The 57,671-nt window shown below is 61.9% G+C and carries 48 protein-coding genes and 5 pseudogenes (2 of these 53 running past the window's edge); 36 read left to right on the top strand and 17 right to left on the bottom strand.

What is annotated here, in order from left to right:
* From CYAGR_RS00795 to CYAGR_RS16240, 6 genes are all read left to right on the top strand, one after another.
* Nucleotides 1–75 carry the 3' end of a sigma-70 family RNA polymerase sigma factor gene (locus CYAGR_RS00795; protein ID WP_015107837.1) on the top strand. 390 nt of this gene lie to the left of the window's left edge, so the window shows 75 of its 465 coding nt (coding positions 391–465); its start codon lies off the left edge, out of view; it ends in the stop codon at nucleotides 73–75.
* Between the two features lie 1,325 nt (nucleotides 76–1,400).
* Nucleotides 1,401–1,724, top strand: a complete 324-nt coding sequence (locus CYAGR_RS16245) for a DUF6926 domain-containing protein (RefSeq protein WP_245552563.1) — start codon at nucleotides 1,401–1,403, stop codon at nucleotides 1,722–1,724.
* A complete protein-coding gene (locus CYAGR_RS00785; RefSeq protein ID WP_015107834.1) occupies nucleotides 1,721–1,972 on the top strand; it encodes a hypothetical protein in 252 nt (83 codons plus the stop codon). The genes CYAGR_RS16245 and CYAGR_RS00785 overlap by 4 nt, the downstream gene beginning before the upstream one ends.
* A gap of 78 nt (nucleotides 1,973–2,050) precedes the next feature.
* Nucleotides 2,051–2,401 carry a hypothetical protein gene (locus CYAGR_RS00780; protein WP_015107833.1) on the top strand — a complete coding sequence of 117 codons (351 nt, stop codon included), beginning with the start codon at nucleotides 2,051–2,053 and terminating at the stop codon, nucleotides 2,399–2,401.
* Nucleotides 2,398–2,700: a single stranded DNA-binding domain-containing protein gene (locus CYAGR_RS00775; protein WP_015107832.1), complete on the top strand. Its 303-nt coding sequence runs from the start codon at nucleotides 2,398–2,400 to the stop codon at nucleotides 2,698–2,700. Before CYAGR_RS00780 ends, CYAGR_RS00775 begins: the two co-directional genes overlap by 4 nt.
* 115 nt (nucleotides 2,701–2,815) lie before the next feature.
* Entirely contained in the window at nucleotides 2,816–3,832 is a 1,017-nt protein-coding gene (locus CYAGR_RS16240; RefSeq protein ID WP_015107831.1) for a DUF932 domain-containing protein, read from the top strand.
* A 773-nt stretch (nucleotides 3,833–4,605) separates the two neighbouring features.
* Here the strand turns inward: CYAGR_RS16240 and CYAGR_RS00765 are convergent.
* A complete protein-coding gene (locus CYAGR_RS00765; protein ID WP_015107830.1) occupies nucleotides 4,606–4,800 on the bottom strand; it encodes a hypothetical protein in 195 nt (64 codons plus the stop codon).
* 75 nt (nucleotides 4,801–4,875) lie between these two features.
* On the opposite strand from CYAGR_RS00765, the gene CYAGR_RS17970 reads away from it, so the two are divergent.
* Nucleotides 4,876–5,364 (top strand): hypothetical protein, encoded by a 489-nt coding sequence (locus CYAGR_RS17970; protein WP_156818329.1) that lies wholly within the window; start codon nucleotides 4,876–4,878, stop codon nucleotides 5,362–5,364.
* A gap of 15 nt (nucleotides 5,365–5,379) precedes the next feature.
* Here the strand turns inward: CYAGR_RS17970 and CYAGR_RS00760 are convergent, their stop codons facing one another.
* Nucleotides 5,380–5,964: a sigma-70 family RNA polymerase sigma factor gene (locus tag CYAGR_RS00760; RefSeq protein WP_051016987.1), complete on the bottom strand. Its 585-nt coding sequence runs from the start codon at nucleotides 5,962–5,964 to the stop codon at nucleotides 5,380–5,382.
* A 955-nt stretch (nucleotides 5,965–6,919) separates the two neighbouring features.
* On the opposite strand from CYAGR_RS00760, the gene CYAGR_RS17965 reads away from it, so the two are divergent.
* Nucleotides 6,920–7,882: a hypothetical protein gene (locus CYAGR_RS17965; protein ID WP_015107828.1), complete on the top strand. Its 963-nt coding sequence runs from the start codon at nucleotides 6,920–6,922 to the stop codon at nucleotides 7,880–7,882.
* Between the two features lie 510 nt (nucleotides 7,883–8,392).
* Here CYAGR_RS17965 and CYAGR_RS00755 read toward each other — a convergent pair.
* The 5 genes and pseudogenes from CYAGR_RS00755 to CYAGR_RS00735 all read right to left on the bottom strand — a co-directional run bounded on the left by CYAGR_RS00755 (nucleotide 8,393) and on the right by CYAGR_RS00735 (nucleotide 12,468).
* Entirely contained in the window at nucleotides 8,393–8,539 is a 147-nt protein-coding gene (locus tag CYAGR_RS00755) for a tyrosine-type recombinase/integrase (protein WP_043325254.1), read from the bottom strand.
* Between the two features lie 53 nt (nucleotides 8,540–8,592).
* Nucleotides 8,593–9,456, bottom strand: a complete 864-nt coding sequence (locus CYAGR_RS00750; RefSeq protein WP_043325253.1) for an IS3 family transposase — start codon at nucleotides 9,454–9,456, stop codon at nucleotides 8,593–8,595.
* Between the two features lie 19 nt (nucleotides 9,457–9,475).
* Nucleotides 9,476–9,763, bottom strand: a complete 288-nt coding sequence (locus tag CYAGR_RS18930; protein ID WP_043325251.1) for an IS3 family transposase — start codon at nucleotides 9,761–9,763, stop codon at nucleotides 9,476–9,478.
* A gap of 174 nt (nucleotides 9,764–9,937) precedes the next feature.
* Nucleotides 9,938–10,156: a tyrosine-type recombinase/integrase gene (locus tag CYAGR_RS19540; RefSeq protein ID WP_216593357.1), complete on the bottom strand. Its 219-nt coding sequence runs from the start codon at nucleotides 10,154–10,156 to the stop codon at nucleotides 9,938–9,940.
* A gap of 695 nt (nucleotides 10,157–10,851) precedes the next feature.
* Nucleotides 10,852–12,468 (bottom strand): annotated as a pseudogene (locus CYAGR_RS00735) (IS3 family transposase).
* A gap of 31 nt (nucleotides 12,469–12,499) precedes the next feature.
* Here CYAGR_RS00735 and CYAGR_RS16745 point away from each other — a divergent pair.
* Nucleotides 12,500–13,717, top strand: a complete 1,218-nt coding sequence (locus tag CYAGR_RS16745; protein WP_015107824.1) for a hypothetical protein — start codon at nucleotides 12,500–12,502, stop codon at nucleotides 13,715–13,717.
* Nucleotides 13,718–13,743: 26 nt separating this feature from the next.
* Nucleotides 13,744–14,745 (top strand): hypothetical protein, encoded by a 1,002-nt coding sequence (locus CYAGR_RS16740; RefSeq protein WP_015107823.1) that lies wholly within the window; start codon nucleotides 13,744–13,746, stop codon nucleotides 14,743–14,745.
* A gap of 97 nt (nucleotides 14,746–14,842) precedes the next feature.
* Here the strand turns inward: CYAGR_RS16740 and CYAGR_RS00725 are convergent.
* Nucleotides 14,843–15,778 (bottom strand): annotated as a pseudogene (locus tag CYAGR_RS00725) (IS481 family transposase).
* A gap of 1,388 nt (nucleotides 15,779–17,166) precedes the next feature.
* On the opposite strand from CYAGR_RS00725, the gene CYAGR_RS17960 reads away from it, so the two are divergent.
* A complete protein-coding gene (locus CYAGR_RS17960; RefSeq protein ID WP_172637139.1) occupies nucleotides 17,167–17,424 on the top strand; it encodes a hypothetical protein in 258 nt (85 codons plus the stop codon).
* A 692-nt stretch (nucleotides 17,425–18,116) separates the two neighbouring features.
* Here the strand turns inward: CYAGR_RS17960 and CYAGR_RS00720 are convergent.
* The 3 genes from CYAGR_RS00720 to msrA form a co-directional block, all read right to left on the bottom strand.
* Nucleotides 18,117–18,302, bottom strand: a complete 186-nt coding sequence (locus tag CYAGR_RS00720; RefSeq protein ID WP_015107822.1) for a hypothetical protein — start codon at nucleotides 18,300–18,302, stop codon at nucleotides 18,117–18,119.
* A 482-nt stretch (nucleotides 18,303–18,784) separates the two neighbouring features.
* Nucleotides 18,785–20,374 (bottom strand): IS3 family transposase, encoded by a 1,590-nt coding sequence (locus CYAGR_RS00715; RefSeq protein ID WP_015107821.1) that lies wholly within the window; start codon nucleotides 20,372–20,374, stop codon nucleotides 18,785–18,787.
* A 96-nt stretch (nucleotides 20,375–20,470) separates the two neighbouring features.
* On the bottom strand, nucleotides 20,471–21,178 hold the full coding sequence (gene msrA / locus CYAGR_RS00710) for a peptide-methionine (S)-S-oxide reductase MsrA (RefSeq protein WP_051017169.1): 708 nt from the start codon (nucleotides 21,176–21,178) through the stop codon (nucleotides 20,471–20,473).
* Between the two features lie 245 nt (nucleotides 21,179–21,423).
* Between msrA and CYAGR_RS00705 the strand changes: the two genes are divergently transcribed.
* The 13 genes from CYAGR_RS00705 (at nucleotide 21,424) to CYAGR_RS00665 (ending at nucleotide 31,560) form a co-directional block, all read left to right on the top strand.
* Complete coding sequence (locus tag CYAGR_RS00705) at nucleotides 21,424–22,101, top strand: thermonuclease family protein (protein ID WP_015107819.1); 678 nt, start codon at nucleotides 21,424–21,426, stop codon at nucleotides 22,099–22,101.
* Nucleotides 22,102–22,486: 385 nt separating this feature from the next.
* Nucleotides 22,487–23,374 (top strand): S1C family serine protease, encoded by an 888-nt coding sequence (locus CYAGR_RS16730; RefSeq protein ID WP_172637138.1) that lies wholly within the window; start codon nucleotides 22,487–22,489, stop codon nucleotides 23,372–23,374.
* A 178-nt stretch (nucleotides 23,375–23,552) separates the two neighbouring features.
* Nucleotides 23,553–23,744, top strand: coding sequence for a hypothetical protein (locus CYAGR_RS17955; RefSeq protein WP_071881531.1), 192 nt, complete (start codon nucleotides 23,553–23,555; stop codon nucleotides 23,742–23,744).
* Nucleotides 23,745–24,043: 299 nt separating this feature from the next.
* Entirely contained in the window at nucleotides 24,044–24,415 is a 372-nt protein-coding gene (locus CYAGR_RS00695; RefSeq protein WP_015107817.1) for an AbrB family transcriptional regulator, read from the top strand.
* Between the two features lie 220 nt (nucleotides 24,416–24,635).
* Nucleotides 24,636–25,247, top strand: coding sequence for a hypothetical protein (locus CYAGR_RS17950; RefSeq protein WP_216593356.1), 612 nt, complete (start codon nucleotides 24,636–24,638; stop codon nucleotides 25,245–25,247).
* A gap of 722 nt (nucleotides 25,248–25,969) precedes the next feature.
* Nucleotides 25,970–26,164, top strand: coding sequence for a hypothetical protein (locus CYAGR_RS00690; RefSeq protein ID WP_015107815.1), 195 nt, complete (start codon nucleotides 25,970–25,972; stop codon nucleotides 26,162–26,164).
* 312 nt (nucleotides 26,165–26,476) lie between these two features.
* Nucleotides 26,477–26,821: a 4a-hydroxytetrahydrobiopterin dehydratase gene (locus tag CYAGR_RS16720; protein WP_015107814.1), complete on the top strand. Its 345-nt coding sequence runs from the start codon at nucleotides 26,477–26,479 to the stop codon at nucleotides 26,819–26,821.
* Nucleotides 26,822–28,773: 1,952 nt separating this feature from the next.
* The gene (locus CYAGR_RS19535) at nucleotides 28,774–29,169 is read left to right on the top strand and encodes a PilZ domain-containing protein (RefSeq protein ID WP_083891317.1); all 396 of its coding nucleotides are present in this window, start codon (nucleotides 28,774–28,776) and stop codon (nucleotides 29,167–29,169) included.
* Between the two features lie 309 nt (nucleotides 29,170–29,478).
* Nucleotides 29,479–29,850 carry an AbrB family transcriptional regulator gene (locus CYAGR_RS00685; RefSeq protein WP_015107813.1) on the top strand — a complete coding sequence of 124 codons (372 nt, stop codon included), beginning with the start codon at nucleotides 29,479–29,481 and terminating at the stop codon, nucleotides 29,848–29,850.
* 129 nt (nucleotides 29,851–29,979) lie between these two features.
* A complete protein-coding gene (locus CYAGR_RS00680; RefSeq protein WP_015107812.1) occupies nucleotides 29,980–30,486 on the top strand; it encodes a hypothetical protein in 507 nt (168 codons plus the stop codon).
* Between the two features lie 26 nt (nucleotides 30,487–30,512).
* Nucleotides 30,513–30,800 carry a hypothetical protein gene (locus tag CYAGR_RS00675; RefSeq protein WP_015107811.1) on the top strand — a complete coding sequence of 96 codons (288 nt, stop codon included), beginning with the start codon at nucleotides 30,513–30,515 and terminating at the stop codon, nucleotides 30,798–30,800.
* Nucleotides 30,797–31,309: an SLOG cluster 4 domain-containing protein gene (locus tag CYAGR_RS00670; RefSeq protein ID WP_043325244.1), complete on the top strand. Its 513-nt coding sequence runs from the start codon at nucleotides 30,797–30,799 to the stop codon at nucleotides 31,307–31,309. The genes CYAGR_RS00675 and CYAGR_RS00670 overlap by 4 nt, the downstream gene beginning before the upstream one ends.
* Complete coding sequence (locus CYAGR_RS00665; protein WP_015107809.1) at nucleotides 31,306–31,560, top strand: DUF1651 domain-containing protein; 255 nt, start codon at nucleotides 31,306–31,308, stop codon at nucleotides 31,558–31,560. Before CYAGR_RS00670 ends, CYAGR_RS00665 begins: the two co-directional genes overlap by 4 nt.
* A gap of 290 nt (nucleotides 31,561–31,850) precedes the next feature.
* Here CYAGR_RS00665 and CYAGR_RS00660 read toward each other — a convergent pair whose 3' ends face one another.
* The 5 genes from CYAGR_RS00660 to CYAGR_RS19350 form a co-directional block, all read right to left on the bottom strand.
* A complete protein-coding gene (locus tag CYAGR_RS00660; protein WP_015107808.1) occupies nucleotides 31,851–33,197 on the bottom strand; it encodes an APC family permease in 1,347 nt (448 codons plus the stop codon).
* Nucleotides 33,198–33,265: 68 nt separating this feature from the next.
* Nucleotides 33,266–33,628: a dihydroneopterin aldolase gene (locus tag CYAGR_RS00655; protein WP_015107807.1), complete on the bottom strand. Its 363-nt coding sequence runs from the start codon at nucleotides 33,626–33,628 to the stop codon at nucleotides 33,266–33,268.
* The gene (locus CYAGR_RS00650) at nucleotides 33,625–34,956 is read right to left on the bottom strand and encodes a glutamate-5-semialdehyde dehydrogenase (RefSeq protein WP_043325242.1); all 1,332 of its coding nucleotides are present in this window, start codon (nucleotides 34,954–34,956) and stop codon (nucleotides 33,625–33,627) included. Before CYAGR_RS00650 ends, CYAGR_RS00655 begins: the two co-directional genes overlap by 4 nt.
* 8 nt (nucleotides 34,957–34,964) lie before the next feature.
* Nucleotides 34,965–35,879 (bottom strand): ROK family protein, encoded by a 915-nt coding sequence (locus tag CYAGR_RS00645; protein ID WP_015107805.1) that lies wholly within the window; start codon nucleotides 35,877–35,879, stop codon nucleotides 34,965–34,967.
* Nucleotides 35,880–35,929: 50 nt separating this feature from the next.
* Nucleotides 35,930–40,219 (bottom strand): translocation/assembly module TamB domain-containing protein, encoded by a 4,290-nt coding sequence (locus CYAGR_RS19350; RefSeq protein ID WP_051016982.1) that lies wholly within the window; start codon nucleotides 40,217–40,219, stop codon nucleotides 35,930–35,932.
* A 113-nt stretch (nucleotides 40,220–40,332) separates the two neighbouring features.
* Between CYAGR_RS19350 and CYAGR_RS00635 the strand changes: the two genes are divergently transcribed.
* Both CYAGR_RS00635 and CYAGR_RS00630 read left to right on the top strand, forming a co-directional pair.
* Nucleotides 40,333–40,797: a Ycf51 family protein gene (locus CYAGR_RS00635; protein ID WP_015107803.1), complete on the top strand. Its 465-nt coding sequence runs from the start codon at nucleotides 40,333–40,335 to the stop codon at nucleotides 40,795–40,797.
* Nucleotides 40,798–40,802: 5 nt separating this feature from the next.
* Nucleotides 40,803–41,204: a DUF4332 domain-containing protein gene (locus tag CYAGR_RS00630; RefSeq protein ID WP_015107802.1), complete on the top strand. Its 402-nt coding sequence runs from the start codon at nucleotides 40,803–40,805 to the stop codon at nucleotides 41,202–41,204.
* Between the two features lie 1,152 nt (nucleotides 41,205–42,356).
* On the opposite strand, the gene CYAGR_RS00625 is transcribed toward CYAGR_RS00630, so the two are convergent.
* On the bottom strand, nucleotides 42,357–43,337 hold the full coding sequence (locus CYAGR_RS00625; RefSeq protein ID WP_015107800.1) for an IS5 family transposase: 981 nt from the start codon (nucleotides 43,335–43,337) through the stop codon (nucleotides 42,357–42,359).
* Between the two features lie 1,008 nt (nucleotides 43,338–44,345).
* Here CYAGR_RS00625 and CYAGR_RS16710 point away from each other — a divergent pair.
* The 10 genes and pseudogenes from CYAGR_RS16710 to CYAGR_RS00565 all read left to right on the top strand — a co-directional run.
* Nucleotides 44,346–46,979 carry a M16 family metallopeptidase gene (locus tag CYAGR_RS16710; RefSeq protein ID WP_172637136.1) on the top strand — a complete coding sequence of 878 codons (2,634 nt, stop codon included), beginning with the start codon at nucleotides 44,346–44,348 and terminating at the stop codon, nucleotides 46,977–46,979.
* Between the two features lie 370 nt (nucleotides 46,980–47,349).
* Nucleotides 47,350–47,921: pseudogene (locus CYAGR_RS19530) on the top strand (helix-turn-helix domain-containing protein); the annotation flags it as partial.
* 81 nt (nucleotides 47,922–48,002) lie between these two features.
* Nucleotides 48,003–49,082 (top strand): annotated as a pseudogene (gene istA / locus CYAGR_RS18905) (IS21 family transposase); the annotation flags it as partial.
* Between the two features lie 490 nt (nucleotides 49,083–49,572).
* On the top strand, nucleotides 49,573–50,295 hold the full coding sequence (gene istB, locus CYAGR_RS00595) for an IS21-like element helper ATPase IstB (protein WP_245552561.1): 723 nt from the start codon (nucleotides 49,573–49,575) through the stop codon (nucleotides 50,293–50,295).
* Between the two features lie 252 nt (nucleotides 50,296–50,547).
* Complete coding sequence (locus tag CYAGR_RS00590) at nucleotides 50,548–52,101, top strand: integrase catalytic domain-containing protein (RefSeq protein WP_015107797.1); 1,554 nt, start codon at nucleotides 50,548–50,550, stop codon at nucleotides 52,099–52,101.
* 88 nt (nucleotides 52,102–52,189) lie between these two features.
* A complete protein-coding gene (locus CYAGR_RS00585) occupies nucleotides 52,190–52,543 on the top strand; it encodes an IS481 family transposase (RefSeq protein WP_051016977.1) in 354 nt (117 codons plus the stop codon).
* Nucleotides 52,544–52,946: 403 nt separating this feature from the next.
* Nucleotides 52,947–53,237 carry a hypothetical protein gene (locus CYAGR_RS00580; RefSeq protein ID WP_015107796.1) on the top strand — a complete coding sequence of 97 codons (291 nt, stop codon included), beginning with the start codon at nucleotides 52,947–52,949 and terminating at the stop codon, nucleotides 53,235–53,237.
* 251 nt (nucleotides 53,238–53,488) lie between these two features.
* Nucleotides 53,489–54,573: pseudogene (locus tag CYAGR_RS00575) on the top strand (IS5 family transposase).
* Nucleotides 54,574–55,950: 1,377 nt separating this feature from the next.
* The gene (locus CYAGR_RS00570) at nucleotides 55,951–56,271 is read left to right on the top strand and encodes a hypothetical protein (RefSeq protein WP_156818324.1); all 321 of its coding nucleotides are present in this window, start codon (nucleotides 55,951–55,953) and stop codon (nucleotides 56,269–56,271) included.
* A gap of 54 nt (nucleotides 56,272–56,325) precedes the next feature.
* On the top strand, nucleotides 56,326–57,671 hold the 5' portion of the coding sequence (locus CYAGR_RS00565) for a CocE/NonD family hydrolase (RefSeq protein WP_245552560.1). It continues 280 nt past the right edge of the window; only the first 1,346 of its 1,626 coding nucleotides appear in the window; its start codon is at nucleotides 56,326–56,328; its stop codon lies off the right edge, out of view.

Raw genomic sequence — 57,671 nt, 5'->3', positions numbered from 1 at the left:
TTCATGCCCTCGGCACATGACGTGGACCCAACACAAGGATCGATAGAAGCGAGCTGCACTCCCAAGCGGGCCTAGAACACGGCTCCCCAGTGCTTCATGCCGGGTCATCCGCAATCTTTTCAAGTTAAGACTCTATTGGAGCGCACATCGGCATCGCAAGGCTGGCGACATGCTTCTGCCCCGAGCCCTGTGTCCTTTCATCGATCGCTGTTCATACGAAGAGTAGCCGGAGCATGTGACTTCGTGGCGTGCATCATAACGCACACTCGATAACGAATGCGCTGATCGTGTCTTTCATGATGATGACCACTCGATATACATTAACAAATAGCTGTATATCTAGCCTCCTGCTCTAAGCCTCATTCAACAGCTTCAATATCCCCAAAGTCACAGTCACCCAGTCCTCCCCAATCGCTTGACTTATTCGCCACTTACCCCCTATGTTGCTTTCAACCGATGAGACAGGACTGCGCCGCAGTCGCTCACCCTCACCGGTCAGGCTTACAGCCCTGATGCTGAGAGCCGAATAGCCTAATCCCTCTTCACTACATCAGCGCAACTAGCGCTCCACGCTTATGCAGCATTGCTAGCGGCCGATCCGGCTGCGCCATGACATAGAAACGCTCCCCCAATGTTGTGCGGATCCGCAGCCTTCACCGGCTGCTGTGACGTCAACCGGTAGGTGCAGACGAGTCGCCTGACGGTATCCAGTCCGCTCAGCGCAGGGCATGCGGCCCAGTAGAGATACTCGTTCGGCCAAACGACGGAGGGGTTTAGCGGGAGGACGAGGGCAGCAGATGCCCGAGGACGGATCGAGCCGGTGCGCACTTTTGTGCGGGTCAACAGGCTTCCCGTGACTAAGTCTCCCCAGCGTTGCGCCAACACTCAACAGGCGCCAATATATGCGCAGGACAGTATCAATAGACGCTAAGTCTTCCTCCTGCGGGGCCTTGCGGCCCTGACGCGCTACGCCCTTCCTATGCCCATTGGGGCCCGGTGTAGTCGTCGCAGCGAGATCGAGCACGATCTCCATCCCTCTACCCATCTTCCCAAGGATGGTTAACCAGGGATGCGGTGCAAAACCGGCTTCCAGTACCGGATGGAGCTGAAAAGAAGGGCAAAAACACCCGACGAAATCCATCCACCTCCCCAATCCACCTGCACGCATTCAAGAACCACTGGGTCATGCCCCCAGGGGGTCTCTGCGTAGCAGGCAAGGCGCAGCGAGCGCCCACCAGTGTCCCTACCAGGGGGCGCTTCGCTGTATGGCGGTTCAAATCCGCCTGGATTGGTTCGCCCCGCCGCTGAGCGGGGCTTTTTTGTGTCCCTCTGACGCTGTGACTTTCATGCCTTCCCCCAGCTGCTACCTGCCAGATCCCCCCCTGTGCCCCCCCGAGCCCGTGTTCCTGAGCAAAAGCGAGCGGGATGCCCGCCACCCCTCCCTGGTCAGCTACCTGCTGCCCACCCACTGGGCCTGCTACTTCATCAACGACGATCCCTCCGGTCTGGAAGACGACGAGATCGCTGCCGCAGATGCCTGGTGGCAGGAGACCTTCTCCTCCCGTTCCGCCAGCTGCGTCGATGCCGATGAGGAGTACGGCTTCACGGCTCACCATGACGCGGCCGGCTACTGCCTGGCCACCGACTGCACCATCTACCGCTTCCTGCTGACGCCTCCGCCTGCTGTGCCGGCTGGGGCTCCCCCTTTGGGGGCACAGCCATGAGCGGCTACTGCAAGGTCCGCTTCCGCTGTGCCCGCAGCGGCGTCGCCACCGCCGGTCTGGTCCTGCCGGCTGACCGCCTCCGAGGCGCCTCCTACTCCAGCCTCTCCCGCTACTTCCCGGCCGGTGCCTTTGCCCGCATCCGCTCCCCCTGGCTGGACATCTCCCCGCCGTTCGATGAGGCCGCCGAGGCCCTGCGCTTCTGCTTCCCCGAGAACGGCCCGCAGGGCACTGATGTGCCTGCCCTCTGACCGGCCGCCTCCCCCTGGCTGGTTAACCAGCTGCTTCCGCCACGCCCCCCTCACCGCCTGCCACCGCAGGTTTTTTTCATGTACTTCCGCAGTGAGATCACCATCCGCATGCCCGATGGTGTGTTCCTCCCCCCGTTCGTTCTGCTGCACCAGGACACCGAGATCTTCTCCGCCGTCATGTTCCTGCGCGCCATGGGCCATCAGATCGCCTGGCACCAAAACGGGAACCTCTACGGGCTGCAGCTCCTGGTCGACCCGATCCCCGAGCACGCCAGCGGCGGCCACGCCGCCCCCGTGGCCGGCATGAACCTCCCGGCAGGCCCCCTCGATCCGGTCAGCGTGCCAGCGCCCAGCGCCGAGGACCTGGAAGAGGTCTTCTCCTTCCTCGATTCCCCTGCCTGCTGCCCCAACGGCGCCCATAAGCCATGAATGTCACCGTCCTGACCGGCAAGGCCCCCCACCCGGTGAAGCTCACCTTCTTCGACTGCGGCGCCATCCGCGCTGAGGTGCTCCTGATGGTCTCCGGAGTCTCCCCCCGCTGGGAGGAGGAATCCGCCGGCGGGTTCTCCCTTTTGATCGAGGTCTGGGGCAAGCAGGCCCAGGAGCTCAGCGATAACGCCACACCAGGCATGCGGCTGGCGGCCTCGGGGCGCCTCTGCGGCAACCACTGCGGCATCCGCCTGGTGGCCGATCGGATCCACCTACCGCCCAAACCCCCTGAAAGCTGATCCGTTCAAACGGGCGGGCGGGTGTGAGCCCCGCCCCAGCAATTGCCGGTCTCCCTGTGAGGCCGGCTTTTTTCTGTCCTCTCTGGCGGCGGCCTACCGGCCGCAGCGATTCCCCATGTCCCATCAATTCAGCTCTGGCGTGTTCCTGCACAGCCAGCCCGCCTGGCACCGCCTTGGCCTGGTCCTGGACGGCACCTTGCCGGCCCGTGAAGCCTTCCGGCTCGGGGGCGCCGATTTCCATCTCGCTAGCCGCCCCATCTACGACGCCGACATGCGTCCGATCGACGGGTACCAGGCGATCAGCCGTACCGACACCGGCGCTGTCCTCTCGGTGATGAACTCCACCTATGAGATCGTCCAGAACGAGCAGCTGATCCGAGTAGCGGAAGCCCTCCACAGCGACGCGGTCATGGACGCGGTCTGCGTGCTGGCCGGCGGCAAGAAGGTGACCTTCACGGCCCGTGTGCGTCAATCAGAAGGGGAGGTCCTCCCCGGCGATCCGGTTAACCAGTACCTGGTGGGCTGCACCAGCCATGACGGCACGATCGCCTTCTCGGTGTTCTTCTCCCCCATACGGGTGGTGTGTCAGAACACCCTCTCGGCTGCCCTGGGGCTGGCATCCGCCCGGAGCCGTAGGCAGCAGGGCTGCCGCATCCGCCATACCAGAAACGCGAATGCTTTGATCAGCCACTTACCAGAGCTGATCGACCTCCAGCGACAGCAGTTCACCGGTGGCCTGGCCGAACTCCGCGCCATGGCCGCCGCGCCGTGCACTGCCACGCAGTTCCGCCGCTACGTCGAAACCCTGTTTGCTGACCAGCTGCGAGGCAGCATCAATGACCGTCGGGGCGATGCGTCGACAAGTCGGCCCCGTCGACTGGAGGACCTCCCCGCCTGGGAGGGTCTCTCCGCAAAGTTCGAAGGCCAGGCCATCGGCAGTGACATCCCCGGCGTGCAGGGCTCGATGTGGGGTGCCTACCAAGCGGTGACGGAGCATCTGAGCCATGACGCTGGGCGATCGAGGGATCCGATCGAGGCGGCCCGCCAGCGGCTGGAGGGGCTCTGGTTTGGCAAAGCTGCCGCAACCCTCACCCAGGCCCATGAGCTTGCGCTGGCGGCAACCTGCAGCTGAGGGCGGCCTGCGGCCAGGAGGGGGGCCTATCGCCGGGGGTGGTGTGAAGACGGAAGAGGAAATGGGCAAGGGCTCTGAACTCCTTGCCCGGGTTGTCCACACCAGCGGCGGTGTGACGACCGTTGGCGCCCCATGATGCTGGCATGTCTGCCGCTATTCGCCCGAGCCCGTAGCTCCTGGCGCTCTGGAGCTGGTTAACCACCTGGGGCTTGGCGGCGGTGCCCATTGCCCCCGAGCACGTCAGCCGCGTCAGGCTTCTGTCGTCCAGCGCTTCAAGTCACTGCTGAGGCTGCATCAGTTGGCGAGCCCACCCCAGGGACCAATCCCCAACCAACTCTTTCCAAAACCATTCAGCGCCCAAGCGGTGCCCTTCCTATCCATGACTTCCTACGAACCCAACTTCTGGGCCACGATTGCCACTTTCTGCCGAGAGCTGGCTCCGATCAGCGGGCAACTGCTCGATTGCATCGGTCAGACGGCTGCGGCGATCGATCGAGCAGAACAAGGGACACGATCCGTCCGAGCAGAACTGGATCTGGACCAACGGCAACTGTTTCCCCCCGAGGGCGATAAAGATGGGCCATGAAGCCCCCCTGCCGGAACGCTCCAATTGGGGAGCACCTCAGCTGACACCAGCCGTTCAGCGACGTGATCGGCTTCACCGAGAGTAGGCGCGACGCCCTTGGCCAGCTCCGCCCAGATTCCGCCCAAGCCCCATCCGCCGGGGAACACCCCTCAGGGGCCAGAGCAGGGCAGGGAAGCAACCCGGCGCTTTAGATCACCCCATCCGGGCTGGTGGCATCCAGCACCGCCAGCAGCCGCTCCAGCACCGCCCGCACCGCAGGGCCCCGCTCAGGCTGGTGCACCGCTGCAAAGACCCGCGCCGTGATGCGGGCCTCGATCTCTTGCAGGCTCACTGTGCTGTCCATCAGCAGCTGGATGCCGATATCGGCGGTCGTCAGAGGCATGGCCAAGGCGCAACTGCCCTCAGGGTTCCTTGGGCAGGTCAACGGAGTAAGAGCGCCGCGCAATGAAGAAGCCTCTTGCTGCCGTCCACACAAGACCTGATTGAGGCCCTATTCCAGGCCACAACGAAACTCATCCCGCATGCGACGGAATTGCCTGCAAGAGCCAAAGCCTCTAAAGTGCAAGTCAGCCGTTGTTCATTTATGAATGCCCATACTGAGAGGGGCTCTTGGAGAAAAGAGTATTTGAGGATTCTTGACAATGGGCCAAGGGAAGACTTGCCTCTGGACAGTGAGGAGTTTCAGCAAGAAAGAAACCTCCTTCGAGAGCTAGAGAAGGCAAACTATGTGGAGGTCTCGCTCACATATGACTACTGGGCATGGATAGGGCCCACCCTTCAGGGTCGTGTTGCAGCTGATGAATTTCGCAACACGCTCTTTGAGGAGTCTCTGCTTGGAATGATGAGAAGATCTTTCATATCGATTATCACTTATATTTTCGGAATATTTTCTGGAATTGCTCTTCCTATTTTAACAGACCATCTGCGTCAGTTGTATCACCTCTAATTTGTGGCGATGCAGTCAGCAGAGTGGATCCTTGACATCCCTGCCGGGGAAAGATTGGGGCCGGTTGCCCGGCCCCGGCTGGCCCTCAGGCCAGCTGCTCCCGCAGCGTCGCCAGACGGCATTCTCACGATGGCTGACGGTCATGCCGCAGAGACCCAGCTCCCGGCCTACCGCCCGCAGCGACTGGCCCGGCAGCATCCGCAGGCGCAGGATCACGGCCTCGTCCGCCGGAAGGCTTTCCAGCAGGGCGTCAGCGGAAACGCCGATGCCTTCGGCGGCTGGCTCTTCGCGCTCCGGGGAGGCGAGAGCGTCGAGATAGGGGCTTTCGCTTGGGCCGATTGCATCGAGGCTCTGGCGCCCCAGGGGATGAATGCCTTTCTCGTGCTCGCGGCGAGGCACTCGCACCAGGCCGCCGTGATCGCGCTGATAGTGCTGCAGGGCTCCCTGGATACGCGGCTTGAGAAAAGGGGCGGGGTGGAACCCAGCCTTGAGGCAGGCAGCGGCGCGGATCAGCTCAAAGCGGGCCACCTGACGGGCGTCAACGAGCTCGATCAGATCGGGGAAACGCCGCTGAAAGCGGCGGGCCAGGGCATCGGCCAAAGGCAGGAACTCCCTGACAACCGCATCGCGGAGGGAGTGTGAGGCGGGGCGCTCCAGAGCGGAGCGGCGGACTGCAGTCGCCATGACGGGCGCAGCAAAGGGCCCATAACCCCTTCGGGGGGGTCAAGGGTGCGCCCCGTCGAGGGAAGGGAGGCGCAGCCGACCCACAAAGAAGAGGCGGACTTGCGCAGCCCTTGAGGCCACCCGCACCATGAAGAGGCCTATGTGCAGCACACCACCACAGGGGGGGTGGATGACGGCGGTCAATGACCACGAACATCCGTTCGTGACAGAGGGATTAAGCTGACAGCATTCCTGAGAGGGAGGATGAACGCTAGCATTCGAATAGACCGTGAAGGACTGTCCCACTATCAACTACATTAATGCCACACCCGTTGAGAAACATGCTGGGAGCAATTCATCGTCAGATGTTCACCTCGTGTGCCAGCAAGAGAACATGCTTTCTACTTTCTGTTTTTTGTGCATTGACAGCGCCAAATGCTCTTGGACAATCGAATGATCGTCCTCTCTACATGGGAACTGCCTCAACTGGCGAAAGATTATTGTTTTATGGGGGCAGAGCCCAGTGCGGTGATCTTCCAAAAAGCGATCGATGCTGGCGGAATCCATTGATTGGCTACAGATTAGGCGCGGAGGAATTCAATACTCTTCTGGACTGCGATAAAGGGACTTTTAAAGAAGTACGAAGCATCACAACTGGCAAGGAGTATAAGAACATAAAACCTTCGTCTGCAGCGACCAAAGAGATGGTTAAGATGGCTTGCACCAATGCACTCCAATGGTATTGGGAAATGAACTCTGGAGCTTTGGGTAAATGAGTTTCCTGCGGTGACCCCATTGAACAGGGGGGCGCTAGAACTATGCTTGTAGTAGTCTTCTAGGCAAGATCAGATCAGTGGGTCATCCCTCGACTGTCCCTTCGCATTTCACAATGATGCCAGGCCAACTGAGACACTTATTAGCAGCCGGACTTGCCGGTTATTGTGTTCTACTGCCACAGGCTGGGAAAAGTCAGGAAGTTGCGAGGAAAGCACAAGAAGAAGTTGCCATCGGACCGTCAGACACCATAGCCTTGTACCGTAACTATCGTGGCACTTTTATGAATACAACATATAATATAGGTGGTGATGTAACCTTACGCTTTGAGAGTGACGCCAATGGCCAGGTGACTGGCTATATCAACTTTTCGAACAAGCCAGGTGCACAGCCGATTTGTGGCGCAGGAAGCTTTCAAGGCATAAGGAATGGGAGATCACTTAGCCTTCGGTTTTTGTCTAGCGATCCAGACCCTGGCTGCAGTGGATATGACCAGGCCTGGGCCTTTTTTATAAGTGCTGTTCTTTCTGCTGATGGCACTCGCCTAGAGAATGGAAGCTATCAAGTCAACAATAGTCAGGCAGGAGTGTTTCAAGCAGCCCACTTAAGCAATACAACCGTCTCGCAGGCGCAGAATACAAAGGCAAATACGCAACGGACACCAGAGGAATTGATCAAAGCGGTGTATAAGCTGAATTCACAGAAACGCTTCTGGCTACCAGATCAGAAAAAGTCATTCCTCATAGAGTATTTCGATGAAGACCTAGCCAACCTGTTCATTAGAGCTAATGAATGCCGAAAGAGGGCTGCTGCTTGTACTTTAGACTTTGATCCTATTGTCGGTAGCAACGCTGGCAACCCAGAAAGGGGTTTCTCTGACTTTGAGTTCCAGCGTCTCCGGCCCTCACCTGAAGTCGTTGTCATACAGGTTTCTTACACCTGGTACGCTTTGTCTAGAAAGAGAAGGGGTAAAATGATTTACCATTTGAGGAAAACACCACAGGGATGGCGAATTAGTGATATCGTTAACCCAGATGGCTATTCTATCAAGTCTCATCTTTCTCAGCCATTTTCAAGATAGGAGGATTGGACTCCCCAACTTCTCGGACAGTGCAGGGGGCTCTTGCTTTAGATAAGTCTTTTGCAAATCTAGTACATCCTAAAGAAAGACCAGGTCAGTAGCTATATGGTGACGCTGAACACCAAAGAACACTCATTTCAAAGGCCGCAAGCATGCCATTCCATTTGGAAACCAGATTCTCCGGGTCGGCCATAGCACATATCTCTGCTCTCTAAAAGAGAACGAGTCTTCTCCCTCCGAGCACAAGCCGCATTCGTAGCCGAAGCATTGCCTGGTCCACCTCTACAAAGAGTGTTTTCTGAGTACCATCTTTTTATGAGTTGCCCTGTTGTCTCAGCCTTGCCTGGAATGACAGCAGCAAATAACGTGACAGCGATGACTATAGAAGGAAAAAGATTTGAATTCATCTGGAGCATTAGCGACATTGTCATCCTTGGGATTGTAAGGAATGGTGATGGAGGTGTAGATTCTACTAGGTCTTCACTTTTGAATCCGCTTTCTACATAGGAACTACCTCCAGAACTTCTCGAACCTCGCCGGATTAGTCGCGGTGTAGCGGACGGTGTGCTGATTGTTCCGGTGCCCGAGAAATTCCTGGATCAGGCAAGTGTCTGCGCCCTGGTCGGCGAAGGCAAAGCCGCAGGCATGGCGCAGCATGTGGAGATGAACGGCCACCGGGAGCCTGGCCTTCTCACTGAGGTGGGTGCCTTTTATTGGACAGATGCGGCCCCTGACATCGTTAGCCTCGGACGGGAGGAACGGGATTCGGCATCAGTGTAGACCTCATGGGGAGTTCTGCCTCCCAGGGAGCTATGGGGCCTTACATGGCAGTACCTCCACAGGAAGCGGGCCAGGCTGATCTCCGCCTCCCAGCCATCGCTGTAGGCACGCAGATACACTTCCTCATACTTGACGGTGCGCCACAGCCTCTCCACCAGGATGTTGTCAAAACAGCGCTTTCTTCCTGACCAGCTGATCTGTATCTCCTCATCCTTGAGTCGTTGAACGAAGGCTGAGGAGGTGAATTGACAGCCTTGGTCGGAATGGAAGATCTGTGGCTTGCGGCCGCTCGCCAGTGCCATCGCCAGGGCCTCCAAACAGAACTCCGTGTCAAGGCTGTTGGAGAGTCTCCAGGCGAGCACGTGCCTGGAGAACAGGTCCACAATCGCCACCAAGTACAGGAAGCCCTTCCGCAGTGGGATGTAGGTGATATCTGTCGCCCAGACCTGATCTGGAGCCGTGAGGAGCTGGAGGTCCACCAGGCAGGGAAAGCGCTCGGATGGTTTACCCGATACCGTGGTGCGGGGTTTCTGATAGATCGCTCGTAAACCCATGCGCTGCATGAGGTTTCGGACACGGTCGCGGGTGATCGGGATGCCGTCTCTGGCCAGGTAATGGACCATCCGCCGGCTGCCCGCGGTGGGATCCTCCAGGTAGAGGGCATCGATCCTCGCCATGATCTGCAGCGTGGAGTCACGGACAGGCACCGGCTGGTAATACAGCGTGGAGCGAGGCAGGCCCAGCAGCTCGCATTGGCGAGTGACCGTGAGATCAGGGTGGCCACGATCGACCAGTTTGCGCAGTTCACGGGCATCAGAGGAGTTGAGACTTTTTTTTCAGCCACTCCAGCTCCATCTGGAGCTTGCCGATCTGCTGGAACAGCTCAGCCTCCTTGGCCTGGCTCTCATCCTTGGCCTGTGTCTTTTTGCCCCGGGTGAACAAGTCGCTGGCACCCTCCAGTAGTTGCTTCTTCCACTGGCTCACCTGGATCGGATGCACCGCGTGGTCGGCGGCGATCTCCTGAAGCGTCTTGCGGCCACTGATCGCCTCCATGGCGACCTTGGCCTTGAACTCGGGGCTATGGGTGCGGCGTTTGCTCATGGGTGGGAGCCCCCTTCAGGGGCGGTGCCCCGCCTCACAGGTTAACGATGGAGCCTGTCCAGAAAAACCAGACCACCTCACACCGTACTTGCGCTGGGCCAGGTGGACGATGGTGCGGTGCAGAGGCTTGCGCTGCTCAATGAGGAAGAAAACCCGCCCTGGGGCGTTCATCCGTTACCGCTCCACCAGCCAAGCCGTGATGGCGCGGATTTCTTTGCCCCGCAACTGGTGGGTGGTGGAGAGACCGCCCTTGAGGCGGGGGATATGCAACACCCGGCTCTCGACGTCCACCTGCTCCAGCACCAGGCCGCAGGTTTCGGAGACCCTTAGCCCATGACGAGAAATCAACAGGAATAGACAGCGGTCGCTGGTCTCGTTCTGAATGCCTTTCACGGCCTCCAAGAGCCGCTCGAACTCCCTGACGGAGAGGTGTTTTCGGTCATTCGTCGTTTTGTCGAGAGTACGCCCTCTGTGAAGAAGGCCCCAAAACCCATGCAACCAGGGGGTGCCTCTTCCATCTATCGACAAAATGTGTCCATTAATCGAGAGCATTTTAAAACGGGGGCAGGAAAGGCCGCCCAAGGTGGCATAGGAATGGCAGGGAAGGCAGGAATTTGCTGGGTTCTGTGCCGTGGTGAACGGCCGCCTGGCCGGTCTGGGTACAGACTGGTCGTCAAGAGGGTGTTCTCCTAGGTGTTCAGACAAGAGCTGCTCAGGGGGAGTAGCTCAACTCAGGGTCTTGGCAGGCAGGTGGTTCCCTAACCAGAGAACGACAGTAGGCTTCAGAGTGTGTTAGAGAGTAACTATGCTCGGTGAGAGCCTTGATGCCCATCCGTACTCGTGGGAGGTTCGCGTTCACAGAAGCGCCGGGCCAGTCCAAGGTGGACTAGGAACCTCGCAAACGTAGCCTGGGCGGAAGTTTCTACGCACCACACCGCTTTTATCATGGATAGAGAAGCCCTAGGAGTTGGCACCAATGGATAACAAAACCCAGGGTGCGTGGATTATTCATCACACGCGCAAACTTCAATCAGTTACTACTCAGGACTCGGTGACTTTCAGGGAAGGTGTCACTCCTTAGCTGCCACTCAGGCGGCCTGAATCAAGGGTAGCGCCTTGATCACTTCGGGCTCTTCTGCTGGCTTGTTGATCCACACTTCTTCGGGTTGACGCCAGCAGCGGGTGCTTCGGCTCCATCGTGATGGATTTGCCCGGCGGGCTGTCTCGTAGACCTCGGAGCGCCTCTGGCAAATTGCCGTGGCCGCTCCGCTGTGGCGTTGATGGGGCGTCACGAATTTGATGCCGCTGTGGCGGTGCCGGTGGTTGTACCAGTCCACGAACGCTTTCACCCACTCGCATGCCTCGTCTTTACTGGCGAATGGCCGACTCGGGTAGTCGGGCCGGTACTTGACCGTTCGGAATAGGGATTCTGAGTAGGGGTTGTCATTTGAGACTCTTGGCCTGGAAAAGGATCTGAGCACTCCCATCTCCTCCAGCCGCGATTCCAACGTGGCCCCACGCATGGCATTGCCGTTGTCGGCGTGGAGGATCAGTGGAGGCTGGTGGCACTGGTGGCTGCCAAAGCCACTGGGCCGGCGGTAGCGCTCCTTGAGGCAGGCCCGCTGCACCAGATCAGCCGCGATCTCAGCCGACTCCACCTCGGCCACATCCCAGGCCACCACCTTGCGGCTCCAGACGTCGATCACCAGGTAGAGGTACAGCCAAACACCCCGCACCGTGGTCGGCAGATAGGTGATGTCCCACGACCAGACCGCATTGGGGCGATCCGCCATCAGACGCGGCACGGAGCGCGGTTCCTGCGGCAGCCGGGCCCGGCCTCGGCGGTGGCACTGCCCCGCCTGGTGCAACACCCGATAAAAGCTGCTCTCTAGAGCCGATGTAGAGCCCCTGATCAGCCAGGGCCGGCACGATCTGTCCCGGCGGCAGCGAGGCGTACTCCGGCTGGTTGCAGGTGAGCAGGATCCGCTGCCGCTCCTCCTCGCTCAGGCGGTGAGCGACATCGCGGGGGCTGCCTTTACGGCGATCCTCGCCGTCCCCATCACCACCAAAGGCCTTCCGCCAGCGTTTGAGGGTGCGCAGGCAGATGCCGATCTCAGCGCAGGCGCTCACCAGGCCGGCGCCAGCGGCATTCGCCTCGCCGATCAGCTCGATCACCTTCCGCCGGTGCGCGGCGCTGGTCAGCCTTCCTCGTCCTCCGAACAGAAGGCCTCCCACTTTTTTCGCAGCACCAGCAAGGCTGCCGCCTCCGCCAGGGCCTTCTCCTTGCGCTGCAGCTCCTTCTTGAGGGCCTTGATCTCCCGCTGGTCCTGGGCGCGGAGCTTCTCGAGCTCCTTCTGCTCGGCCATCGTCAGCACCGGCTTGGCGTTGGCATCCTGGGCTGCCTGCCGCCAACGGCTCACCTGCTCAGGAAACAGCCCCCGCTCCCTGCAGTAGGCGCTGAGCTCGGTGGCATTGAGGCCAGCGGTCTCCAGCACCACCGTGAACTTGTCGGCAGCACTCCAGCCTTCTGGTTCCTTCTCGGATGCCGGCACCACTTCTCCCTGCAACCGCCAGGTCTTCCTCCATTTGTAGAGGGTGATCACGTGGATGCCCAGCTCTTCTGAAATCCGGGCCACGCTCTGCCGGTGCGGCGGGGTCATCCGCCTCCTCACATCAGCCTTGACGGCCTCGCTGTAACGACGCATTGGTCATGTCCTCAAGCCCCCGGGTGTACGAATGAGAGGGGTGACATCTTTCCTGAACCCGGGGGACTTCGATCAGCTTGCCTTCGCAGGAAAGTGCGGTCTAGTTCTATCCGGTATTGCTGCATCCTTTCAGACCACCATGCCTAGGTCTAGGATCGAGGCTCTAGCTAAGGCTAACGGTCTTAGCCCGCGCTCTGAGCTGCCGGCTGTTCTTGCAGAGCTAGAAAGACAGAAGCTCATTCAGCAGGGTACAGACGCCGTAGAAGTAATCGGACTTACTACTCACTCTGTCCTCAACCACACATCTACAATTTTTCGAGAAGGTTCACCCGGATCAGAAGAGCAGGCGGTAATAGATATTTCTGAGACAGTTTCGGAAGCTCCAGTCTCGGAAGAGGAACTGGTCGAGTTCACTGGGGATTCCTTCAGACTAAAGGCGTCTGAGGCAAAGGACTTAATGAAGAAAGGAGAGCGCATTGGCTTTTTTGACGCCGAGGGCAATAGCAGCGGTGAACGTCTTATCTTTAATGGAAATTTGTTCCGAAGTGATGATATCTCAAAGGTTAATGCTGTGATGAGCACATTGACACCTGCTGAAGCAGAGAGGTACCGAGAAGCAAGTGATATTCTTGGCAAACAGGGCTGCATTAGTCTGAACAAGGCACATTCAGTCTTAAGTGAACTGCTTTTCAGGAAGCTTCATTCTATTGGCTTGTTTGACGTGAGCAAGATAGGGAACGAGTATGGAAACCATTACTTTGTAACAAGGCCAGCGGCATTCTCTAAATTTACTTCTACAATAGCTGATGACGCGTTTGACCTTGCCAAAGCATTCGTCAGTGCGCTTACATACGGTATGACCACAAGTGCGGCTGGCCGCGGTCGCATTCAGATGGTATCGACTCTCATGAACAAGCTAATATCGGGTAGTTGGATTGGTCCGGCTACAGCAATAGGCCACGATTACCAGGCATTGGAAATGCGAGGCGTCGTGGAGGTAAGGCAAAGTTCAGGTTCTATGTACATAATGCGGTTATTGAAGCCAGAAGTTGGACGGTTGGCACTTGCAGTCATTCAAGAGGGTGAAGCAACAACTCAAGCAATAAGCCAGTTGCCGAATGCCAACGTAACATTCTATACCGAGCCGGAGTATAATCGTGAAATTGCCAGGAAGGATATCACGGAGCCCTTGAAAAGGGGGGTTGGCAACCTCCTAACTGAGCTCCGGACGGGAGGGCTAAAGAAGTGACTAAACCAATAGACAAAGGAGCCTCCATGGAAGAGAGTCTTCGCCGCTACTTTCTAAATCTTGGATACTATGTCTTGCGTGGTGTGAAGTTTCGGTACAACACCTTTAACGTAACAGATGTGGACTTGTGGTTGTATGCCAAAACGTCTGCACTTGCAAGACAACGGACCAATGTTGACATTAAGAACAAGAAAACACCTCAGGCACTTGAACGAATCTTTTGGGCAAAGGGACTCAAGGAGACCCTTGCCTTGGATGACTGTATGGTTGCGACAACAGACTCTCGTCCTGACGTCCGAGAGTTTGGTTTGTCACATCAGGTTGTCGTCTTGGATGGTCCATTCCTGCATAGGCTACAAGCTAGCAATAAGACCCATATTGACAGAATAACAGAAGAAGAACTTCTTGAGCACGCTCATCGAGCGTCTTTCGGGAAAATTGGCGGAGACTGGAAGGGTAGATACGAAGAGGCAAAATCCCGGGTGCTTACAGATCTACGCTTTGATGGCTGTAACGCATATATAAATGATATCTATTACTTCCTTGAAGCGTACATTACGTCTAGCGACACTGCACAGACTCCGTTAAGGCTGACCTATTCTGTAATTTCTATGTTTCTTATTGCTGTGGACTTTGTGCTCAAGGACCACTCTGCTTTGAACAACGATCATAGATTTGATCTGCTTTGTGAAGGGTTTAGATACGGCGATTCAGGGAGGTCTTATGCGACTAGATTAACACAGTTGGCAGCAGGACTAACTGAAGTGGCAGGAATCGCGCCGGGTACAGGAATTGCCGTTGTTGAAGAACTTAACAGGCAAGCACTTGAGATCCCCGCCGAGGCACTTGCAGATTTTTTCTCTAAGGGATTAGTGCACTCGTTCTTATTTCCCGCCGCGTGTGAATTCGAGGCGGCAGGGTTTTCCCCAGTCGTACCGAAACCCTCGATGCTGTCATCAAATGCTCAAAGCATCATAGGCGTTCTAACAGACTTTCTTGGAATGGATAGGAAAACGGTGCTCAACTGAAGCTTCACCAAGACCGTTATTCCACCGGGCTCTGTTAAGCAATGCCGTTCTCCCTAGCTGAATGTAACGATTGGCCTAGTTGTGCTTTCTCACCAGGTCATTCAGCGAGCAGCAGCTCCAGACGCCGCTGGGGGCTGAGGCCACCAAGGGCCATGTGGCACCTACGGCCGTTATAGAGCGCCAATTAGCGAGGAAGCCAGCGGTTTCGCTCCTCGGAGGTCTGGAAGGCCATGGCATAGGCCCACTCGGCCAGGAGGGTCTTGATGAACCGCTCCGCCTTGCCGTTGGTCCTCGGTATGTAGGGCCTGGTGCGGATGGGCTTGAGATCCATGGCGGTGCAGGCCTTCCTCCATTCGCCGGAGCGGAAGGCAGAACCGTTGTCCGAGAGGACACGACGGCAGGTGATTCCCTGCTGGCTGAACCAGCCCACGGCACGAGCCAGGAAGCTGACCGTGGTGGCTTTCTGCTCGTCGGGCAGGACTTCCACGTAGGCCAGGCGTGTGGCGTCGTCGATGGCGACATGCACCTTCTCGTAGCCGGCGCCTCTCGAACAGCCTTGACGACGATCGCCGGTGATGCGGTGCCCGACCCGCTCGAAACGGGCAAGCTGCTTGGTGTCGACATGGATCATGTCGCCCGGCTTCTCCCACTGGTACCGCTGAACCGGGGGTTTGGGCTCGAGGTTCCGCAGCCGCCCGAGCCCCAGAGCCTTCATCGCCCTCCCGACGGTCGACAGAGGAGCCCCCACAGCCTTTGCGACCCGCCTGAGGGTGCAGCGCTGGTGCCGGAGATCCACGGCATGGTGCAATTGCTGCGGATTGAGCGTCCGCCGCTGGATGCGGCGAACACTCCGTCGATCCGCCAGAGAGGTGTGACCACCGGAGCGGTATCGAGCCAGCCACTTGTAGGCGGTGCGCAGGCTGATCCCCGCCTGGGTGGCCAGGAGCAGGAGGGGTTCGCCGTGGTGAATGTGTCGGCGCAGCAGCCGTTCCCGGCCGAGGGGTGTCAGCCGGGCATTCGGGTGGGTATGCATGGGGCGTGAGGTCAGTGGATCGGCGGTGACACCCGGACCATGACGACCTCAAACCCCTTGTCAGCTGAACAACCTGGTGGGACTACACAGCAAGGTAGGCACAGTTCAATCCGGTTGCATGACGAATACCGACACGATCCCAGACAGGGATGTTGAGTTTCGTATCGCCCCCGAGGGTCTTCAGAATAGGCAAACGTGGAGTTTGATGTATTCTGGAGTTTATTGCTAGGGATTTTCCTCATGAATCATAGAAAGCCAGATATCCAGATCCCTTTATGGACAAAGATCACTGCATTGGCAGGCTTATTCTTCGTGTATTCAGGAACATCTTTGCCCGTATTTGCACAGGCCTGGCAACCCTACACTGAAGGACTTACTTACGGCAGGTGCTTTAAATTCATCGACGCTAGCCAAGATGTGAGATCTAGGTGCCCTGTGTCCATGCAGTTCTCAGTGCCTCCTCCATCCCAGAAAGATTCTCGGTCCTACAGAATCAATCCTCTCTTGTCGGCACCTAAAGTCAATGTGATCGATTTTGCGGGGGCTGAAGCTTCTAAAAGACCTGCGTATATAGTTGGATTTGGTTTTAGCCGGTACAAGCGTCTAAGCGCTTCCAAGTATATCTTTATTGTGGATCAAGTCATAACCAATGGAGCTAATGGAGTGGCGTCACAGCAAGAAAACCATTTGCCTGCAAATGGTACCTGCACATTTGATAAGCTCAATTCCCAGAATCCTTCGGTAAGCTGCAGCGCGCGAGGAGGTTCCAAGACCTATGCTTTCTCCTTTGTCAGGGATACGCGTATGAATCCCCCTGGGTCAAATGATGATACTCTGCTTCGAAGTTGGGGAAGATTTGTCAATGCGTCTGCCAGATTTATAGACTATCGTTAAGATGTGTTGCTTCTGTATCTTCATGCTGGGGAAGTCTTATGGCTAAAGTGCCTACTGGTTACGCCTCTAGGCTAGCGCTTGTTAGTCTAATCTACGTGATGAGTCTTGCAGGATGTAGTGGGGAACTTACTGGATCACAGGTGCAAAATGAAGTCGTCCAGCAACCGCAACCCACAACTTCGAATTCAAGTGTGCCCAACGTCAATTCGCGGAGAGACCACTCCAGTTGGACTGTTCTTGGTATTCCTATAGGTAGCCCTTGGCCGAGAAATGTGCCAAAGTGTGATTCATCTACTGATCAACAACCGCCTCTTTGCTATGGGGCCACTCAGGGGGGCCTCAATACGCAACAGCCCGCAAAGTGGAGAAGTTACACGGTTTTACCAGTTACTCCTTCAAGGAACCTTAACGGATTCGAGTTCTCTGAACTGCTTGATGACAACTTGTCCCCAGGATTTTTTATTGTTATTGACAATCAAGGCCTGGTGCAGGGGATGATTGTCAACAGCATAACTGCTGATACCACCCAAGTCATAGCAATGTTAAACGCCAAGTATGGGGAGAACATGAAGACTGTTCCCAAGAAGACTCAACTATCTCCGGGAGAGGTTGTCTCAGTTCTCCACTACTACTGGAGTCCGACAAAGCTTTCGGTGCATTACGGTCCCCCGCCTGATATGCCAACCGGTTCATTTAGAATTATTGAGATCTTCGGGACAAAGCTTGCCGAAGAGAATGCTCAGATGCGGTAACGTGTCGCAATTAAATTAGTTTATGAGGCGCACTCGGCTATGAGTCGAAACCGCATGCCTTGCCTAGACTCTACGCAACATGGATGGCATTTTTCATTCTGCGGTAAGTGAGTAAGCAACGAGAAATCCCACCTGGCTTCATTGTTCTGCGCACTCTAACCCAGACGACTTTAACTATTCGACCCTTCCGCAGCCAGGAAGATGCCTTCACCTGCTCCTCTGAGTTTGTGGCCTGGGATAAGCACCGCTGCAACGCCATGCGGATCGTTGCTCTTGGTCAAGGCCGCTTCGCATAGGCCATTTAACTCCGTCGCTAACTGGCTCAAGGATCCAAACAGGGGGCCTGGAGCGCCCTTTCAGATAGAGAGGCCGAATCAACAGTGAGCTGATCTGGTTTTTCTAGAACGGCTCCATCGTTACCTGTGAGGCGGGGCACCGCCCCTGAGAGTGCGCTCCCACCCGAGAGCAACGCCTCACCCATGAGGCCCGAATTCAAGTCCAGGGTCGCCATGAAGTGATTCAGTGGCCGCAACACGATCCGGGAGATCGCCGCCGACGGCGCGGAGCGCCTAATCCAGGTGAGCCAGTTAAGGAATCAAGCCATTGAGTCAACGCGGTAACGGCCTCGGGGGTGACCCGCACAGGTGGTTAACCACGGGGATCGGCCCAGCCCGCCCGTTCCTGATCTCCAGTCAGACCCGCCACCCCCACTCCCCCGAGACCTTGGGGATGAAGCATGCGATGGGGCGCCCGCCGTCCTTGGGGTGGAGCGACTCCTCAGACCCGCCAGTGATGACCGGGACGTGCTCACCAGTGGGGGTGTCGATGCGTTCGAGGGGCCAGCAGGAGGCGTCGAAGTGCCAGAGGTATGGAGCCATGGGGTTCGGAGCGGCTGCCTACAGGGTTCCCGAGGGCGGACAAGGACTTCAGAGCGCACCTCCTCCATCCCCCCCCGAAAAGGGGACACCCTTCCCGAGCTTGGTCGCAGTGGTATGACCTCACGGCCGGGGCTGTGGTGGTCGGACAGGGCCGGTCAGCGCGTGGACAGGGTCCGGACACGGCAGATCCGCTTCCCTCTCCCCAGTCCCCACCTCACCCCGGACGCGCCGGACAAGGCGGACACACCACCACAAGCCATTGATCAGATCCCCCCCCTCCTTTGCCAAGCACACATACAAGAGAGGGGGCAGCCCCCCGTTGTCCGGCCTGTCCGGGTGTCCGGAATTGAAGCGGGCGGGGGGGGGCGGGTAGTGCCGATCGCTTGTACCGGTGGATGGAACGAGCCATCCCCCGAGGGCGAGCTCTTTCCACCACCCTCCGCCTCGGTGACTGCCAGGAAAGATGACGCCCCTGCCGTTGATCAGGCGGCCATGACCAAGGTAGCTGGATCAATGGCGTTTTCTGGACGCGGTGGATTGATCCAGACCACTTTCGGCTGACGCCAGCATCGGGTTCCGCGGCTCCAGCGGCGGGGGTGTCGCTGGCGGGCCTGCTCGTAGAGACGGGCGCGGTGACGACAGAGTTCAACGGCCTGACCGCTGTGGCGCTGATCAGGCGTCACGAACCGGATGGAACTGTGGCGGTGCCTGTGGTTGTACCAGGCCACGAATGCACAGGCCCAGCTGCAGGCCTCTTCCTGGCTGCGGAAGGGACGCCTGGGGTAGTCCGGTCGGTACTTGACCGTGCGGAACAGCGACTCCGAGTAGGGGTTGTCGTTACTGACCCTCGGCCTGGAGAAGGATCTGAGCACCCCCAGCTCCTCCAGCCGGCTCTCCAGCGTGGCAGCCCGCATGGCGTTGCCGTTGTCGGCATGGAGGATCAGAGGTTGGGGCCGGCCCTTACTGATCCGCTCCCGTAGGCAGGCCCTGCTCACCAGATCAGCGGCGATCTGGGCCTCCTCCCGCTCGGCGACATCCCAGGCCACCACCTTGCGGCTCCAGACGTCGATCACCAGGTAGAGGTACAGCCAGACGCCACGCACGCTGGTGGGCAGGTACGTGATGTCCCAGCTCCAGACCTGATTGGGCCCTCTGGCCTCCAGCCGCGGCACCGGCCGGGGCCCTTGGGGCGGCCGGGCACGGCCACGGCGATGGGCCTGGCCATGGTCATGAAGCACGCGGTAGAAGCTGCGCTCAGAGCCGATGTAGATCCCGCGATCGGCAAGGATCGGCACGATCTGCCCCGGTGGCAACGCCGCGAACTCGCTCTGGTTGCAGGTGAGCAGGATCCGCTGGCGCTCCTCGTCACTGAGCCGGTGAGACACCAGGCGGCGACTGCCTTTACGGCCGTCCAGGCCGCCCCCATCACCCACGAACTGCCGCCGCCAGCGCTGCAGCGTGGTGAGCCCCACGCTCAGCAAAGCGGCCACCTCTCGGGCCCGCGCACCGGCCGCCATGGCGGCATCGAGGATCTCCAGGGCCTTACGGCGATCGGCCGCCGCAGTCAATCCCCCTCGTCCTCGCCCCCAGTAGGCCTGGATCTTTTTTGAGGCGATCAGCAGTGCCGCCGCCTCCGCCAGGGCCTTGTCCTTGCGGCGCAGCTCCTGCTGGAGCCGTTTGATCTCACGCTGGTCCTCCTGGTGCCGCTTCTGGAGGTCCTTCTGATCGGCCATCGTCAGCAGCGGCTGGGCATTGGCATCCTGGGCTGCCTGACGCCAGCGGTCCACCTGCTCGGGGAACAGGCCCCGCTCGCGGCAGTATCCACCCAGTTCAGTCGCGTTCAGCCCGGCGGTCTCCAGCACCACCGTGAACTTGTCGGCTGGGCCCCAACCCTCGGGGTCCTTCTGGGTGGCCGGCACCACCTCGCCCTGCAACCGCCAGGCCTTCCGCCACTTGTAGAGCGTGATCACGTGGATGCCCAGCTCTGCTGAGATCTGGGCCACGCTCTGCCGGTGCGGTGGACTCATCCGCCTTCTCACATCAGCTTTGACGGCCTCGCTGTAACGGCGCATTGCTCTGCTCCATCAAGCCCCCTGGTGGAAAAAGCGGTCAGGATGGAGAGGCGTCAACTTTCCTGGCAGAGGGGGCCTCTGCCTTGGCCAAGCTTCCTATCGGTACAACCTAGGGAACTCTGCTTTAAGCCGGGCCACCTTGGGCTTGTCGTGGAGCACTACGTAGGGATGGTTGGGATTCCGGGCCACGAAGTCCTGGTGGGATGCCTCGGCTGGGGTAAAGCCTCGCCAGGTCTCCATCGTGGTGGCGATCGGCTTGGTGAAGACCCCGGAACGGTTCAACTGGGCGATGTAGGCCGTCGCCACCCGCCGTTGCTCAGGATCGGTGGGGAAGATGGCCGAGCGGTACTGGCTGCCCACGTCGGGCCCCTGGCGATTCACCTCGGTGGGATCGTGAGCCACCGCGAAGAAAACCTTCAGCAGCTGGCCATAGCTCACTCGGGAGGGGTCGTAGGTGATGCGGATACCTTCGGCGTGGCCGGTGTCGCCGCTGCTCACCCGTTCGTAATCAGCGGTGGCCGCCGTGCCGCCCGCGTAGCCGGTCACCACCTCCTTGACGCCTTTCACGTGCTCGAACACCGCCTCCATGCCCCAGAAGCACCCCCCAGCCAGCACCGCCGTGGCAGTTGCCGTCGGACGGCCGGCAGGGGTCTCGGCCACCGCCGGATCGGGGAGGTCCTTGGCGGAGGCGGCTTGCTGCCGGGGGAGGGCGGCAGCGGCCAACAGTCCAGCTGCCAGCAGCCCCGCGGCGATCAGTCCGCCGGTCGCGGCCCTGCTGGCCAGGGGTTGGAGGGGGGAGGGCATCGAACCAAGGGCACACACCTCAATACCGGTGGAGGCGGCCATTGGATGGGGTCAACCGCATGGGCGTCCAACTCCACCTTCTGTTGGCTTGGGCGAGCGGGCTAAGGGCGACGCCGTGCCCTTCAGGTCAGCGACCTCGCAACCATGCCACCTCTCACCCACGCTGAGCGCATCGCCCTGCGCCGGCAGATTTCCGATGAAGAAGCAGCTGGGCTGCCAAGATCCCGACACACCCCCGAGCACTGATGCGGCTTGCCCCACTCCTGGCCCTGGCCATACCTCTACTCACGCCTCTGGCCGCCTCAGCCGCCACGGTGATCTCAGTCGGCGACGGCGACACCCTGCGGGTCGAGGACGGCGGGAAGAAGCTCACGATCCGGGTGGCCTGCATCGATGCCCCCGAGATGGCGCAGTCCCCCTACGGGCAGCAGGCGAGGGAAGCCCTCCAAGCACTCCTCCCTGTCAGCTCTACCGTCACCCTGAAGGTTCAGACCAAAGACCGCTATGGCCGCACCGTCGCTGAGGTCTTCAGCGCCGACGGGCGGAACGCCGGCCTCACCCTGGTCCAGCAGGGCAACGCCTTCGCCTACCGGCAGTATCTGCAGCAGTGCGACCAGTGGGCCTACCTCGATCGAGAGAAGCTTGCCGAGCGCTACAGGCTCGGTATCTGGAATCCTGCCCGAGGCATCCAGCGTCCTTGGGACTTTAGAACTGCACGGCGGGGAGCCCAGAGCCAGCCTGCAGCCAGACCTCAGCGACCGTTGAACCTCACAATCATCAACGGCGGAGCCAGTCCGAGCTCGGGGCGGCGGTGGTACTGCAGGAATGTTGGGTCATGGGAGCGAGCCCAGCAGCTGCTGAGCGATGGGCACACGTATTTAGATGGCGATGGAGATGGGGAGGCGTGTGAAGCGTTGAGGTGAATGAGGCTTGTTGAAGCCATGGCCCGGTTGACCACTTGAGTTGCCCCTGATCTCTCACCCTCACTAAACTGAGGTCCTAAACCTTGGAAGGCAAGCAGTGCTGTCAAAAACGATTGCTAGCCCCTTTAGGGCACTTTGCGTTTTTCGGACTAACCGGTTCAGTCCGCATAGCATCGTGCACAAAGGACAAGTCACGGCTGTGAAGCGGAACTGCCAAGCTCTTGGGATTTTAACCGGCCTCTCTCTGATCTCCCTCAGCCTTGCCGGTTGTACCCCGCCAAAGGTCGAGACTACGAACTCCACGAAGATTCCTGTTCCTCAGGCTCCGCCCTGCACGAATCAGAACCTCTCTACAGAGGCCATCTTCTCCGGCTCGAAGGCCGGTGTGGCTGTTGTGGAAACATCGGATGGCCTAGGCAGTGCCTTTGTCGTTCGCCATCAAGATGGCGTCACCCTTCTCGTGACCAATGCCCATGTGGTAGAAGGCAGCCAGGTGGCGACATTGAAGTGGCCGGATGGCAGCCAGGACAATGCAGCTGTGGTCGCCACCGGTGGAGGCAACTCGGCAGAAACAGATCTTGCCTTGTTGGAAGTGCGCGCCATCCGAGGCGAAGTGCTTCAGATCAAGCCAGAGGCAGTCAATGTCGGAACCGATATCTTTGCTATTGGAGCGCCCAAGGGGCTGGAGTTCAGCATCAGTCGTGGCATTGTCAGTGGGCTGCGAGATGATGGTGCCATCCTCCAGATTGATGCGGCGATTAACCCGGGCAATTCCGGAGGGCCTGTCCTTGATGGCACAGGCTGTGTCGTTGGCATGGCCACCTTCAAGCTCCGGGATAGCGAGGGCCTGAATTTTGCACTGGCAGCCAGCACCATCAACACTTTTCTGGCCAAGCCACCTTCGCCTCCAAGCCGTTCGGAAACGGCACAATCCCCTGATTCGAGTGAAGATGCCGGAAACGACTCAGCTCAACGACCTGCAGAAGCTAGCGGTCGTTCGACCTCTGGTCCGACATGCTGGTTCCAACTCACACAAGATTCTACCGATCTTGCACCTTCAAGGTGTTCGGTGACATCGCGAAGAAATGCCAATGGGCATCTTGTCTACGATGTCATTGAGCCCAATGGGACTACACGCACGGTTGTCCTGTGGAATGATGATTCAGCAGAAGTGATCCTGGAGGGCAAGCGCTACTTGGGCCGCTGGGAAAAGGATCAAGATGGAGATTTCCAAGTTCATCTCGATCAAGGAACCTTTGCCTTCAGGTACTAGGGGGACGTCAGCTCCCCTTTGCTACTTTTGCCTGCGGTGAGGCAAGACGTGAGGTGGTCTGGTTTTTCTGGACAGGCTCCATCGTTAACCTCTGAGGCGCGGTGCCGCGCCTGAAAGGGGCTCCCACCGATGAGCATCCAGCGGCACCCACAGCCCCGAGTTCAAGGCCAGGGTCGCCATGGAGGCGATCAGTGATCGCAAGACGCTCCAGGAGATCGCCGCCGACCATGCGGTCCGCCCGATCCAGGTGAGCCAATGGAAGAAGCAGCTCCTGGAGGGCGCCAGCGAGTTGTTCACCTGGGGCAAGAACAGCAAAGCAGGCATGGAGGCAACGTCGGAACGTTCTCAGGGGGGGGGGGATCGGAGCTGATGGTTAACCATGGAGATCGGCCCAGCCCCTCCTTCCCTCTTCTCCAAGTCATCACCTCCCGCCTCACCGACTCCCCCGAGCACGAAACTGCTGACGCGGGGCGAGTCCATAGCCGACCACCAGCTCAGCCAGTGAATGGCTCCAGCTGAAAAGCGCCTTGTTTCGTGGTTTCGCTCACGGGGGAGCGGCAGCTCCAGCGCCCTTCCAAGATGACCCTCAAGCAGCTCACAGCCGCACCTACCGGCACTGGCACCTATAAGCCAGGGCGTTACATTACGCCTAACGGCCTCTTTACCAACATGGCCCTCAAAGGATCCGATCTCCTCGCGAAAGTCAAAGAGCTCGGCGATGCCTCCAAGTCCGATCTGGTTCGCGCCGCCGGCTACGTCAGCACCAAGAAGGACGGCAGTGAACGGCTCAACTTCACTGCTTTCTACGAGGCCCTGCTTGAGGCCAAGGGTGTGAGCCTTGGCGACGGTGGTGGCAATGGCAAAGGGAAGGGTGGCCGGCGTCTGAGCTACGTCGCCACAGTGCAGGGCAATGGGAACCTGCTGGTGGGCAAGGCGTACACCGCCATGCTCGATCTCGAGCCCGGCGATGAATTCGAGATCAAGCTCGGTCGCAAGCAGATCCGGCTGATTCCTGCTGGTGGGGCTGACGAGGAAAAGTGAGCTGTAACGCTCCAGAACCGTTGGTCCCTCAACACCTAGTCACGCATGCCAGCAGGAACTCACTGGCTGAACAGAAATATATAGTTAGGTAGTCAATGAAGCATCTGCGCCTAATGGGTATGTACAGGGGGAGGCGTGACAATTTGCTACCAATGGCCGTCTCAACCCACAGTCTTGCAATAATGACAATCATATGTGTGTAGACATTGTGACTTCGAAGATGCGTCAGAGCATTTGCGCTTCGGCATTTCTTGCTTTGATATTTGGCATGAAAACCGCGGTCGCTCAACCCGCTGTGAAAACTGGTAAACAAGGAATAAGCGCCATCGGGATTGGAATGCCACTAAATGACTTTGGACGGAATCGACGGTTCAACTCCTCGGCCTTGGCTGACCTGGACATTCAGCCCTCTTCTATTCTTGGACTTACGGTGTCGTGTGACAACTACGCAACGGAGATTATTGTGATGAATAGGGGCCGTTATACGGCACCACCTTCTACCGTTATCGTGCTATCAAATGCATTTATCGAAAAGCAGAATCCTACTACCGGCATTTTTGAATCATCAAGTCTGAGCATCGATGCACGGGGCACCTTAACAACAGCCACTCTCCAGCCTGGACAAAGCCAAACTCTTGGAGATACTCATGCCATACAGCCAAGATCAATATCACCTTCGTATTCAGGTCCTGGTAATTACATAATTACGGTCACAAGCGAGATCGAGATTGACCCAGTATCTCCGCAACGTCCACATGGCCTGATTCCTGAAGAAAGCCAAGCCAACAATAAGATGCTGATCTCGCGAGAGTTTGAATGTATTAGCCGATAGTCTTGGCGCGGTCAGTCTTGAGCAGATTGCACTGATTGGCATGGCTATGACCCACCGTGGGGGAATACTTGGCCTGGGTAAGGTGGTCTGGACTTTATTGACAGGACCCATCTTAAATCTCTCAGGCTGGGCACCGTTCCTGAGAGGGGCTATGCCCCCGTGAACAAACGCCGATCACACAGCTCCGAGTTCAAGGCCAGGGTCGCCATGGAGGCGATTAGCGGTCGCGAACGGCTCCAGGAGATTGTCCCCGGCAATGCGGTGAGCACGATTCACCGAGCCAGTCGAAGACGCATTTGCTGGAGGCCGGTAGTCGCGTGGGCTTCGGGGGCTTACGCGAGCCATTGAGGCAAGGGTCGGAACGCTCTCGGGGGGAGCAATACCGTTGGTTAACCACGGAGATCTGCTCCGCTCCTTCCTGGGCGGTCCATTCACTTTCCCCCACCTCTCGCATCCCACGAGAGCACGGACCCGGCATCGTGGTGATGGCCATTGCCTCTCTGTAGACCATCCACCTCTCCCCCAGAGCGCTCCTCATTTCGCCAAGGCTCAGCCCAGCTCGTTCGATCCGGCGCCGCCGCTCAATCTCACACCTCTTTGCTTGCGTTCTCGGGGGGCATGGGTTGACCCACGTCCTGATGGTTCCGCCCACACACCCCACGACCATTGCCGGGAACTCTGGATGCAGTCCCTGCCTCTCGGCCTCTGCCCCCTTAAGTCCCATGCCTTTCTCAACCGCCGACATCTCCATCCAACTGCTCATGAACACGACCAACACCTTCCAGGAAATTGAAAGCCGCATGACCGCCCGTGCCTTTGGCGCGGTCCACAACCCTGAGAAAGGACCGGAGGTCCGGCGGGTGTTCGCAAAGCTGCTGGAGGTCCTGGATCGGGCAAGCCCCGATAGTTTGATCTGAACTACCTCTGCTGCTCAACACGGTTGCAGCCAGGGAGTCGTCGCCTAGCCGCTGTGGCTTCCCCCAAGTTTGATTGAGCCGATCGAGGGCCGGATCCGATATTGCGGATGACTGGTCGGGACCCACTCCTCGATCGCGACGTAGGAGAACAAGAAGCCGCTGCGCTCATGTGGACCTCGCATCAGATCTGCTGCAGTTGATTCGTTTTCGCAGAAGCGGACAAGTTTTGTTCTTGAGAACGCTTAAGGACGCGCCTTAGGTCAGCCTCTTCATCGCTATCCTGCCCATAAGCCGAACTGTAAGGGTGGAACCGTGCAATTAAGTAACGAAGCCTGCATTCCGTGTCAAGACGGTGGCCCCACGCTGACCCCAGGTGAGATCAGTGATCTCCTAGGCGAGCTTCCCGGATGGGAAGTGGTCGATGGACATCATTTGCACAGGGTTTGGAACTTCCAGAATTTCAGCTTAGCTCTTGAATGGGTGCGAAGCGCTGGCGCCATCTGTGATAAGCAGGGTCACCATGCCGACTTCAAACTTGGATGGGGTTATGCGGAAGCCATCATCTACACCCATAAGTCTGATGGACTGACCCGCTCCGATATGGTTCTGGCAGCTAGGTTTGATGCCTTGGAACATGATGGGGAGGGGCATGCCTGAGGGGAGTCCCCTATCTCAGAAACTATCAGATTGATCTGATAGCCCTTGACCTAATTGTTTAAGGATCGGGAGTGAGGTCATCGTTTGCCATGATCACATTGTTTACGCCTGAAAATGGTGGATCGGGATGCTCCATTATCCGAAGATCCTTTCGAACCAGCCGCCGGTGCAGATGCAAGAAGTCTCAAGGCCGCCTGGCGTGGTTGACCCAACCATCACGCAGCTTCTGCCGAGGAATCGATCCCAGATTCCGCATGAACCGCCACAGCCGCTAGTGCCTCCACCTCCCGGCGTGACTACGACTACGAGTGTGCAGCCGCCGGGCGTCTGGTTTCCCTTTTGCCGCGCGATGACTTGAGGCGTGGCGTCAACAGCGGAAGCGACAAGATCATCGTAAGCCTCTTGGCTCAATGCGAATGGTTTATTAATGGCCATAACTTGCTCCTTTTGCGGGGTGTCAACGAGCCGTGATGCGTATATGCAAAGTTGAGTCGAGAACTTATTGGCCGGAGTCAGCAACGACTAGCTCCGAAGGCTATCCCACCAACCGCCGCTGCAAGCACAGAATACCTGCACCCCGCCGCCTGCATTTTGAACAATTTTTCCGCATGACCGGCCGAGGAACTTATCCCACAAGCCGCAAGACCCCCGGCACTCAAATCTCACGCCGCCTGGTCCGCTGATCTGCACCAAGGTGCAGCCGCCGGCCCCGGTGCCAATTGGCTTCTGCAAGATTGTCTCTTGGTCCTTCTGTATCTCAACACCCATTTGACCTTTCGTTTCCATCAAACGTCTCCTAGGTAAGTGTGTACTTTTGTTCCCTTGCCTCCACCTTTCAATCTATCAGATCTGGCACACGAACGGATTGGCCAGGTGCGACCTACGTGCTCGGCGAAGACCCCGTGTCCGGCCGTGACAACACCATGAGGCAGCGCGAACCCTCGGTGGGCAAGAACAAGATTGGTTAAGCACTGGTAGCCCAGGGCGACGGCCTCGGAGCTTTATGAGTGGTCTGGCTTTTTTGGACACTGTCCATCGCTAACCAGTGATGCGGGGTGCCGTCTATCCAGGAGCTCCCACCCATGAGGAAACTCCGAATCCACAGCCCCGAGTTCAAGGCCAGGGTCCCCATGGAGGCGATCTGTGGCCGAAAGACGCTCCAGGAAATCGCCGCCGACAGCGCGGACTGGATCCTGGTGAGGCAGTAGAGGAAGCAGGCCATAAAGGGAACGACTGAACGGCCTCGGGGGGAGGGGGGGCGCACAGGTGGTTAACCAATGATGCCGATCCTGACGCCATCCTTGGTCCCGCCTGCAACGCCCGTCACAGACATTCCCCCGAGAACCTGAACCTATGCCCACGACTGGCAGGTGGGGCAACCACGGTCGGGCTCGGACAGGGCGGACAGGGAGTCACCACGCTCCGGACAGGGCGAATCCTCCACCTTCTCCCCAGTCCCCAGCTCAGCCCGGACTGCCGGACAAGGCGGACACCCCACCATCAGACAATTGATGAGACCCCTCCATACCTTGCAGAGCAGACAACTCTGAGAGGGGGGGCAGAGCCCTGTCTGGCCTGTCCGGGTGTCCGGCTTAGAGGCGGGGGGGGGACGCTCATCCGCCTGCTGACTGCGGTAGGTGGAGCGGCCCAACACCTCCCGAGGACGACGGACCTTCGCATATCAGCCGTGACGGACTCGATGCAAGGACCTATCGATCGGTTCCATCACTCCGGCTCTGTTGGGAGCGAGGGCTCCAGCGACTCACCCGGAGAAAACAGAAGCGGGACCGGCCCGCCGAATGCTCAATACGACTCCACCAGACGGCGCACCCTCACCAGGTTGGGCGATGGATCTCTAACTCAAAGCCACCGCCGAAGGTCGGCGGCTCAAGTTCCTCAACGTGGTAGACGAGCACAGTGTAACCTTAAGTAAGAGTGAGTCTCTCCTTAACATGAGCTTATTTAGGCGAACGGGTGCCAGAGTGGAAAACGAAGATCTGCGGTGTGTTCCACGACACATTCTGCCTGCTGGCGTGCCTGCCTGCGTCCAGATGCCCTCGGGTCGCAAGGCGTACGTGACGATTGGCGACATTAGTAGAGCAGGTGCCTGCGTTGTCCGCCGTGGGCCACTTGATGTGACCGCCAATGATGAAGTGCTTCTTGACGTAAGCGATCATGAAGTCGATCAGGCTCTTGTCCTGTCTGCCAATGTGAGGTGGGTGAATAGCTTGAGTCACATAACACTTGTTGGACTTGCCTTCACGGAAGGTCCACTACTGCCTGGAAGCATCTTGGATCAATACTTGGACCGAGCTCTCTTGCCGCCGGATTCTCTGGACTTCGGATAGTTTTCAACAACTCAATGCAGACGTGGCGTGAGGCTGACCACGAAGATCGGAGTCCCGTCCTTCCTGGGCTTCCACGCAGGGCCAATCACCTCCCCCCCCCCCCCCCGAGCACGAAATGAGTGGTGCGAAGGCCAAGCGGTGAATTGCTTCTGCAGAATGCACCCTTCTTCCATTCGCTCCGTTCTCGGGGGGGCAACAGATCCAGGAAACACCACCAGAGATCTTTCATCGGTGACTGTGAGCCGCAAAGTCCCATCCGGGAGCCCATTCGCCAGTGCGTTAACGTGACCATAATCACTTTTAGTATCCATGCCCCTCACTGGACTTGACCTCCTCGCCAAAGTCAAGGAGCTCGGCGATGCCTCCAAATCCGACCTGGTTCGAGCCGCCGGCTATGTCAGCACCAAGAAGGACGGCAGCGAACGGCTGAACTTCACCGCTTTCTACGAGGCCCTGCTTGAGGCCAAGGGCGTCAGCCTCGGCGACGGTGGCGGCAACGGTAAGGGGAAAGGTGGCCGGCGTCTGAGCTACGTCGCCACGGTGCAGGGCAATGGCAACCTCCTCGTGGGCAAGGCGTATACCTCCATGCTTGATCTCAGGCCCGGCGATGAGTTCGAGATCAAGCTCGGACGCAAGCAAATCCGGCTGATTCCCGTTGGCGGGTCTGAGGAAGAGGAGTGAAGCGGGTGGCTGCAGGGCTGTTTATTGCGTAACCGCAGCTCAACCTTGCCACCAAGCTCGCGTCCGCCGCAACCCGTGGGGGAGTTGGAAAGTCAACAGACCCCCCAGCAGTCACGCTCCGAGCCCTCCATGTCAGACCTCGACGCGTTCCTCCGCTGGAATTCCGGCCACCTGTTGGAGAACCGCACCCGTGGCGCCTATGCCGAGTGGCTCGTCCATCGGGCGCTTGGCATCGATCCTGGGCAGCATCGTGTCGAGTGGGCCGAGGTGGATGTGACGTTCGGCACCATCACCTTGGAGGTGAAGTCGGCGGCTTTCGTGCAGTCCTGGCAGCAGACACGCCCGAGCACGATCAGCTTCCCGATCGAGCAGCGCGTGGCCACCGCCTACGTCTTCTGTCTGCTGGCCGAGGAGGACCCCGACCTGGTTAACCCTCAGGAGCTCAGTCAGTGGCGCTTCTGGGTGGTGCCCACCGCCAAGCTGCACGGCGAACGCCGTTCGATCGGGCTCCAGCCTCTGATTCGGGCCTATGGAGCAGGACTTCGCTTCGAAGAGCTCGCGAGCCGCATCCAGGCGCTCCGCAAAGTCCTTGCGGAGGGATCCAGTGGAGCAGCAGAGATGGCTCCCCCATGCTAGTACGAGCGTACTTGCCAAGGGCTGCCATGGGCTACCGCCTGCGCCGCTCCACCTCGGGAGCCGGTGGCTCCCTGGAGCAGCCCATCGAGGGATGGCCCTATCTGGATCAAGAGGTCCTGCAAGCCAGCCGCAGCGGCAAGGTCTGCATGGCCTGCCACTGGTTTCGCCACCACGCCGGGGTGAACTGCATTCCGGTGCTGACCTGCCAGCTGCACCAGGGCCTGCTGGCCCATGGGGAGCACCTCACCCGCCGCTGCCAGGGTTGGACCGAGGACATGACGCGCCAGCGGGGCTGGTGCCCGAAGGTGGCATGAGCAGACGTCGTGCGGTGGTTGGTGTGATGGGGGCCGGAGACGGCGCCTCCCCCGAGGCCATGGCCCTGGCCGAGGAACTGGGGGAATGCATCAGCGCCCGGGGGTGGGTGCTGCTCACCGGTGGCCGACCGGCGGGTGTGATGGCGGCGGCCAGCCGTGGCGCGGCCCGGGTGGAGGGGCACCTGGTGGTGGGGGTGCTTCCCGATGAAGGCAACGAAGAGGAGAGGCAACACACGGCGGAGCTGGATCTGGCCGTGTTCACCGGCATGGGCAAGGCCCGCAACGTCATCAACGTGCTCAGCGCCGATGTGGTGGTGATCTGCGGGGGCGGCGGCCCCGGCACAGCATCAGAAGCCGCCCATGCCCTCAATGGGGGCAGGCCCCTAATCCTGCTGGCGGTCCCGCCGCTGTGGCGGGACTTCTTCTGCTCGCTCGGCAAGGGGGTGGAGTGCGCGAGCGACGTGGACGAGTGCTGCCGCTTGATCGAAGCCAGGCTCCAAGAGGCATGAGCGCCCGATCACCGCGTGTTCCCCTGAGCCCGCAGGAGGGATGGCTGAGCGACGGCCGCCAGGTGCTGCGCTTTCGCCCGACCCGTTGGGAGCGCTTGGTGCAACTGCTGGAGATCACCAGCGGCGAGCTGCTTCCTGATCAGGAGATCCCGTTGCTGAAATCACGCCGGGAGCTGACCCGGGTTGAGGCCCTGAAGCTCTGGGGCGAGAAGCCGAAGGCGGGCTGGGTGCCCTGCAGACCCCAGTGGTGATCGACACTACCGCCCAATCTGAACGTCCTCAGAGTGGCCTTATCTGCTCGGTCTGATGGGTACCCGTCGATGAGCTTTGGTCAGTTGTCCCATACATCCCAGGCCTCCTCTGGCTGAACACCTGCTCAGCTCTCAGCAGCTCTCAACTTTGAACTCAATCCCTAACAAGGCTTGGTATGACTGGGATCTGCTTGGCTCATTTCGTGCTCCCAAAGCACCCGCGCTACCAAGCTGCGCCACGCCCCGATGGGCTCACCCTAGTCGACGTTCCGGCACCAACCCCTGCAGAGTCAGCAGGAGGGACCGCTCCGGACTCCGTGGTAACCCCAGCGCCACAGCAGGCCCAGGCCCAACACCACAAGGCCGCTGAGCCAGGCCTCTGCAGACACCTGGAAGGCCAGCCCCAGGCAGGTGATCAGTCCCAGCCAGGCGAGAACCACCGGAAAGCGGCGCTGCTGTGGTTCGAGGCGCAGGACGCAGAGGTTGGTGATGGCGTAGTAGCCCAGCACCGTGAAGGCGCTGAATCCCCAGGTGAGCTCCAGCCGGCCGCTCATGCTGAGCAGGGCAGCGAGGGCCCCGCTCAGCAGTACGGCCGTCCTGGGACTGGTGCCCGCCGCGTCGAGCGCCGCCAGGCCCGTCGGCATGTCGCCGTGACGGCCCATCGCCATCCACACCCGCGAAAGCCCCAGGATCAGGTTGAGCAGCACCCCCGCCAGGGCGAGGGTGGCCCCCAGAGCCACGATCCAGCTGCCCCAGGGCCAGCCCGCCTCCAGCAGCAGGCGGGCCAGGGGCGGGGCCGGCGCCCCGGCCGACGGGTGTCCCGCCGCCGTCACGCTGCTGGCCAGGCCGATCGGGCCGGCCAGTCGCAGGGCCGATGAGGCCACTGCCAGATACAGCAGAAGCGCCGCCGCCAGGGTGAGCAGCACCGCCCGGGGGATGGTGCGCTCGGGCCGTCGCACCTCCTCACCCATCGTCGCGATGCGGCCGTAGCCCGTGAACGCCACGAACACCAGGGCCGTAGCCTGGGCAAGGCCCGCTGCTGTGGGGGCCGAGGCCATGGCGGCGCCAGGCAGGGACGGCAGAGAGGCCGCCCCTGCCACGAACAGGAGGAGGCTGAGCAGGGTGCTCCCCACCAACAGGCTGTTGAGCCACTGGCTGCGCCGCAGTCCCCCCAGGGCGGCAGCGGTGATGAGCCCCACTGCCAGCGGCGGCCACCAGCGCACGACGAGCGGATCCACCCCCAGCAGGGCCCCCAGATAGGCGGCCAGGCCGAGGGCCGCCGCCGCTGCCGACGCCGTCTTGGCACAAAGAAAGAGCCAGCCTGCCGCGAAGCCGGCCAGGGGCGAGAGCAGGCGGCGGCCGTACTCGTAGCTGCCACCGCTGACCGGCATCACCGCCGCCAGCTGGGCGGCCGAGAGCCCGTTGGCTCCCGCCAGCAGGGCCGCCAGCAGGATGGCCAGGGGAAGGGCCTCGCCGGCCGGTTGCGCCGCCAGGGCCAGACTCACGAACACACCGGTTCCCAGGATCGAACCCAGGCCGATGACCAGGGCTCCGCCGAGGCCGGTGGCCCGCTGCAGGCGGCGCCCGTCAGGTCGGGAGGCCCCCTCCGGCGGTTCAGGCAGTGGGTCCGTCGTCATCGGATGCGGTCGCACCGACGGGAGTCTCGCCTCTGGCCGACCGTTCATGGTGTGCTCCCCGACGCCCCTCACCCCCAGCGCCGCTTGCGGCTCACCGCCACGCTGCCGTCGAAGCCGGGAACCGGCACCTGGCACTTGCTCAGCTCCAGAGCCAGCGGGATCGGCCCGTAACAGTCCTCCAGCAGATCGAGGATCCGCTCGCTGTAGTGCTCCAGGGTGAGGCAGCGGACGGTGCGGGCCTGCTCCTGCAGCGCCGCGATGCCGCGGCCGTAGTCGAAGCCCTGGCTCAGGTCGTCGCTGCGGGCCACGGCGCCCAGATCGACCCCCAGGGAGAAGGCCAGCTCGAACCACTGGCCGTGGCGCCGTTCGTGCTCGTACACCCCGACATGGGCCCACACCCGCAGGCCCCGCACATGGATCGCCTCGGTCACAGGGGCAGGGGGCGGTGGCTGAACTGCCGGGTGCCATCGGCGTAGTCGGCGGCGATGTGGCCCTCGCCCCGCAGCCGGTAGCGGTAGGTGACCAGCCCCTCGAGCCCCACCGGCCCCCGGGGCGGCAGGGTCTGGGTGCTGATGCCCACCTCGGCGCCGAAGCCGTAGCGGTTGCCGTCGGCGAAGCGGGTGGAGCAGTTGAGGAACACCCCGGCGCTGTCCACCGCCCGCAGGAACCGGTCGGCGGCCGCCGGGTCGGTGGTGGCGATCGCATCGGTGTGGCGGGAGCCGTGACGGCGCACATGCTCCAGGGCCGCCTCCAGGTCCTCCACCACCTTCACGTTGAGGATCAGATCCGAGTACTCCGTGTCCCAGGCGCCGAGCCCGGCGGCCTGAGCCACCCCCAGGGCGCAGGCGCCGGCATCACCGCGCAGCTCCACACCCGCCGCGGCGAAGGCCGGCAGCGCCGCCGCCAGGAAGGCCGGGGCGATGGCCTGGTGCACCAGCAGGGTCTCGATGGCGTTGCAGGCCGCCGGGTACTGGGTCTTGCTGTCGAGGGCGATGCGCAGGGCCAGGGCCGGATCGGCGGCCCGATCCACATACAGGTGGCAGATGCCGTCGGCGTGGCCCAGCACGGGGATGCGGGTGTTGTCCTGGATGAAGCGCACCAGGGCATTCGACCCCCTGGGGATGATCAGGTCCACCAGACCATCGAGCCGCAACAGCCCCAGGCTCTCCTCGCGGCTGGTGAGCAGCTCCAGGCAGCCGGGGTCGACGGCGCTGCCGGCCAGCCCCCGCTGCAGGGCCGCCACGATCGTCTGGCAGCTGCGGCTGGCCTCCCGTCCCCCCTTGAGCAGGGCGCCGTTGCCGGAGCGGATCGCCAGCGAGGCGATCTGCATCACCGCATCGGGCCGGGCCTCGAAGATCACCCCCAGCACCCCCAGGGGCACGCTCAGCCGCTCCAGCACCAGCCCCTCATCGAGTTCGGTGTGCAGCTGGCGCCGGCCCACCGGATCCTCCAGGGCCGCCACCTGCCGCACCCCGGCGATGGCGCCCGCCAGCTTGGGGCCATCCAGCTTGAGGCGCGCCACCAGGGCCGGCGCCAGACCCTCGGTCGCTGCCGCGGCCAGGTCGGCCCGGTTGGCCTCCAGGATCCCGGCGCTGGCGGCATCGAGGGCGTCGGCCATCGCCGCCACGGCGCCACGGCGTTCGGCGTCGCTGGCCTGGCCCAGGGCCATGGCGGCCCGACGCACGGCCGCGGCCCGCTGCAGCAGCTGGGGGTCGGGCTCCGGCACGACGCTGGCAGGCGAAGGGATGGTCTGGCTCATGGCCCCCATCATCCCAAGCGGTCCAGCGCCAGCCGCACCGCCCCCAGCCGGCCGGCACCGTTGCCGAGGGCGCAGCGACGGATCACCAATCCCTCCCGGCTCACCGCCAGCACCCGCTCCTCCACCTCCCGCCAGACCGCCGGCAGGAAGTGGTGGCTGGCGGCGCTGAGGCCCCCGCCGATCAGCACCAGCTCCGGAGTGAGCACATAGAGCAATGAGCTCAGCCCCACACCGAGGGGGCGTCCGTAGGCCTGCCACACCGCCAGGGCCTCCGTGTCGCCGGCGTCGGCGCGGCGGCAGAGCTCGCGTGGATCGAGCGGGCTGAGGCGGGCCAGGCCGCCGATGCTGCAGAACTGCTCCAGGGAGCCCCGGTTGCCGCTGCGGCACGGCGGGCCATCGGGGTCGACACCGATCAGGCCCGGTTCGGCCGCCGCGCCGCCGTGGCCGGTGAACAGCCGGCCCTCCAGCAGCACCGCCCCGCCCACACCGGTGCCCAGGGTGAGCAGCAGCACGTCGCCTGCGCCCCGGGCCGCCCCCAGCCAGGCCTCACCGAGCAGGGCGCCGTTGGCATCGTTGCCCAGGATCACCCGCCGCTCCAGCCGGGCTTCGAGCCAGGCGGCCAGGGGCACATCCCGCCACCCCGGCAGGTTGATGGAGATCCGCGCCACCCGGCCGGCCGTGTCGCAGGGCCCCGGCAGGCCGATGCCCACCCGGTCGGCGAGGCGGTCGGGGTCGATCGCCTCGACCGCCTCGGCCAGGGCCATGCAGACCGCCCCCGGCACTGCGGGCCGGGGCGTGGGCACCTCGGCCTCGGCGAGCACGGTGCCCTGCGGGTCGCAGCGGGCCAGCTTGATGGCCGTGCCCCCCAGATCGATGCCGATCAGCTGGGCCTCACCGGGAGGTCGTGCGGGGGACGACGCCATCGGCGCACCCTACCCAGTGGGGGGAGCGCCGGCAGTGGGGGGCGCCGCCCTCAGAAGCGCAGGAACACCTGCAGCAGCGACTGCCAGGCCCCTTCGGTGTCGACGGAGGTCTGCAGGTTGAAGGTGTCGGAGGCCTTGTAGGTGAGGGTCACCTGGGGGGGAACGTCGGAGCGGTTCGGGGCCGCCAGCACCGACATGCTGAAGCGGTTGGTGATGTCCACACCGATCTCGGCGCCGAGCACCAGCTGGGGCGGCACCCGCCGCCGGGTGGTGCCTTCCTGCTGGGTGTCGATCGCCTGGTTCACGTAGGTGGGATAGAGGGCCAGGCTCACCCGCTGGCCGAAGGCATCGCTCAGGGACGACAGCAGGGGCGACAGCAGGGTCTGGCCCACCACCGTGGCCAGGGCGGCCCCGGCCCCGCCGCCGCTCAGACCCGCCAGGGAGTTGCCGCCGATCAGGGCCACCAGCCGCTCCTGCGGCAGGGGCGGGCTGCTGCGCAGCTGGAGGTTCTCGGCGATGCGGTCGGCGGGACCGCTCACCGACACCACCACCAGGATCAGGTTCAGCTGGTTGAGGGCCGAGAGGCCGGCCTGGTTGGGGGCGTTCTGCACCGAGGGGCCCACGTCCCCCACCCCGGACGGGGAGAGCACGCTGAGACTGTCGGAGATGCGGGTGCGCAGGGCGATGTCCAGGTAGGGCACCAGCCCCAGGGAGGGGGTGAAGATCGCCACGTTGGGGGCATCGGGATCGAGGCTGAAACTGGTGGTGAACAGGTTCAGGCGCCCCCCCAGCAGCCGCACCACCCCGGAGGCCCTCAGGGAGGGATCCAGGCGGCCGGCGATCCGCAGCTGGCCGGCGGTGGTGAAGTTGGCGATGTTGGGGATCACCACCCGCAGATCGGGCCCCAGCCGCAGGATCATGTCCTGGAAGGCCAGGTAGGGGAAGCGGGGCACCGAGGAGCGCAGGGCTTCGGCGGTGGTGGACTCCACATCGGGGCCCAGCAGCACCAGGGGCTGCTGGAAGTTCCACTTCGACTCCAGCAGCTCGGGCATGGTCCGCGGCTGGACCGGCTGGTCGGACACGGGCTCGCTGGCCGCCAGCTCGCCGGGCTGGACGTTGATGGTGCCGCGGCTGATTGCCACGTCGCCGCCGAGCACCGGGGCCACCAGGCTGCCGCTGAGGTGGAGCTGGCCGTGGCCCACCGCCGCCAGCCGCGGCACCTTGAAGGGCACCTGCTCCAGCGTCACCTGCAGGGTCCGCTCCTGGGCCAGGGGCCGGAACAGCCCGAGGCGGCCCTCGCCGCCCACCAGCCCCTGGGGCCCCACCCGGGCCCGGAACTCCTGCACCACCAGCTGCTCGAAATCGAACAGGATCGTTGCGTCCACCTCCCGCACCTCCTGGCCGATGAAGCGGCAGCGGAGGTCCCGCAGCCGCAGAAAGCCGTTGGCGATCGGATCGTCGAGGCTGCCGCGCACCAGCAGCTGCAGGTCGGCGCCGCCCTCCTGCCACTCGAAGGCCTGGCCCCCCAGGCGGGTGAGGAAGCGCAGGCCGTCGCCCCGGGTGGCCAGGCGCAGCTCCAGCCCCTGCTGGGACGCCACCAGCGGGATGGTGCCCGCCAGGTCGACGCTGCGGGAGGCCCCTTCGGCCCGCAGGGCCAGATCCAGCCCGATCCCCTCGGCCTTCAGCTCCACCCGCCCCCGCTCCAGCTCCAGCGCCTGCTCCCCGAGGCGCCCCTCCACCAGCGCCAGGTCGAGGGCCAGCTCGGGACGGGGGCCGCCCAACCGGTAGCGCCCCTTGGCGGCCAGGCTGCCGAGCAGGTTGTCCGGCAGCGGCGTGAGCAGGGCCAGCAGGGACAGGGGCAGGTCGGCGAGGCTGAAGCGACCGCTGCCGCCGCTGAGCGGCCCCTCCAGCCGCACCTCGAAGGGCTTGCCGGCGAGGGCCTGGGCCCGGTCGCCCTGGTTGAACCAGAGGTGGCCGGTGGCCCGCAGGTCGGCCCGGGTCCGGGCGAAGTCCGGGCCACTGAGCAGCAGGTCGGCATCGATCCGGGCCTGCAGCCGCTCCAGCTTCTCGGCCCGGCTGGCCCGGCTGGCCTCCTGCACCCGGGCGGCGACCCGCTCCTCGGCCTCGGCCAGGGCGCGCAGCTGGTCGGTGACCGTGCCGGCCATGGTGTCGACCACCAGGGTGCCCAGGTCACTGGCCCGCCCCCGGGCCGGGGCCGGCGCGCCGCGCCAGATGGGCCAGGCGTCGGTGAACTGGCGGAACAGGAGGGTGGAGAGCTGGCGTGCCTTGAAGCGGGCCCGGAACGGGCCCCGCCAGCGGCCGGACACCGTGGCGGCGATCCGGCCCTGGCCCAGGGGCTCGATCACGCCCTTGACCTGGTAACGGCGGTCGTCGTACTGCACATCGGCCTGGATGCGCCGGCCCCCCACCCCCAGGAACTCGGGCGACAGCAGCTCCACCCGGCCGTCGAAACCGAGCGGCTGCAGCCCCAGCCGGCCGCTGCCGCTGAGGTCCCCCTGCAGGGGGCGGAGGCGGCGTTGCGGACCGGTGGCCACCGCCAGACCCCGCAGGGGGAAGGCGCGGGCCAGCCAGCGGTAGTCCGCCGGCCGGCCCTGGAGGCTGAGCACGCCGCCGTCCCGCTGGATGGCGGCCCGCACCGGCTGCCAGCGGCGGTCGAGGAGGGCCGCGAGGCGTCCATCCGGCGCCGGCGCCACCGTGGTCAGGTCGAGGGACCGGTCCCGCAGGCGCCCGCGCCAGGTCTCCCGCAGCCGCAGGGGGCCGGCGCCGGGCTCCTGCAGGCGCAGCTGCAGGTCGGGACGCAGCTCCGCCAGGGGACCGGCGATCGTGCCCGCCGCATCCAGCCGGCCCTGCAGGGTGGTGCCCAGCAGGGGATCGAGGCGGGCCAGGGGGTAGTTGCGCACGTCCACCCGGGCCAGCAGCGGACCGGCCACCAGGCCCTTGCCCGCCTCGAGCGCCAGGGGCAGTCGGGCCGTGGCCGTGAGGCGGTCGGCGCCGAAGCGCTCCAGCCGCAGCAGCTTGTCGCTCCAGACCAGGGCCGCCTGCCAGGGCCCCAGGAGCGGCTGGGAGGCCTGGCCCGTCTCCAGCCGCAGGCGCGGAGCCGCCAGCCGTCCGTCCACCCGCAGGCGACCGGCCAGGGGCTGCCGCGCCCAGTCCGGCAGGCGGGAGGCGGCGGGAACGTCGGCGGGATCGAGGCGCCAGCGGGCGTCCAGGGCCAGGGAGCGGCCGACGCTGCCGCTGGCCCGCACGGTCGAGCTTCCCAGGCGGCCATCGAGCCGGCTGAGGCGCAGGAGCCCCTCCCCCCAGCTCCCCTGGAGGTCGGCCTTCAGCGGCTGGCGCCCGAGCGGATGGCGGGGCGGTGGCTGGGCTTCGAGCTGCAGGGCCAGGTGGCGATCCGCATCGGCCCGGGCCGTCAGGCGGCCGCCCCAGGGGCCGAAGCGCCAGGGGCTGGCGGGCAGGGTCAGGGCCCGCCCGCGGCAGGTGAGGGGCAGCCGCTCGGCCGTCAGCGGCGTGGCGCCGGTGCCCAGCCGCCAGCGCACGTCCCGCAGCTCAAGACCCCCCTCGCAGCGGGCCAGGCCCCGCTGCAGGCGGAAGCCCACACGGCCATCGGCCTCCCCGGCCAGGCTGCCCCCGGCCCGGTCCCCTGCCGGCAGCAGGGGCCGCAGCAGGGCCAGCGGCAGGCGGCGGGCCGTCAGCCGGCCCTGCCAGCGCTGCGTCTGCCACTGGCCTTCTCCGTCCAGCCGCAGCGAGCCGCCGCCCTGGCCGGGGGGGGGCGCCAGACGCAGGCCCAGGTCGATCGCGCGGCGGTGCAGGCGCAGGGCCACCTGGCCCGAGAGCCTCAGGTCGAGGGGCAGGGCCGTCGCTCCGGCTCCCCACAGCCGCAGGTCGGCGGGCTGGAGCAGGCCCAGGCGCAGGTGGATCCGCGGAGGCTCCCGCCCCGGGGGGACGGCGCCGAGCACCCAGAACTGGCCACTGGCATTGCGGCGCAGCTCGGCCCGGGCCCGCTCGAGGCCCAGATCCAGCACCAGCCCCCGCAGGGCCAGGCTGGCCAGCGGATCGAGGCGCACCCGCAGTCCCGCCACGGCGGCCGTGGAGGTGTCCCTGGGGCCGCTCAGGAAGCGGCTGGGGCCGATCCAGAGGCCGTCGGGCCGCAGGCCCCGGTAGGGGCCCAGCACCAGGGGACGGCCCATCGCCATGCCCACCTGGCGCTCCAGGGCGGGCCGGAAACGGCCGTAGAGGTCGGCGACGACGCGATCGAACCAGAAGACCCCGACCCCCAGGCCCGCCCCCAGGAAACCGACGGCGAGAAGCCCCTTCCACACACGCCGGCGGGCAGGCCAGGGCCGACTGTCAGGCTTCCCTCGCATCCACCGGGGTCGGTCGCCGTCCATGGGCGGCCGCAATATAGGGGGCTTGTCACGCCTTCCCCAGCCCCATGGCCGCTGATCCGATCCTGTTCGTGGCCGGCACCTGGCTGGGTGCCGCCAGCGGGGTGCTGGCGGTGCTCACCGTCGCCGGATTCCTCGCCCGGTGGGGCATCCGCTTCCGCCTGGTGGGGATCACCAGCTTCACGGCCCTGCTGTCGCTCTCCTGCCTCGCCTTCGCCATCAGCTACAACCCCCGGGTGAGCGTCCCGGGGGCGATCCAGGTGCCGGTGGTCTTCGACAACGGCACAGATCTGGTGATCGCCGCCGCGCCGGCGAACCTCGGGGCGGAGGCGGTGGCCCCCACCCTCGAGCAGGTGGCCCGCAACCTGCGCGGCGGCGGCCGCGGCAGTGGCGGCGAGGTGCGGGTGCGGCTGCGCCGGGTCGAGGCCGTCGAGCCGGGTCTGGCCCGGCCCGTGGTGCTGGCGGAAACCACCCGGGATCTGGCGGCCCGCAGCCCCGGCGACGCCCCCTGACCCCGGTGGCCCATCCCTTTCAACCAGCGGCCCACCTGAGGCGGGAGGAGCAGCGCCTGCGCCGGGCGGGCATCGACAGCTGGGAAGAGCTGTCAGGCCTCGATGACGCCCGCCTGCGCGATCTGGCCGCCTCCGGCGAGGCCAGCGAGGCCCGCCTGATCCGCCTGCGCGGCCAGGCCCGGCTGGTGAGTGCGGTGGGGCTTGCGCCGGAGGAGGCGGCCCTGCTGCTCCATGGGGGCATCGCCAGCCCCGCCGGACTCGCCGCCGCCGATCCCCAGCAGTTGCTGCTGCAGCTGGGGCGGCTGCAGCGGCGGCTCACCGGCTCGGCCGCCCCCCCGGTCGACCTGCCGCTGGTCCTGTCCTGGATCCGCCGAGCCCGGCAGGCCTCCGGTCGCTCCCCGAACTGACTCTCTGGACGGCTACGCGCCGTGATCATCCACTGGAATGAAGGAGTCTTCTACTTTTATCGTCGTTAAACTCAGATTACCTTGCCTTGATACACAATGAGAATCCAGTCCTACCGCAAAGCTGCAGTACTTTTCTTCGCGACAGCCCTCACGCTTGGAGCAAGACCAATATTTGCCGAATCACCCGCACTAAAAGAGGTAATGAGGAATGGCAAGCAGCTAGCAAATGAACTCTGCATTGAATTCAGAATATTAAATGCAAGCGGAATTTCTGTACACTCAGAATCCGAAGTCAGCAAACTGGCAAAACGCCGAGGGATATCGGTTGAGGATGCGCGGCTGATCACAACCTACGCAAACGGGTTGACGTGCTCTGAGGTTTTCTAAGCATCTGCGAAGCGAGATTGTTCATGATACTGCAAAAATCCAAGAACCCAAAGAAAAGCTCTGGAGTCAACCCAGGCGTGACTGACTGAGCACATTCTCTCCGACTCGCCTCCTGGCGATGGTTCTTTATGGAAATGTAGAGTGGATCGTATTGAGGTAGTAAAGTAAAGGGATAGGCCACTGGCCGGCCAAAGAACTCAGTAACTATAGACGAAAAGGGGAGTCTGGCAGCGCTCAAATGAACACGAGGGGGCAGACTTCGTTGCGCCGCGCTTGGGGGGAAGAACACCTCTGGACGTACGGACATCGATGGCAACGGCCTTTAAATTACTCAATCAGAATTGATTTGCCATACCTCAACAAAAGGAACAAGGAGCTGCGTATCGCACTAACCGCATCTTGCATTATGCCACAAGTGCTACTGAAGAGTAATGTGCCTAATTGGACCTAAAGGACCAAGTAGAGCCTGCAATTCCAACGCCCATCTCAATCCCACAAATGCTGCAGGAGCAGCCTTCAATAATACCGCAACGTGCCGTTTCTGCCCATCACGACCCTGCGACATGAGTAGCATTTACAGCGGAGTAATTAGTTAGGGAATCACTGGGCAACAGTGGCTAGAGGTACTTCTGGGTTCGGGGAACAGCAGATTTGACTACCATGCTGTGCTCATTAAGACTCTAACGTTCGTTGGTGGGCTTTTTCGTCTCATCATTCATTTCTTTGAAGCATAGAATACCTCATGTGGACATACCACACCCCTGATCATGTTGTCGTCAGCAACTGACGCCGCACCAAGAACAGATTCGCCAGCGCTGCCAGCACGCTCACCTTGCAGCGGTTCTTCGTCATGCCGCGCAATCTGGTCTTCTGAAATCCGAACTGCTGCTTGATCACCCGGAACGGGTGCTCACCCTTGGCACGGATGTGAGCCTTGGCTGTCTCCACAAGATCATCCAGCCGGCCCTCCGGGGTATCGGGTAGAACTCGGCGTTTGCCTGGCCGCATCGCAACCCGGAAACTGGCGGTCTTGCCCTTCATTTCAGGCCGCTTCTCAATGCCCTGGTAGCCGGCGTCGGCGTAGACCACTTCCTCCTCGCCATGCAGAAGCTCCGCCGCTGGGGTCAGGTCATGCACGTTGGCGGCAGTGGTCACGACGGAGTGGATCAGGCCTGTGTCCTTGTCCACGCCGGCGTGGATTTTCATGCCGAAGTACCACTGCTGCCCCTTCTTGGTCTGGTGCATCTCTGGATCCCGCTCCCCAGCCTTGTTTTTGGTGGAGCTCGGGGCAGCGATCAAGGTGGCATCGATGATCGTGCCCTGCTTCATGGCCATCCCCCGGTCCTTGAGATGGGTTTTCACCGTCTCGAAAATCCGCTCACCCAGGTTGTGCTTCTCCAGCAGGTGCCGGAACGCCAGGATCGTGGTCTCATCCGGGATCCGGTCGCTGATCATGTCGATCTGCGCGAAACGGCGCATCGTCGGCACCTCGATGAGAGCATCCTCCATTGCTGGATCGCTCAGCGAATACCACTGCTGCATCAGATGGATCCGCAGCATCGTTGCCAGCGGGTAGGGCGGACGGCCGCCTTTGCTGCTGGTCTTGGGGTAGTAGGGCTTGATCAGATCGATGAGTGCCTTACAGGGCACCACCTGCTCCATGTCGGCCAGAAACTTCTCGCGCTTGGTGCGCTTCTTGGCAGTGGATTGCTCGTAGTCGCCGAATCCCAGCTGCTTGCCGCCCATCAGCCCAGTCTTGATCAGTGATCACCGCACCATTGTCCCGTGATCAGGCTGGGTTTTCCAGGGATTCCTTAGGTTTGCTTTTCGCGAGAAGACTAGGCCTAGATATTGCCTCGAGCGTGCACACATGGCAAGTTCTCGTGGCCCAGTGATACTTCAATGGCTTGCAATCAAAATATAGCAGTCTCTAACTGCAGACCGATGAAGATAGGTTTTCTCCGACCAGCCTGGATGCAGTTGACAGGCATGAACATCGCTTTCGCCTATACGGGGGTACTTCGAAGGACCCGCAGTGGAGCTTTCATAGGCATGACGACAATGATCTACAGACGCAAATAAAGAATATGCTTGCCCATGGCGCAATCTGTCCACTCAACTAGAATTTCGTTCCTTCGTGGGGCCAACCAGATAAGCGGATAAGAAAAGCCTGGCTCCAACACCAATCCTGCTACAAGGCCACTATTGAGAACCATGACTCATTGATTAAGCTCAGGACCATCCATGTCAAGAAGAGCGCATTCTGATAGAGCAACAATTAAAAGTCACTGGATAGGCTTTACAACCAAGACGCAGAGAGTACGCATAAAGGAACGATGCCTACTCAGAATTAACACCATGCCGACGAAACTCCAGGCCAATGCAAGCCATATTCAATCAGTCATACATTATTGACAACTAGATTCAGGCATGGTAAAACTGACTACAAAAGTGGTTCTGCGAACGACAATCCGGACCTGCATAACCAATCAATCGGAGTTGAGCTTTATGTCGCGTTATCGTCCGTTCATACGTCAATCGCTGCACTGCTGCATAGTCTTCCTAGGTTGCGTGTTATCTACAGGCTACTGGATGGCGTCCAGCGGGCAAGAACTAGGGCAGACTTTAGGTATCAGGCTCTCCGCCACAGCAGATGCGTTAGCGTTGTCAGCCAAACGGCCTCTGCAGAGCTTCACGCTAGCGAACGGACTAACCACGATCATAGTGCACCAGCCGAAGGCTCCATTAGTGCAAATGGCACTCTATTACAGGGTGGGTTCACGGGATGAACCCCAGTTCCGAACTGGCTTCGCACATCTGTTCGAGCACCTCATGTTTGAAGGTTCTGAGAATGTGCCGGACTTTGACAAGCCACTCGTAGCCGCTGGCGCCGAAATCAATGGCTGGACGTCTTTCGACTTTACCGGATACGTGATCGACGCACCGCTCGGCGCTCTGGATCTGGCTCTATTCCAAGAAAGCGACCGCATGGGCCATCTGTTGGGGGCCCTTAGCCAGGAGAGTCTCGACCTTCAGCGCGACGTGGTGAAGAACGAGAAGAGAGAGAACGACAATCAGCCCTATGGGCTCAGCAGGTATGCCGAGTTGGAAGAGCTCTTTCCTCAAGGGCATCCGTATCATCACGCCCCGATCGGCGCCATGGACGATCTGGATGCGGCAACCCTGGGGGATGTCCATGGGTGGTTCCGGAGACATTACGGCCCAAGAAACGCCGCACTGGTTTTGGTTGGAGACGTGGATCTGCAAACGGCCCGAGCCAAGGTTCAGGAGTGGTTCGGAGAGATTCCGCCCGGCCCCGCCTCCTGGGGTCAGGTTGGTGCCGATCCTGTCACCTTGCCCGTGGAACGCAACAGGGAGATTCGCGATACCGTTCCCCTACTACGGCTTCAGCGCCTCTGGAGCGGCCCGCCGTTGCTGTCACCAGACAGTGCCGCACTGTTGGTGGCAATGGAGGCGTTGGGTGGAATGAATAGTTCCCGCCTTGATCGAACACTGGTGCGCGGACAGGCCGTGGCAAACACCGTGTGGGCTTACATCGAGTTTCATCAGCTCGCAAGCATAATCAATATAGGGATGGACGTCCGCCAAAACCTATCCCGCGAGCATGCCGAGGCCGCCTTCGATGCCGAACTTTCCCGCTTCCTTTCTGAAGGGCCCAGCATCGCAGAGGTGCAACGGGCTTCAACAAGACTTATCGCCAGCCGTCTCTTCAGTTTGGATAAATGGCTTCACACTATGATCGCAGAGGGCTGGGTTCAGGCTGGTGATCCCTCCTACATGATAGAGAAAGATCTCAGACATATCGCGGCAGTCACCCCCGAATCGGCGAAGACAGCTTTGGAGCGCTGGCTCCTGCGGCCACGAGTGATGCTCAACATCATTCCTGGAAACCGCCCGCACTCAAATCAGCTATCCGGCTCGAAAGGGAGTTCAATACGCTCTGGACTGATGGAGATCCGGGCTGAAGAACAAGCAGACGTCATGAGCAGTCCCAGGGATCAAAAGCCTCCAGCGGTAGTACAGGTGGGGGCCTTGGATTTCCTTCAAGTTCAGCGATCCACGCTTAGCAACGGCATCCCAGTGGCGTTGGTCCCGCGAGGGAAAAGCCCCACCGTCGAAGTGAGTCTTTCATTCAAAGGCGGCTTTTCGACAGACGCTGTGCAAATGCGAGGAACGATGAATCTGTTGGTACGCTCCCTGCGGGAGGGCAGCGCAAGCATTGATACAGAGGCGCAATACGATGAGCTAGACCGCCTTGGAGCAAGCCTCAGTACATCCGTTACACCCGATTACGCCAGGCTGGGACTCTCGGCCCTCACACCCAATCTGGGCCCTTCCTTAGAGCTTTTAGCCGACGCGGTGCGTCAACCAGCCTTCCGAGCTGACATTATTGAGCGTCTCCAGCATGAGCAACAGACTAAGGTCATCAAAGCCATGCACGATCCCACCGATCTCGCATATCGACAGTTGCGCCAACTGCTCTACGGTGCTGCCCACCCTTATGGCGCGGATGCTCTTGGAACCAAGGAAACGATCAGCACAATCACCCCCGAAGACCTGCAAAAGGCTCACAAGCGATGGTTCCGGCCGGACATGCTTCGGGTCACGGTGGTGGGTGATGTGACGATGGAGCAGCTAAAGCCTCTGCTTGAGAGAGCCTTTGGCACCTGGCAGGCAGAACCTGGCCCCGTTCCATTTGTGCAGGTGGTAGATGTACCTGCACAGCCATCGCGGGTGCTTCTCGTGGACCGGCCGGGAGCTGGTCAATCGGTGATCGCTGCCGGCAGGGTGCTGCAGCTGCGGGGAACCAGTGGGCCCGGTGAGAGCGTTGGGCTCGCCAATGCGGTCCTCGGGGGCAGCTTTCTTTCTCGTCTCAACACCAAACTCCGCGAACAGAAGGGATGGAGTTATGGAGTCGCTTCCTATCTCACCTACAACAGTGGCCCTCGTGGATTTACCATCACCGCTCCTGTTCAGACCGATCGCACTGTGGATGCAATCAGGACTGTTCAGAGTGAGATGCGCTCCTTCTCCTCCAACAAAGGGGTTAGGCCGGAGGAGCTCCAAAGAGTGACTGAAGGAGAACTGCACCGTATGGCGACTTTATACCGCTCCAACCGGGACATCCTTGACGCTGTCGAGTTCAATGACGATCTTATTCGGCCGCCGGATTATCTGATTAGACGGCCTAAGATCCTGCGGGCCATAAGCGCTGACGAAATCAACGATGCAGCGCGCACCTACTTTCAACCCGATGGCCTCGTGTTCGTTGTGGTGGGCGACCGTGGGAAAGTTGAACCCCAGCTGCGAGAGCTTGGTCTGCCCATAGAGTTCATACCCGACCCAGCCGCCCACAAACCTCGGTAATCGACTCGGTCCAAAGATCCTGTCCTTTGGCTTCTGCCGCCACCATTCCCACTCCACTAGAACCGAGCGCTGGCCAGAGTAGCTCTGGATCTCCAGCAAGCTTTCCATCCAGGCATTTGGGGAACCGCTGCGCCTGATCGGTGCAGGAGTACCAACCGAAATGAAGATAGCACTGCCGCATGCGGAACATGGCAACCCCAAAATGTTCGTTGAAAACAAGTCTGTACCTGCAACTATGGCAACTATGGGAAAGTGGAAGTGTGAGATGTGAGGGCTTAGGTGTTCTGTCTCAGCAGGTTGTTCAGTGACAAGGGGGTGTGAGGCCGCTACGGGCTGAGGTGCGACCCACCAACCCCGACCTCACCCACCCCTGCATAGCCACCCCAATGCCCACCTGACCCAGCGGGGCCGGCTCCGACTTGTCATCCAGCGCCTGGAGCACGGCCGCAGCCTTGCCGAGCTGGCCGCTGAAAACGGGATCAGCCTCCGCTGCGCTTACCGGTGGCTCGCCCGGTATCGCTCAGGCGGTCCAGCTTCATTGGCGGTTCGACACAACGTGCGCCTCACCCAGCGGCGGACCCTGCGTCGATCCGCAGCAGCTGCAGCAGGCCGTGGCTCTGCAGCACCAGCGGCTGCACCTGAGGCACATCGCCCGGCTCCTGCAGGCCCCCTTCTCCGCCGTGACTCGGGCCCTCAGCCGTCTGGGCCGCGGGCGACTGAGGAACCTGGAGCCCAGGTCTCCGGTGCAGCGGTGCGAGTGGGAGCGGCCTGGTGACTTGATCCACATCGACGTCAAGTCCCTGGCCCGATTCCGGAAGGTGGGCCACCGCATCACCGGTGATCGCCAACTGGGGCGCTCCTACGGGGTCGGCTACGACAAGGGTCCATATCGCCGTCGATGACACCACCCGACTGGCGTACGTCGAGGTGTCCGGCGACGATTAGATAGGCGGGACCGCGCAACTACATAGGCGGGTCTCAGGTTGCGACAACAGGGCTCCGATTCCGGTCTGGAGCCCCGCGATGCCCGCCCCTCTGTCGTTGCGGATCAAGGAGCGGTACATGGCCAAACGGGCCAGCGGCCTCAACCAGCAGGTGGCGGCCGATGCGGTGGGGATCTCGCTGCGCAGCGCCCAGCGGATCGACCGGGGTGAGCTGCAGCCGCAGGGGCAACAGCAGCGGCGGGGCCGCCATTGGCGAACCCGGGTTGATCCGCTGGCCGACGTCTGGGACAGCGTGCTGGTGCCCATGCTGGAGAGGGCGCCGCAGCTCGAACCCCAGACCCTGCTGCTCCATCTGGAGCAAGCCTTCCCAGGCCAGGAGTGGTTTCGCCGTCAACGCACGCTCCAGCGGCGTGTGGAGCAGTGGCGGGCGCTATACGGACCGGGCCAGGAGGTGATGTTCCTGCAAGAGCACCGGGCCGGTGTGCTGGGGATCTCCGATTTCACGCTGCTCAAGGGTGAGCCGATCACCGTGGCCGGTGTGGTGCTGGAGCACCGGCTGTTCCACTTCCGCCTGCCGTTCTCGGGCTGGTGCCATGTGGAGGTGATCCACGGCGGCGAAAGCTTTGTCGCCCTGGCCGAGGCCCTGCAGAACGCTCTCGCCCTCTGCGGCGGGGTGCCGGCGGAGCACCGCACCGACAGCCTCAGCGCCTGCTTCCGCAACCGTGACGGCAGCTACGCCGGGGATTACACCAGCCGCTACCGCGAGCTCTGCACCCACCTGGGCGTGATGGCCACCCGCAACAACCGCGGCGTGGCCCACGAGAACGGTGCCATCGAGGGCCCGCACCGGCACTGGAAACACCGGCTGGAGCAACAGCTGATCCAGCGCGGCAGCCGTGATTTCGCCACCGAGGCCGACTACCGCCAGCTGGTGGCGCAGGTCAGCGCCAGCCTCAACAACCGCACGGAGGTGGAGGGGAAGCTGGCGATCGAGCGGCTGCACCTGCAGCCGCTGCCGGTGGAGCGCTTTGCCGACTACGAGCCTGTGGTGGCGCGGGTGCGGAGCACCAGCACGATCGAGGTGCGCTCCGTCACCTACAGCGTCCCCTCACGGTTGATCGGCCAGCAGCTCACGGTTCACCTGCGCCATGACCGGCTGGATCTGTTCCTGCGCAGCCAGTTCGTCGAAACCCTGCCGCGGTTGTATGCCCAGAAGGGACAGAAGGCCTTGCGGCGGATCGATTTCCGCCATGTGATCGAGAGCCTGCGCCGCAAGCCCCGCGCCTTGCTGCGCGCCCAGCTGCAGGACGACCTGCTGCCCGGCGAGAGCTGGCGACAGCTGTGGCGCCGACTGCTGACAGCCCTGCCGCCGGATGACGCGGCCAAGGTCATGGTCGACGCCCTGCATGTCGCCGCCCGCACAGGCGATCTGGCCGGCGTGGAGCGGTATCTGCGGCGAGCGCTGCGCAGCGGTGCTCTCAGCCTCACGGCTCTGCGTGATCACTACGGCCTGCGGCCCCCCAGGGGCCTTGCGGCCCTGCCCCAACTTCAGATCCCTGAACACACCTTGAGCAGCTATGACGAACTCCTGGGCGGAGCCCCCCCGACGGCCGACGCTGGAAACAGCTCTGCCGACCCTTCTCAAGCAGTTGAAACTGGCGCAGTTCCGCAGCCAGTGGCAGGCAGCGGAGCAGCAGGCCAATGCCGATGGCTGGAGCCCGGCCAGCTACCTCTACGTGCTGGCCGAGCAGGAGCACCAGCAACGCCACCAGGCCCGGTTGCGGCGGTTATTGCATGAGGCCCAGCTGCCGGTGCCCAAGACCCTGGCCGACGTCGACTGGGGAGCCATCCCCGATCTCGATCGCCATCAGATCGAGCAGCTCGCCCACGACACCGGCTGGCTGGATCGGGCTGAGAACCTGCTGCTGTTCGGCCCCAGCGGTGTGGGCAAGACGCACCTGGCGGCCGGGATCTGCCGCAGCCTGATCGCCCTGGACCGCTCGGCGCGCTTTTACTCCGCCACCACGCTGGTGCAGGAGTTGCAGCGGGCCAAGGCCGACTACGCCCTGGCCAAGGCCCTCAACCGGCTGGATCGCTACGCCCTGCTGGTGATCGACGACATCGGGTATGTCCGCAAGGACGAGGCCGAAACCTCGGTGCTGTTTGAGCTGGTGATGCACCGCTACGAACGGAAATCCCTGCTCGTGACCAGCAACCAGCCGTTCAGCGAGTGGGAGAACGTCTTCTCCACCAGCGCCATGACGGTGGCGGCTGTGGACCGGCTGGTGGACCACAGCACGATCATCCAGATCAACGCTGAGAGCTATCGCCGCAAACGGGCACGCCGAGCAGGCCGCCCCGCAGTGGGCTGATTCAGCGTCCTGACCGGGCGTCAATTACCCGCCAACCGGCCCCGACATCGGCTCAGCCCTCCCCCTGCCATGGCAGGGGGAGGAGGCATCAACCCGCCTACGTAATTGACGCGAGCCGCGCATTGCATCTTAAGAGCTGTTACCTCGCTAGGGTTGTTGCATCAGAAGTAGCAACCGCCTGTGGCACCGGCACGGGGCGACGCGCAAGGCGTGAAGCCAGGCCGACCGGCCTCTCTCAAACAAGGAGAGCGGATGGCGCTGGCGATCAGCGCGGCAACAGCCCGTTACAGGAGCCTCAGCCGGGTAGGGAAACAGCGGCTGCTGGATGAGCTGCAAGCCTTGACCGGCTATCACCGCAAATCCCTGCTGCGCCGGTTAAACCAGCGGCCCGACGAGCGGCAGACCAGCCTGCGCGGGCAGCACCGCCGCCGCTACGGCCCCGAGGTGGTGGAGGCCTTGGTGCCACTGTGGGAGGCCAGTGATCGGCTGTGCGGCAAGCGCCTCCATGCCCTTCTGCCGCAGTTGGTGGAATCGCTGGAGCACCACGGCCACGTGCAGCTGGAGCCGGGCGTCCGGGCGCGGGTGTTGACGATGAGCAGCGCCACGATTGACCGGCTTCTGGCTCCAGTCCGCAAAAGTAGCGGGGGCAATGGATGGCGCCGCCCTCCCCGTGCCTACAGCGGTGTACGCCGTCGGGTGCAGGTGCGCACGTTCAAAGGCTGGGATGAGCACAAGGATCCCGGCTGGCTGGAGATCGACCTGGTGGCCCATTGCGGCGGCCGCCTGGAGGGGAGGTTCATCTGGACCCTGGTGGCCACCGACATCGCCACCGGCTGGAGCGAGAGCCTGCCGGTGATCACGCGGGATGGGGCCTCGGTGTTGGCGGCAATCCAGCGGTTGCGTCAGCACCTTCCCTTCCCCTTGCGCGGGATCGATGCGGATAACGATCCAGCCTTCATGAACGCCCTGATTGAGCAGTGGTGCGATGCACCGGAGCAGGGGATCGAGCTCACCCGCTCGCGGGCGTACCAGAGCAACGATCAGGCCTGGGTGGAACAAAAAAACGGGGTGCTGATCCGCCGGGTGGTGGGCTACGAGCGATTGGTGGGCCTGGAGGCGGCCCAGCTGCTGGGGGAGCTCTACGCGGCGCTGCGGCTGTTCACCAACCTGTTTCAGCCATCGTTCAAGCTCAAAAGCAGCGTGCGGGAAGGGGGCCGTATCAAGCGGCTGCACCACCCGCCACGAACACCGCTGCAACAGCTGCTGCGCACCGGAGTGCTCAGCGATCAGGAAGCCCAGGACCTCAAAGAGCTGAGAAAGCGGTGCGACCCCGTGGCGCTGCTGGCCACGATTCGGAGCTGCCAGAGCCGGCTGGCCCTGTTGATCAGCGGCCAACACACCAGTGCCATGGCGGGGGAGCCGCTGAGCTGGCGGACACCTGAGCAAGAAAAGCGAGAGCTGGAAGGGTTTCTGCAGGGGTTACAGGCGCTGTGGCGCCAGAGCAGGCCACTACAGAAAAAGCCCAAACCGCGGCAGGGCCGCCGCAGCCGGGTAGATCCCTTTGAGGCCCATGCTGAGCTGATCCCCCAATGGCTGACAGCAGAACCAGATGTGGGCAGCCAGGAGCTCCTGGACAGGCTGATCGATCTGGATCCCCAGCGCTATGGGGCCCAACACAAACGCACGCTGCAGCGGCGAATCAGAGATTGGCGTGTGGCAAGGGTGGAAAAGTGTGTAGCCAGTGCATCCGAACGGCCGGAAACCAAACCAGGAACAAGGGAAGGAGTGTTACCAGGCGTCAATTAAAACAGGTAACAAGTTATTGATGCAAAGCGGCCGCCTACGTAGTTGACACCGGGCAGTCGAGGTGTGAGCGGATAAGCAAAAGACCACAGTGATCGGCTTTCTCAGCCGTGCCCTTGCCTGGTTCAACGGTCTGGGCATCGAGTGCCTCCGAGTGATGAGCGACTACGGCCCTGCCTACGTCTCCAAGGCGTTTGCCAAGGTTTGCCGCACGCTGGGACTCCGGCACATCCGCACCAGACCCTACACCCCAAGGACCAACGGCAAGGCCGAACAGTCCATCCAGACTCTCTGCAGGGAGTGGGCCTACGGGATGCCGTTCCAGAACTCCGACGAACGGAATCGCTGGCTGCCCCGCTACCTGGCGATCTATCACCGGCTCAGGAAGCACTCGGCTCTTGGCTGGCGCTCACCTCAGCAGGGGCTCGTCGAGCTGCTCCGCTGACGAGCCTGGTGAGACACAAGAGCTAGCTCAGTATTGTAAACTCAAGGGGAGTTCTCATTTCAGAACATCTGCAAGTGGAGGTTGGCTTGAAAAAGAATGGTGTGGTTGGTTATGGAACTCGCCGGACTAGTGCTTCATGCCAGTCATCCTTATCAAGAGTATGGCCACAGAACCGGGAGAGTCCCTTGGCGGATAGCCAACATCAAAGAACTTAAAGAATCATCCTTCGGGGTTCGCCCCAATGTACGGGAAATGATGTAAAGTATTGCGACAATCAACCCTTGATGTCTTGGCTCAGTTAATAATGTAAGAAATCATTCGCAATTAAGCCTAATGATTAGGACGCTTGGAGGTGCGGCCTTTGCTGTCATGGTGATCAGCGCTCCCTCAGGCATTCTGCTTGATGGTTCTCCTGCTTGGGCTGGATGCAATCCTTTCGGATGTTCTAATTCATCAAACGCTGAATGCAATCCTTTCGGATGTCCCAATGGGCCGCTGGGGCAAGCATGTACTCCCTTTGGTTGCCCAGCATCTCCTCAGCCTCAATCCGGGGGAGGAGATTATCGCAATATGCCTAGTGGGTATCCTCTTCCAGAAGAACGCCGACCTAGAAGTGGTTGGGCTATGGCAGTTTGCGTTAGAGAAGGAAGACAGGCGAGGCTTTTTGATGGTCCATCCACAAGCTATGTGGTAGTGGGAAATGTAGATCGAGGCGACGAGGTCTTCGTGACAGGCAGAACCGTGCTAGTAGACGGATTGCGAATGCGCCAATTGGTTGATGGAAGATGGATCAGTGATGGGCTACTATGCAGAAATTGACGGTCAACTTGCCGATGGGCTAGGAGGGTGCTGAAATACAAACCGAGCCGCGGAGAACGGACCAACGACACTAAAAGGCTGCGCGGCCAGCAGGAGTGGACGGGCCCCTAGTTCTCTTCTGTCTCCATTGAGGAAGGGTACTCAAGGCCCATCGACTGCGGCAAGTGCGGCAGCTGGCTGATTGGGCACTCGATGGGCTCAGGCTCAGGATCTGTCGGCTGTATACCGAGTTCGGCAAATCCTCAGTACCTCTTGAGAAAACTACTTCTGCCCCCTTACTGCAGGCGATCTATAGCATCCGCTCCAAGCGGATGCTGATCGAGCAGCATAGTTACAACCTGCTGTTACGCTGATTCATCGACCTAAATCCTGACGATCCGGTGTGGCATCCGACCACATTCTCCAAAAACCGCGACCGGCTCCTGAACGACGAACTCAACGCCAAGTTTCTGGAACTGCCGCTGGCTGTTCCTGAGGTCAAGCCGTTGCTGAGCTCCGAGTATTTCTCTGTCGATGGCACCCTGCTGGGGACATGGGCCTCGCACAGCTCGCTGGAGCGGATCGACGGAGGCGATGATGATCCACCACCGCTCAGTGGCGGCAATGGCTTTGGCTGAGGTCCAGCCAAGGGGAAGAAGCTAGCCAAAGGCGATTTCCGAGGCCTGCTGCTCTCCAACCAGACCCACAGCTCCAGCAGTGATGGTGAGGTCCTGCTGTTCCACAGGTCCAATGGCAACGGGGCGTTCCTTAGCTACCTGGGGCACTGCCTCATGGAGAACCGCCATAGCCTGGTGGTGGCCAGTGAGGTGACCCCAGCCGACGGCTAAGGCGAGCGTTCGGCGGGGGTTCTGATGGCGCGCGCTTGGGCGGTGCTAACCAGAAGAAGCTTCGAGCCGGCAAGGGATACGACAACAGGGACTTTGTCGCTGATATGCGGATCTCAGGCATCACGCCGCATGTCTCCCAAAGCATCCAGGGGCGCCGCAACTCCGCCATCGACGGCCGCACCGGTCACCATGGGTCTACAGCCAGTCGCTCAATGCCAGGAAGCGGACGAACAGGTATTTGGCTGGATCAAACAGGCAGCCGGCTTGCGGCAGCTTATGACCAGAGGCCGATCTCGGGTGGGGACGCTGTTCCGGTTGCATGTGGTGGCCTGCAACCTGATCCGCTTGGCCAACCTGCTGAGTCCACGGGAGGTGATGGCATGAAACGGATGGTGAGGGGCTGTCGGGGTCGATTCAGTGCTCCGCGAGAGGGACAAATGCGGACAGCCATCACCCGATCAGCCAATCGAACTCGCCAAATGGCGCCGACCATCGACGGTGGGAGCGTGACCAGTGCAGCATTGCTCGGTTGCGATGTAATTTCAGCAGCCTCCTAGGTGGGTCGTTGCCCTCAGGAATGAATGAAGCTTGTTGGGCTCGTGTTTTCTCAAAGTCTTCATCTCGCCTGATCATCGTGCTGCCTGCCCTTCCTGTCCAAAGGGGGTGTCTGACCGGTACAAGCAGGTTTTCTTTGCCTCCCCCCACCCCGCCTGACCGCCAGACCGAGAGACGAGATGAGTGTGCACAGGATGTTCATGACCCTGAAGAGTGATGCAGATATGATGAGAAAAGCAAAAAGACTCTAGGGCTTCTCGGAACAACTCCCGTAGCTCCTGTTCATTCAAGCAGCAGAAACTCACATCGAGCTAAGTCCGGGATTCTTCTCACGATGGATCATGACTGGGCGTTCGCGGGCTGGGATTCCTGTATCCACGCCGATCAACGCGGTGTATCTTTGGCTTTCCCGAAGGGTTGACATCAGTTGTGTTTCGATTTCGCTAACTTGCTGCCATCATCCCATGTTCGTCCTTTGGTGGACCATGATCGGCGCATCAGCCGGAGTGTCTTTGGCATCAACATAGTCATCTCTGCTGCTTACTTGAGTTCGGAGTCTTATATCTGCATCAGCAGTCTGATGCGCTGGCGGCCGGACTTGCTTGGGCCCGGCATGCGTCACGCAATAGTGCCGGCATGCCTGAAAATGAGGGCAAATTGGTTCCTGGATTGATTGATTATGGCGAAGTCGCAGCTGGTGGTGTCGCAGCTGGTGGCTTAGTCTCCAAAGGGCTGATGTAGCGGCAGGGCTGGTTCAAAGCTTCAGTATTGGGTGCGTTGTGGCTGACGCCATGCCATCGCCAGCAAGGCCCTGATACCATGCATCATCGCCTGCAAGCCAGCTCGGATCGACTGAAATCAAGCCAGCCTTAGCAGGTTCAACGCAGTCCTGGGCAACGTGGTCATCGCACAAGCGCCATTGGACCGGTAGCGGTGGGCATCCTCATGGAGCTGGTTATCGCAGATCCAATGCCACCTTCAATGCTCCAACGGTCTCGCACCAATTGCAGAGCCAGCGAGAACCAGCTGAACCCAGAGCGCTTTACCACTCTCGCCCCGCCAGAGAGGAGGTGCCGCCCCCGGAGATGCGCGGGTCGCCCCGCGAACTGACCCCAGCCCACTGCTCCATGAGGGCTGGTTTGACTGGAATGGAGTCATTCAACGGAGGCAGTTATGCTCCAATCAAAGCCGCCGCTTCGCACTCCGGTGCGCCCGAAGACCAAGAAACCGCTTTCGCCCCATCTCGTGCGCCGCTATCTTTTAGCCCTCAGCTTTGCAGGCTGTCTCGCCATCGCAGTGCCCCCCCAGGTCCATTCCCAGTCGAACGTCCTGGACCCGGTAAGGCCTAAGAACTCCCCGTTGGCCAAGAGCATGTGCGACCAGTTCCGTAAGCTAAATGCCCAGGGCATCTCGGCAAAGTCACAGGCCTCGATCTCCAGCCTTGCCAGCAGCCAGGGCCTCAGTTACATCGATGCAGATGTGCGCACCACCTATGTCATCGCCATTCACTGCTCCACCGTCTTCTGAAGGGTGACCTGAGTGGACCGGGTCCTGGAAAGTTCACTCACCTTTCCCGATGGTGTGCGCCTGGTCGCTCGCCTCTGGAAGCCCCAGGGAGACGGCCCCTGGCCCGTCCTGCTGATGCGCCAGCCCTACGGGCGGGGGATCGCCTCCACCGTCACCTACGTCCACCCCAGCTGGTATGCCGGCCATGGCTTTCTGGTGGTGGTGCAGGACGTGCGGGGCCGCGGTGCCTCGGAGGGTGACTTCGGCGGCTTCGCCCAGGAGGCGGCCGACGGGGCCGCCACAATCCGCTGGGCCCGGAGCCTCGAAGGCAGCAACGGCCGGGTGGGCACCTACGGCTTCTCCTACCAGGGCCTGACCCAGCTGCTCAACGCCGGCGGCGAGGCCGGCGACGTCGACGCCCTGCCGGACTGCCTCGCCCCGGCCATGTGCGGCCTCGATGAGCGCCTCCACTGGGCCAGCGAGGGGGGAGCCCACTGGTGGGCCCTGGGCCTGGGCTGGGCCCTGCAGCTGGCGGCGGAGGGGTGCCGGCGCCGGGGCGACGGGGCCGGCTGGCGCGAGATCCGCCGCAGCCTCCAGCACGGCGACTACACCGAGGAGGGGCTGGCCCTGCTGGAACGCCACGATCCCCGTGGCATGGGCCTGGGCTGGCTGCGGCGCGACCCCGCCGGCCCTGAGAGCTGGACGGTGCACCCCGTGGCGCCGGCCCTGCTGCAGCGGCCCCTGCTGCTGATCGGCGGCTGGCATGATCCCCATCTCAGAGGCGTGCTCGACCTCTGGCAGCGGGCCCGCAACGCCGGGGGCGACCCCGAGCTGGTCATCGGCGCCTGGAGCCATCTCGACTGGCGCGGGGGGCTGGACCGCGAGCTGCTGGCCTTCTTTCGCCGCCATCTGCAGGATCCGCCACCCCGCCGGGTCCCGGCGGATCCCACCGCTCCCCAGGCCGCCGCACCGGCCCCGATCCGCCTGCAGTGCGCCGCCACAGCCACCTGGCACCGCCTGAGCCAGGCGGCGGCCGCCAGCCCCTCAACGGTGGCGGCCGCCGGCTGGTCGCTGCACTCCTGCGGCCTGGCGGCGATCCGCTGCGATGAGGGGGAGCTGCGGCCCCTGGCCGCGCCGGGAGCAAGGCCGGCGTCGGGTCCGGCGGCTGGCGGCACCGTGGTGGTCGTCCACGATCCCTGGCGGCCGGTGCCGGGCCGGGGTGGCCACCTGGGCCCCGATCCCGGACCGGTGGAACGCGCCGATCTCGACCGGCGCGGCGACGTGGCCTGCTTCAGCACCGCCCCGCTGGAGGAGGCCCTCTGGCTGCTGGGAACCTTCCGCCTGCAGCTGTGGGTGAGCGCCGACCAGCCCAGCTTCGATCTCTGCGCCGCCCTCTCGGAGGTGTCTGCGGACGGGGGCTC

This window comes from Cyanobium gracile PCC 6307, from assembly GCF_000316515.1.
In the GTDB taxonomy this organism is placed as follows: Bacteria; Cyanobacteriota; Cyanobacteriia; order PCC-6307; family Cyanobiaceae; genus Cyanobium; species Cyanobium gracile.
The sequence above is the reverse complement of the archived record's forward strand: the minus strand, read 5'-3'. Positions and strand labels throughout refer to the sequence as shown.

Coding starts and splice junctions, on each gene's coding strand:
- CYAGR_RS16745 (WP_015107824.1), top strand. CDS start 12,500: ATGAGAGGGGTGACATCTTTCCTGAACCCGGGGGACTTCGATCAGCTT.
- CYAGR_RS00695 (WP_015107817.1), top strand. CDS start 24,044: ATGGCCCTCAAAGGATCCGATCTCCTCGCGAAAGTCAAAGAGCTCGGC.
- CYAGR_RS00580 (WP_015107796.1), top strand. CDS start 52,947: ATGGTTCTCCTGCTTGGGCTGGATGCAATCCTTTCGGATGTTCTAATT.
- msrA (WP_051017169.1), bottom strand. CDS start 21,178: ATGCCCTCCCCCCTCCAACCCCTGGCCAGCAGGGCCGCGACCGGCGGA.
- CYAGR_RS17960 (WP_172637139.1), top strand. CDS start 17,167: ATGATTGTCAACAGCATAACTGCTGATACCACCCAAGTCATAGCAATG.
- CYAGR_RS00785 (WP_015107834.1), top strand. CDS start 1,721: ATGAGCGGCTACTGCAAGGTCCGCTTCCGCTGTGCCCGCAGCGGCGTC.
- CYAGR_RS16740 (WP_015107823.1), top strand. CDS start 13,744: ATGGAAGAGAGTCTTCGCCGCTACTTTCTAAATCTTGGATACTATGTC.
- CYAGR_RS00685 (WP_015107813.1), top strand. CDS start 29,479: ATGCCCCTCACTGGACTTGACCTCCTCGCCAAAGTCAAGGAGCTCGGC.
- CYAGR_RS00765 (WP_015107830.1), bottom strand. CDS start 4,800: ATGCCTCTGACGACCGCCGATATCGGCATCCAGCTGCTGATGGACAGC.
- CYAGR_RS19535 (WP_083891317.1), top strand. CDS start 28,774: ATGAGCTTATTTAGGCGAACGGGTGCCAGAGTGGAAAACGAAGATCTG.
- CYAGR_RS00660 (WP_015107808.1), bottom strand. CDS start 33,197: ATGACGACGGACCCACTGCCTGAACCGCCGGAGGGGGCCTCCCGACCT.
- CYAGR_RS00690 (WP_015107815.1), top strand. CDS start 25,970: ATGCCTTTCTCAACCGCCGACATCTCCATCCAACTGCTCATGAACACG.
- CYAGR_RS00680 (WP_015107812.1), top strand. CDS start 29,980: ATGTCAGACCTCGACGCGTTCCTCCGCTGGAATTCCGGCCACCTGTTG.
- CYAGR_RS00635 (WP_015107803.1), top strand. CDS start 40,333: ATGGCCGCTGATCCGATCCTGTTCGTGGCCGGCACCTGGCTGGGTGCC.
- CYAGR_RS00625 (WP_015107800.1), bottom strand. CDS start 43,337: ATGGGCGGCAAGCAGCTGGGATTCGGCGACTACGAGCAATCCACTGCC.
- CYAGR_RS17965 (WP_015107828.1), top strand. CDS start 6,920: ATGCCAGGCCAACTGAGACACTTATTAGCAGCCGGACTTGCCGGTTAT.
- CYAGR_RS00755 (WP_043325254.1), bottom strand. CDS start 8,539: ATGCTGCGCCATGCCTGCGGCTTTGCCTTCGCCGACCAGGGCGCAGAC.
- CYAGR_RS16710 (WP_172637136.1), top strand. CDS start 44,346: ATGGCACTCTATTACAGGGTGGGTTCACGGGATGAACCCCAGTTCCGA.
- CYAGR_RS17950 (WP_216593356.1), top strand. CDS start 24,636: ATGCGTCAGAGCATTTGCGCTTCGGCATTTCTTGCTTTGATATTTGGC.
- CYAGR_RS17955 (WP_071881531.1), top strand. CDS start 23,553: ATGGAGGCGATCAGTGATCGCAAGACGCTCCAGGAGATCGCCGCCGAC.
- CYAGR_RS00645 (WP_015107805.1), bottom strand. CDS start 35,879: ATGGCGTCGTCCCCCGCACGACCTCCCGGTGAGGCCCAGCTGATCGGC.
- CYAGR_RS00650 (WP_043325242.1), bottom strand. CDS start 34,956: ATGAGCCAGACCATCCCTTCGCCTGCCAGCGTCGTGCCGGAGCCCGAC.
- CYAGR_RS00670 (WP_043325244.1), top strand. CDS start 30,797: ATGAGCAGACGTCGTGCGGTGGTTGGTGTGATGGGGGCCGGAGACGGC.
- CYAGR_RS00780 (WP_015107833.1), top strand. CDS start 2,051: ATGTACTTCCGCAGTGAGATCACCATCCGCATGCCCGATGGTGTGTTC.
- CYAGR_RS00705 (WP_015107819.1), top strand. CDS start 21,424: ATGCGGCTTGCCCCACTCCTGGCCCTGGCCATACCTCTACTCACGCCT.
- CYAGR_RS00775 (WP_015107832.1), top strand. CDS start 2,398: ATGAATGTCACCGTCCTGACCGGCAAGGCCCCCCACCCGGTGAAGCTC.
- CYAGR_RS18930 (WP_043325251.1), bottom strand. CDS start 9,763: ATGAGCAAACGCCGCACCCATAGCCCCGAGTTCAAGGCCAAGGTCGCC.
- CYAGR_RS00675 (WP_015107811.1), top strand. CDS start 30,513: ATGGGCTACCGCCTGCGCCGCTCCACCTCGGGAGCCGGTGGCTCCCTG.
- CYAGR_RS16240 (WP_015107831.1), top strand. CDS start 2,816: ATGTCCCATCAATTCAGCTCTGGCGTGTTCCTGCACAGCCAGCCCGCC.
- CYAGR_RS00665 (WP_015107809.1), top strand. CDS start 31,306: ATGAGCGCCCGATCACCGCGTGTTCCCCTGAGCCCGCAGGAGGGATGG.
- CYAGR_RS00720 (WP_015107822.1), bottom strand. CDS start 18,302: ATGGCTCCATACCTCTGGCACTTCGACGCCTCCTGCTGGCCCCTCGAA.
- CYAGR_RS00715 (WP_015107821.1), bottom strand. CDS start 20,374: ATGCGCCGTTACAGCGAGGCCGTCAAAGCTGATGTGAGAAGGCGGATG.
- CYAGR_RS00590 (WP_015107797.1), top strand. CDS start 50,548: ATGGCGCTGGCGATCAGCGCGGCAACAGCCCGTTACAGGAGCCTCAGC.